The sequence below is a fragment of the Actinokineospora auranticolor genome (genome assembly GCF_002934265.1).
GTDB lineage: Bacteria > Actinomycetota > Actinomycetes > Mycobacteriales > Pseudonocardiaceae > Actinokineospora > Actinokineospora auranticolor.
The window spans coordinates 1-57,671 of the sequence record NZ_PTIX01000008.1; the positions used below are offsets into that span (position 1 = coordinate 1).

A 57,671-nucleotide genomic window follows, 5' to 3' on the forward strand; every position below is an offset into this window, starting at 1 on the left:
GCACCGACGGCGCGCGGCAGGCGAGGGCGATCGCGTCCCGCACGGTGTCGTGATCGGTCCGCGGCATGACCGGTCCTCCTCTCCTCGGTGGTACGCCTCCACCGTGCCCAATGGCCCTGCCCGGGGACAGAGACCAAAGGACCCCGGTCGCAGGGACCGAAGCCCGGCTCACCCCACGGGCACGATCACCACCAGGCACCCGGCGTCCCGCAGGCAGTCCGCGGCGACTCCCGAGGCGATGTGCGCGGGGGAGTGGTGCGCCCCGATCGCCGGCAGATCCGCGCCCCGAGCGGCCTCGGCCAGCGCCCGGCCGGTGCGGCCCTCGACGCGTTCGACCGACAGCGGCACCCGTCCGTCGTCGCCGAGTCCCGGCAGGTGCGGTGACATGGGAGCGGTCTCCGGTGCGACGACCTCGAGCACGGTCACCGCCGCACCCTTGGCGTGGCAGGTGCCCACCGCGGCGCGGCGGCGGAGCCGCCATAGCCGACCACGAAACGCCGCCCGCTGCCGGACCTATTTCCGGACACGGTTTCCCTCCTCGACATCTACCCTGCTCTGTCCTGAGTGGATTCAATGGCTCGGCGCGCCGACCACCAAGGCGACCCCGTCCGCGAATAGAACGGCACCTGCGGTGAAGAACCCGGCGGCCGGCCAGGGCAGCGCGGGCGCGGTGGCGCAGATCGACACCCGCGCGTCGACCCCGGCCATCACTCCTCCGCTTCCCCGCACTCGGTGTCGGTTCCAGCCCCACCCACCCGACGACCGGCGGGACACCGACGAAAGTCCCTGCCACCCCGTGCCACTCCGCACTGTCCACAGACGAGCAAGGGGACCAACGTCCCGGTCGGTCGGGTCCGCCGTCGGTGCCGGGCGGTCCGCCCGCCGGGCAACCTGGGTTGGTATGGAAAGGAGCCGACATGCCCGCTGACAGCACAGCGACATCGACGGGCGCGGTGGTACGCGCCGCTATCGCGGCCGCGGCGCGCGCGCCGTCGTCGTTCAACGCCCAACCCTGGCACTTCACCGCCCACCCCGCCGGATCCGCCGACCAGCACCGGGTTGACCTCGCGCTCGACCGGTCGCGGGTCCTCGCGGTCACCGACCCGGACGCGCACCAGGCGCGGATCGGCTGCGGTGCCGCCCTCTACACCCTGCGCCTGTCGTTGGCGGTGTCCGGGCACCGCGGTGACGCGGCGTTGCTGCCCGACCCGGCCGACCACGACCTCATCGCCACCGTCCGCCTGGACGGCAAGCACCGCGCCACCCCGCACGAACGCGCGCTCGCCACCGCCGTGTGGCGCAGGCACACCAACCGCAGGCCGTTCCTGGACCGCCCCGTGCCGCCACCCGCGCGCACGGCCCTCGTCCGCGCCGCCGCGGCCGAGGGCGCCCGGCTCCACCTGCTGGAACGCCCCACCGACCTGGGCGCCGTCGCGGACCTCATCCGCCGCGCCGACAACCTGCTGAGCCAGAACCCGGCTCACCTGACCGAAGCCCGCCGCTGGGTCGGCGGCACCGGTCACGGCGACGGCGTACCCGCCACCGCCGCGGGCCGACCCCCGTCGCCGGACACCCTGGTCGTGTTGCGGGACTTAGATTCCCCGGCCACACCGGTGCCCTTCGAGCGCCTGCCGCTGCTGGCCGTCCTGACCACCGTCGGCGACAGCGACGGCGACCAGATCGCGGCGGGCCAAGCGTTGCAGCGGGTTCTGCTGACCGCCTGCGTCGAGGGACTGGCCGTATCCCCGCTGTCCCAACCGATCGAGGTACCCACCACCCGCCGCGCGCTGGGCGAGGTGGTCGGCGCCCCCGCGCACCTCGTGCTGCGCATCGGCTACGGCCACGCGGGCGTCACCACACCCCGCCGGCCGCTGGACGAGATCGCCACCGGCCTGGCAGAGGAGAAGCGAGCGTGAACGCGACCGACGACCTGATCCGCGTCACGTCCGAGCGGACCGGAGGTCCCCGATGACCGCATCACACGACCAGGTCGTCGTCGGCATCGACGGCTCCGACACGTCCCTCACCGCGACCAAGTGGGCAGCGGACGAGGCCCGGCGCCGGGGTACGACCCTGAGCCTCGTGCACGCCTGCGTTCCACCGGCCGTCCGCCACCCCACCACGCTCGCCTCCCAAGCCGACTACATCGACGCGCTCACCGACCACGGTCGTGTCTGGCTGCGCGAGGCCCGCGCGGTGGCCCGCCACGCCGCCCCGGGCCTGCCCGTGCGCCAAGACCTGCGGGTCGGCCAAGCCGCCGCCGTGGTGCTGGAGGCTGCCGAGAGGGCCGCGCTGGTGGTCGTGGGAAGCCGCGGGCTCGGCGGATTCCGCGCGTTGACCGTCGGCTCGGTGTCGACCGCGGTCGCGCACCACGCGTCCTGTCCGGTGGTCGTCATCCGCGAAGGCATCGAACCGAACGCGGATGGACCCGTTGTCGTGGGCGTCGAAGGCTCACCGGCGAGCGACGCCGCGCTCGCCTTCGCCTTCGCCCAGGCGGCGCGCCGCGCGCTGCCGCTGGTGGCCGTGCACACCTGGAGCGACGTCGCCTACCCGGGCCTGTGGACGGCCGTGCCGCTGGGCGTCGACTGGGGCGAGGTCACCGAATCGGAGGCGGCCCTGCTCGACGCGCGGCTGGCCGCGTACCGGGTCGACTACCCCGATGTGCCCGTACGTCCCGTGGTGACCCGCGACCGCCCCGTTCGCGCGCTGCTGACCCATGCCGACAGCGCGAGCCTGCTGGTCGTCGGCAACCGGCGGCGGCACGCGCTCACCGGGCCCGGCACCGGCTCGACCAGCACCGCCCTGCTGCACCTGTGCCCCTGCCCGCTCGCGGTGGTCCGCCCCTGACTCGGGGGCACCGTCGTTCGAGGACTGTGAGGAGTCTGCCGTCGATGATCGGCGACTCGACCTCGTCTCCGACGCCGCCTCACTCAACAACACCATTCGCAAGGATGGGAGAACTGCTTTCCCTTTCGGTAGTTGTTCATGGAAATCACGAATTCGGGGGGATGTCGACATGGCCGGTGGGCGCACGCGCATCGCCGGTGATCGGGGCTTCCCCGTTGCCCGGAGTCGGCGATCTCCGCCGTGCCGCCTGATCCCTCGATCTGGGTGTTCGCAGAGCATTGCCGCCGACATGTGGGCGGTTCTGAAAACTGGGAAGAACCGCCTTGGCGGGGTGTTAATTTCCCCTTTATGGCAGGCGAGCCACTTCTGCGTGCGCTTTTGCCTCACACGTTCGGGGCACCGCCAATCCGCGGGGTAGCGCGGCGGCCTCGGCCGTTCGTACCCTGATGCCACCATGGCCGATCATCACACTTACCAGCCGCGCCGCGGATTCACCCCCGGCACCCGCGCGGCTTTCTTGATGATTGTCGGCATGCTCGCGTTGTACGCGGCGCTGTGCGTCGGCCACCCCCACCCGACCCCGTTCGGCGCGGGACACATGGTGGCGACGGAAGTCCTGTCCGGTCAGCAGGACCCCGGCACCGGTGAGGACGGCTGCGGGAACCTCGTCCACGACCCGGACGCCCTGAACGCCGAATCGACCCACCCCCTCGCCGTCCTCGCGGGCGGCCTGCCCCTCGCGGACACCTCGACCCGCCCCACCGCGAACCGGCGCCGCTCGGCCGACGACCTCGCCCGACCGCCACCGTGGGGGAGAGCCCTGCTGACCAGGGTCTGCGTCGCGCGGACCTGACGGGGACACCGCCCGGCGCCGCCGGGTGCCCTGTCATGTGATGCCGCGACGGTCACTGGAGAACCCATGCGTTTGGCACGCTCGACCACCCTGCCCGAACTGTTCGACGCGGTCGGCGACACCCCTGTCGTCCGCCTCCGCAACCTCACCGCGGCCCACGAGGCCGAGCTCGTCGTGAAGCTGGAGGGCGCGAACCCGGGAGGAAGCCTGAAGGACCGCCCCGCCTCGCACATCATCCGCCACGCCGAGCGCACCGGTGCCCTGCGTCCGGGGGGCACGATCATCGAGTCGTCCTCCGGGAACTTCGGGATCGCGCTGGCCATGTTCGGCGCGTCCCGCGGCTACCGGGTGATCGCCGTGGTGGACCCGAAGCTCACCGCCACCAACCGGGCGCTGCTGCGGGCGTTCGGCGCGGAGATCATCGTCGTGGACGAGCAGGACGACTCGGGTTCCTACCACAAGACCCGCATCTTCCTGGCCAACCAGCTGCACCGGCAGATCGCGGGATCCTTCCGACCCGACCAGTGCTTCAACCCGCTCAACAGCGAGGCGCACCTGCGCAGCACGGCGGCCGAACTGCTCGACCAGGCGGGCCCGGAGCTGGCCGCGGTGGTCTGCACCGTCAGCACCGGCGGCCACCTCGGCGGCATCGCGCGCTCGGTGAAGCAACGCGCACCGCACGTGCGGGTGATCGGCGTCGACGTCGACGGGTCGACGGTGTTCGGCGGACGCCCGCACGCCTACCTGACGCCGGGCGTGGGTCTGAGCTGGACACCGGTGAACCTCGACGACCTCTCCCTGGTGGACGAGGTCTACAAGGTCACCGACGAGGACGCCTACCGCGCCTGCCGCACCCTCGCCCGCACGGAGGGCATCCTCGCCGGGGTCTCGACCGGCGCCGCCCTGACCGTCGCCCTGGCCGCCGCCATGCGCACACCCGCCGGACGCCGCGTCGCCGTCCTCGCCTCCGACCGGGGCGAGCGGTACCTGAACACCGCGTTCGACGACGAGTGGCTGCGCGCCAACACCCTCACCACCGAGTGCACGGCCGCCGGGTTGCGCGCCCGCGCGGGCAGGCTCACCCCGTACTCGACCGACCCGGCCGCGGACTGCGGGAACTACCTACCCCAACTGGCCGAACAACTCGACTCACCGACCGCGCGGCAGCCGCGTGCCAACGCCGAGGTGGGCCGGTGATCACCGTACTGCGCCAGAAGGCGTTCGGCCGCCTGTGGCTCAGCTACACCGCGTCGGCCGTCGCGACCGGCTTGCTGCCCACCGCGCTCATCCTGGCCATTTTGGACAGACACAACGGTTTCACCGCGCTGGGACTGGTCTTGGGCGCCCGGACCCTGGGCTTCCTCATCGGCGCCCTGCCCGCCGGGGTCATCGCCGACCGCTACCCCCGCGCCAAGGCACTGGCCTGCTCCAGCCTGCTCCGCGCGGCGGGCGCCGCCGCGGTCGCGCTCCTGCTCGACCTACCCACGATCGCCCTGTGCGCCGCGGTGTTCCTCGCGGGCGCGGGCGAAGGCGTGTTCCGCAGCGCCTACCAGGCACTCGTCGGAGAACTCGTCGCGGAGGAACACCGCCACGAAGCCAACGCCGCCACGACCCTGAGCCTGCGCGTCTGCCTGGTCGCGGGCCCCACCGCCGCCGTCGCGCTGCACAGCGGCCTCGGCAGGACGACCAGCCTCCTCATCGCCGCCGCGCTCTGGCTCGTCTCCACCGCGCTGGTCGCGCCCCTGGCCCGAGGCGACCGCAAACCCCCCGAAACCAACGAAACCTCCCGCAACGCCCTCGCCGACTTCGGCCACGGCCTCCGCGAGGCACGCAGGCACCGCTGGTTCCTGGCAGGCCTGGCCGCCCTCATCTTCTGGCTGGCACTGGGCGAGGCGGCCAAGTACCTGATGCTCCCCATCATCGCCCGCGACCGCTTCGGCGGCGACTGGCTCATCGGCGCCGCCCTGGGTGCCTACTCCCTCGGCGCCGTCGGCGCGGCGGTGCTGATGAGCCGCTGGCGCCCACGCCGCCCCGGCATCCCCGCCATGATCATGCTGGGCAGCTACGGCCTGGTCCCGCTGTCCCTGGCCTTCGCCCACCACAGCTGGATCATCATCGCCTGCTGCGCCGTCGGCGGGGCGGGCATCGAGATCTTCAACATCCCCTGGTTCACCGCCATCCAACGCGAAGTGCCCCAACACCTCCAAGCCCGGGTCTCCGCCCTCGACTTCCTCGTCTCCTACGGCATGAGCCCACTCGGCCTGGCCCTCCTGCCCGCCATCATCGCCGACGTGGGCGGCACGACCACCCTGACCGTCTGCGGACTGCTGGTCATCGCCGCCGCACTGCTCACCCTGCTGGTACCGGGCATGGCCACCTTCACCGACCCTCACCACCCCAAGGCTCCACATACAACCCCAACACCTCAGGCGGCCGAACAGAAGTAGCCCGGGCTCGGTGGCCGCCACCAGCGGCCGTGTGGCGGCCACCGGCTCGTCGAGGTCTACTTGGCGCACCCCTGGAGGTCCTCCGCCACCCACCGCAAGTAGTCCGGGACGTCCTTGGTCGACGTGCCCTTGGCCAACGACCCCGTCGCCGCGTCATACCGGTAGCCGCCGGCGAAGTCCTTCTGCAGTCCCTCCACCTTCTCCCGGTAGTCGAGCCAGTGCTTCGGGTCCACCATGTGCGTGGGCGCGACGTAGCGGTCGTCCTTGCGGTCGCCGAACTCGCTGGGCGTCTTGAAGACGTGGGGGTACCAGTCGTCCACCAGGTGGTTGAAGTTGCCGACCGGCCCCGAAGGGTGCGTGATGTTGTAGGTCGGCATCCCACGGCCCACCACGAGCCAGTTCGACTTGGCGTACGTGAGCGCCCGGCCGTCGATGCCGCGGAACGGGGTGTCTGGCTGGATGCCGTCCGGCATCAGCACCGCCTCGAACGACCCACCACGACTGTCTTCATCGGACACGAACTTCCGGAACGGCGCCGCACCCGACAAGTACCCCCACCCCAGCGGTTGGTGCTCTTTGGACGCGAAATCCGACATCAGCGTCCACCGCACACCAGCCTCGTCGACGTACGTGTTGTTCCCGAGCAAGGAGTACTTGAAGGACGTCTCGACCGCGCCATCGCCATTCTTGAGCGCGCCCTGGGGGAGCATCGTGTAGAGGTACGTCCGCCCCCGGTCAGGATCGAACTTGTACTCGCAGGTCGCGGGCGTCGGCGGACTCTCGTAGGTGAACGAGTACGTCCCGCCATACGCCCCACACGGCCCGTGCGACGTGCGTGCCGTCGTGGAGAGGCGGTAGGTGCCCGGCTTCTCGTAGGTGTGCGTAGCCATCGGAATAAGCCCAAGCCGACCGGTGATCTCCCAGTCCTGCGTGGTGCCGTCACCGAAGTCGAGGGTGCCAGCGAACCCGCACGCGGACGAGTCCAGACTGCTGGAGTTGAAGCGAACCTCCACCACGGGATCAACGCTCCCACACTCGGCACCACTACCCAGGTACAGAACACACTTCGCCGTATGCAACGGCTTCCGTGCGGGGACACTCGGCGCCGAAGTCGTCGATCGCGTAGGCGCGGACTTCGGCGTCGGAGCCTTCGGTGTCGCCGTGGGCGCCGCGGTGACCAGCGCCTCTGCGACGGCCGTGGCGTAGTCGACAAGGTAGGGCCCCGCCGCGGGCTCGTCGGAGGTCGCCTCGTCCGACTCCGGTGCACCATCACCAACACTGGTGACCAGGGAGAAACCGTCCAACCCCACCACCGCGGCGTCATCGGTGACAAAGCACGCCCGCTCACGAGCACCGACCACCGCCGAACACCGCCGGTCATCCGGCACGTCCACATCGAACGCGCGACCGGTCGCATACGCAGTGAGAGTCACCCCGTCCACCGTCCAAGACTGCCGAGCGGTGATACCGGCACCCGGATCGGACGTACACCCACCATCCACCGGAGCCCCAGCCGCACTCCCGGTCAACCGCGCCACCAGATCACCGGTAACCACATCACACACCGTCGCCACAACCCTCTGCGGCACCACCACCTGCGGATCATCACACGCCGCCACCGACAAAACACCCAACACGACGACGGCGACACGCACCCGCCACCCGCCCACCACCCGCACCATGTCCGGGAAGTCGCCAGGCCGCGCGGCCCGTTACCCTGCTCCACCGCGCTCCGTGTCCGGACAAGCATGCCAGCGGCGGACGACCGCGCCGATCATGGTGTCGGTATGGCGTATCCCAACTCCGCGCGTTGGTGGAATGCCGGGCAGCGCCTCGACCCGCAGGTCGACGCGGTCCACGCGGTCGAGCCGCCGAAGGGCCGCGGCCGAGCTGTCGGCGACGATGACGTGGTAGTCCCCGGTCTCCGCCAGCAGCCTGGCCACGACGCCGCCGATGCGCCAGGGGTCGAACCGGTAGTCGTGCGCGCCTTCGACGGTCAGTACCTGGAGCCCGGGCGGCGGGTACGGCCGCCAGCCGCTGCTCGGGTCGGCGTCGCTGCCTGCGGCGGCCTTGAACAGGAAGACCTGGTCCAACTCAAAGGGTGGTGGGCGGTACTCCGGTCCTCCGTGGCAACGTGTCCAACCGCGCGTACAGCGTGGGCACGGTGCGCTCCGCCGCGCCGTCGCGAGACCTGCGGCCGACTCCGGGCGGCGGGCCGGTTCCTTGCTCCGGGGTCCGGTGTAGAACCGACCAGGCGGGTGTGGCCCCGCGCCTCGCGCGGAACCATCGTGGTGCCTGGGAGGTGCTGTTCGGCGGGGTAGAGATTGCCCCGCACCCGTGGAGTTTGTAGGTGTGGCCCGCTCTTCCGCTGTAGTGGAACTCGCCCGAGGTCTCCGGCGCGGAAGGCGGGGCGTTGCCCGCTGTGCGGCGCGAACTCGTTGGTCAGGACCCCCGTGCCCCACGGGTTCCCCGCCTAGGTAGCCGCGTGCGACAGCTGTGTCGCTGAGAACGAAGATCTCGCCGTCCCACGCCGGTTGTACCGGGCGCAGGCATCGTCGAGGATGTGCGGTTCCACCCCCGCCAGCGGCGCGCCGATGGTGATGGCGGTATTCGCCGCGGCAGCGGGGCTGACGCGGTGCGCGGTCACGTCCGCGGCGACCTCGGTCGAACCGTAGTAGTTCAGCGCCCACCGCCGACGGTGAACAATTCGCCCACGCATCCCACCGCCACGACGAACGGCTGGGCGGGCTCAGCGCCCGTGCGCGCGACCTGATCTTCGCCTGCGCAAGCCGCCTCATCTGCGTTCGGCCGCGGTGGGCAGGTCGGCAGGCCCCGCTCGGGAGGCGGACGGGCAGGCGCGTTCTGAGTCGGATGACGCGCGCGGTAGGTGTCATCCGGCCTCGGGGGTGCGGTCCGTAGCCGCCGCCGGGGTTGCGAGCGGCGGGCACGGAAAGTACTTTCTAGGTGGAAAGTAGTTTCCGCGCCTTCCGGGAGGTCTAGATGAGCGAGGCGGAACGCGCACTGGCTGAGGTGCTTCGGCAACGCCAGGCGATGGCCGATCGAGTGCGTTTGCCCTGGTGGTTCCGGGTGCTGTTCGTGCTGGCCTGGGCCGCGGTGCTGGTCGGGCCCGTGCTGTCCGGCTCGGCCGATCAGCTCGGGGTGCCCCGTTTCCCGTACCTGGTGGTCGGGGTCGTCGTCTGGATCGCGGTGCTGGTCGCCTATCGGCGACAGTCGGGGTTGCGGACGGCAATGCGCGGTCGGACGTATCCGGCGCTGCGGGAACAGGCGCTCGCCACGGTCGCGGTGTTCGGCGGTGGGCCGGTGGTCGTGTGGGGGTTGGCGGCGCTCGGCTTGCCGTACCAGGCGCTCACCTGTGCCGCGCTGGCGGCGGCCCTGGGCGGGGCGCAGGCCTGGCGGGTCAACATCGCGATCCACCGCGACGTCTTGGCGGGGCGGTAACCCATGTCCGAATTGGACCCGGTGATCCACGCGCTGCCGCGGCTCTCGCTGTGCGCGGCGCTGTCGGCGGGGCCGGGGTGGGTCGAGTTCGCGGTCGCCCGCGAGGCCACCGGGCTGAGCGACTCGGCGGTGTCCAAGCACTCGCGGGCGTTGGAGGACAGCGGCTACCTGGAGATCCGCAAAGGCACGGTCGGCAGACGGCCGCGGACCTGGTTGCGTCTGACCCCGCTGGGTGAGCGCCGCTTCCGCGATCATGTCCAAGCCCTCCATCGCATGCTCGACGACCCGGCCCCACTCCCGGCCGGGAACTCCGCTCCGGTGGATCCGCGTGACTAGGCCAGTGCGGGTGGGCTGTGCGCCCACCCGCACCTCCGATCACGTCAAGCCGTGCTCACCGTCATCCCGCTTCGGCGGCGCAGAAGCTGACCACGCCCCCGAGCGAGCCGTACGCGGCGACGATGCACGCCGTGCAGGCGAGGCCCGCGGTGGCGATGCAGACCGCGCCGCAGATCACGGCGATGCCCGCGATGATCCAGCTCGACACGCCCATGCGGCTCATGCAGTCCAGGAACCGGTCGAACCAGGACGACTCCACGCTGTTGAGCGCGCTCTTGCCGGGCGCGGCGCCGACCTCGGTGACCCGGCCGTCGGAGTAGGCGGTCTTGCTCACCTTGAGCGCGCCGTCGGTCCAGCTGAACACGTTGCCGCTGTCGGCCGAGAGCGGCTGGAACTGCGTCTCGGTGTAGTTCTGCCGCGCACCGTTGGCGTTGAACGACACCGACAGCACCGACGGCGCGACCAAACTCGGGTGCGACAGCGGGATCATCACGATCGACGCGCGATCGGACTGGTAGCCCTTGGCCGCGCCGTAGGCGAGGGTCGTGCCCGCGGGCACGTGCAGACCGATGGTCCCCGCGGTCACCTCGGACTCGACGCGACGAGCCAACCCCTGCGCCGCTTCCGCGGTCGAGGTGTCGAACTCCCGGGTCACCCGGGCGTAGCTGTCCTGCACCTTGTTGATCGCCACACCGAGCGGGCTGCTCGCCGGGGCCGATCTGGTGAGGAACACGGACTCGTCCGCGCCGGACGCGGTGGTCACCGTGTCCGCGCTCGCGGTGGTGGAGACCGTCACCGCGGTGACCACCGCCATGGCCACAGACACTATTGAGGTGAACATCTTCGACTTCATTTACTCGCTCCCTTCGGTAGCGTTCGATCAGCCGTTGTCGGCCTTCGCGGCACAGTAGGTGAACTCCCAAGAGAGACCCGCCGCGACGGTCAGCGCGCACGCGACACAGCCCGCGCCTGCGGTAATGATGCAGGCGATCGCACAAACCGCACCAATCGCGTTAATAATCCAACCAGCAACGCCCATGCTGTTCAGGCAGTCCGAAAACCGGCCCCACCAGCTCTGCGCGATGACCTCGCCGGAACCAGTACTGGGGGTGTCGGAGACGGTCCCGTCGTTGTAGGCGTACTTGACGCCGCGCAGCTTCCCGTCGGCCCACACGGTGACCTTTCCGGAATCCGCGGTGAGCGGCGAGAACTGCGATTCCAGGTAGGTCCGCAGCGTGCCGTCGGCCCCGAAGAAGACCAGCACGTTCGACGGCGCGATGATGTCGCTGCCCTCGACCGGGATGCGCACCGAGGTCAGGTTGCCCGCCGCGTAGGCCTGGGCCCGCGTGGTCACGGCGGTCTTGCCCGCACCGAGGTGAAGCTGGACGACGCCACGATTGACCAGGTCAACCGCCTTTTCGACGGGCGCGACGGCCTCCGCGGTCGTCATCCGCTGGATGCCCTTGGCCGTCCCCGGGTCCACCAGCGCGTGGACCTTGGCCCCGGACAGCTGGGTCGCGCCCACGTTGGGACCGGTCACCGCGTGCGCCTCAACCGTGGACGCCGCGATCATGCTCGCCATGGCGATGACAACCGCCATGGCCTTGCGGAAGTTCATCTCGCACTACCTCCAAAATTGTAGACAAGAAGACTTGCAATCAACAACAGAATTCAAACGCCGAATGTTTCAGGGCAGGGTGAAACCCTGGCCGACGCCAATTTTTAGAAACCCCAGCCGTGAAGACTTCCCCAGTTAGCCCCATGGTTCGACAAAGGGAACTCTACAAGACGGCCCGCAGGCCAACATGGGCGAGTGACCTGCGTCACAGTGATATCAACAGTTGTTGGGGCGTCTCCTCAGAAAAATTCACCGCATAATCGCCGGCATATCTGCTGGTCACGCGGAGGTCCTCGAAGGAACATCCTCGGTGGCCGTCGCTGGAATTCACACGATTGCACGCATGGTGTCGATTCAGACGGCCGAGGGAAGCGGCGGACAGCCTCCCGCGACAGCGGTCGCGGGAGTCCGCCCACGTGGACGCGGTCGCCGAACCGGGTGCGGAGGGCGGCCGAGGCCGGTGTGATCGGTGGCGTGGCGAGATGGCCGAGCAGGCTCCCACCAGGTGCGCCGGGGGCCGTCCCCGCCGCAGTCGATCCACCGGTTTTACCGACGCCTGAAAGCTGAACGCGGTGTGACGCCAGGGTTTCGCCCCCTTGACGCCGCGCAGATACCTCTGACGCACCACGGAGTGTGCCCACTGCGGACGCCGTGGAGCCGCAGGCGGGCACCGGCCATAGGGGCGTTCAACTCCGCAGGCGACCTCGTTCCGACCGCTCGGTGGGAAGTTCCTGCCGACCGTCCAGACACCGGCTTCCCCGCCGATGTCGTCCTACGACTCGTCCCGCGCAGCCGATGGCCAACTACGCCTACCAGTTCGACACCGACACCAAACCCACAAGGATCGCTGGTACGGGCAACGTCACGGTGGCTTCCACTCTCGCCGCAGGGGTGCGGACGCCAGCCGTGCGGCCCGTCGACGGCCTCGCACCATCACCTCCGACCGCCTCCGCGTTCACCGTCAACGGCTCGGCGAGCCCTCGTCGATGCCGAGGTGCTGGTTGACTGACGGTCGCGGCGTGCCGCTGACCGCTGCGTACAAGGCCGTCTGCTTCACCTTCACCGCCTGCGGCGGTGGTCACCCCAGCCTCGGCGCCGCGGTCAACTTGTTCAGCCTCGGCCCGGTTCTTGCGGTCGCCGACTCGTGTCGGACAGTACCGCTGCCGATCGCGTCAACCATCGGGACCTGCCAGGTAGCCGTCGACCCGGACACGGGTCGGGCCTGGGCGCCCTGTCCCGCAACATGTCTGGCACGAAGGATACGGCGAACCAGGACCATACCTACAATCTGTCCGCAGCGGGCAGCGCACCGACCGGACCGTGCATGACCCCACCCCCGAGTCGGTCATCGCGTCGCTGTGCTCAGCCGGGGAGTGCGATGACGGGGACCTCCTGGCTCAGTGGCCCACGAGGTAGCCGCCGGAGGCGGGGGCGGAGACGTCGTAGTTGTCGGGCACGAGTTGACCCAGCGAGATGCGGCTGGTCACGTGTGCGGCTCGTGCTTGGTTCGGCGTGAGCGCCTGGAAGTCGAGTCGCGGGCGTCCGTCAGCGCGTTGGGTATATAGCGGCAAAGGGGAAGTACCGGGCGACACCGTCCGATGGAGAGCGCGGACGTGCCCCGCGAAGTCGACTCCGCGGGTAGGGCCCGGTAGAGCGACCCCATCGTCGGCGCACCGACGAAGCCGAGGCCTAGACCGGTCAGCAGCACGCACACGGCGAGTGCGACCAGGCCGCTGCCCGCCTCAACCTGGGCCAGGACCAGCGCCGCCGCGGCGATCGCTGCGCCCCCGGAGGATCCCAGAGCGCGGGTGTCGACCTTGTCGCTGAGCCTGTCAGCGAACCACCCCACGCCCAGTGGCGCCAGCAGCATGTCGAAGTCGCGCACCAGTTGGTAGAACAGGAGAACCAAAAACACGCTCAAGAACTGCACCGCCCCGGTCACCCCACGTTCACCGCAGCGGCGAACGACCTGGAGCGGAAGAGCGCGAGGTCGATCAGCGCGCAGCGCGTGCGCGCTGTAAGCGAGCAGCAACCAGACGCCCAAGGCGAAACGCGACAACGACCGGTGTGGAGCCGACTCCGGCTCCTTCGCTCGTGTGGGAGAGGACGACGGCGAGCGCACCCAGCTTGTCGACCTCATCGGCAGGCTGGCGCCATGACCACCGCGAACCCGCCTGCTCGGCGCCCGCGTGGCCGCATCGACAAGCACCGTGACCTCATCGCTGCCGCCTTCCGGGTCTTCGCCGCGCACGGCTACACGGGTTCGTGCGTGGAGCAGATCGCGGCCGAGGTGGGGACGGCGAAGCCGACTCGGTACGCGCACTTCGGCGACAAGGACGCTGTTCCGCGAGGCCGTCGCGGAGGTCGCGCTGGTGGCCATGGACAAGGGCCTGGCCGTGGTCAGCGACCTGGACCCCGGAGTGGCGGACTTGACCGCTGCACTCACCGACATAGGGCTCAACTGCTACCGCGCCGAGGAACCCTGCGCACTGCGCAGGCGGGTCAACGCCGACCTCGTGCGCACCGTGCTCGGTGGCGGTGCCGAGGTCAACCAATCACTCGGCGACCGCTTCTCCCGACTGATGCTCGCGGCAGGCTTGTCCGCTACGAGGCCGCCGAGCAATTCGTCACCCTGCTCATCGGCTGTTGCGAACGCCATCCGACTCGCGTGTTTCGAGTCACCGGGTTCGGTGGGAGTTTCGGCAATTCCGGTACCTCGTGGTGCCATGTCGGCTACGCTCAAGTCATCACCGACAAGATCGCGGCCGGGTCCACTCGTCGTTGTCGCCTTCGAGGTGAGTGATCCGGCGACGAGGAGGAACGTGGTTCACCAGGGCAAAGAGTTCGGCGTGGATCTGTACGAACTGGAAAAAGTCGCGAAGGTGGATTTTCCGGTCATCGCAGCAGACTACGCCGACGCGATCGGTTCCTGTGAGCGTCTCCGCAGCGACCTGGCTCAGGTCCTGCAACGCCCTGAGCAGTTCGGCGGCGGCACCCTCGGACCGGTCTACCAGGCGTATCTCGAGTTGCACGACACCGTCACGGGTTACCTCAAGGAGACGAAAACCAACCTGGACGACACGGCCGCGGCGCTGGACAGGGCGGCGTCGCGCTACGCGGAGACCGACGAGGTGGCGCGCGATGAGCTGCACCGCCGCGCGCAGAGCGACCCGGAATTGAGCGGCAAGATATGACCTTCGATCAACTCATGGAACACGCCAGAGAGATCAAAGACAAAGCGGTTGAATATTCAATGCAGCAGCTCGCTCAGGAAAAGGGGAGAAGATTCCCGGGGAGCGCCGAGCGTGAGCAGTTCAACCAGCGATACGGGTTCATCGAGCCGATGTTCGAACCGTTCTTCAGGTTGCCCGATCCGGCAGGATACGATCCGCTGATCGCTGATGTGAACGCGGCCATGGCAAGGCTGAACACCGGGTCGGTCAGCAACACCGACCTCAGCGAGGACGTGACGCTGGCGAACCCGCACCTGGACAAGATGACGACCGACGGCGGCTACCTCCTGGGCTGGAACGGGGAGGCCGCGATGGCGTTCAAGGCCAATTTCGTCGACCCGTTCAAGACGATCTCCGGGAACCAGTTCACGGTGCTGTCCACCCTCAAGGGCGTCCTCCAAGCGCACAGGGAGCTGTGGGTCAGGGCGCGCGACGACATCGACAAGATCGCGGAGAACGCCAAGAACGCGCTCGACAACGCCGGCGGCTGTGGCAAGAACCAGTGGAGTTTCGGGTTCTCGGTGGTCTCCGCGGTCGTCTCGATCGGCGGGGTGTTCGTCGCGGCCGCGACCGGGGGTGTCGTGGCGCTGGCGGCGATCGGCGCCGCCGCGTCCGTGGGTGGCGCGAGCGTGGCGGGTCTCACGGCGTCGGGAGACTCGGTCGATACGATCGTCAACTCGATGCGGCAGGCCGTCGACGAGCTCACCAGGTACATCCAGGAGGTCGAGAGCGGGCACATCGCACAGAAGGCACAGGCGCTGGCCGAGGCCGTGCGGGCGAACAAGGACAAGATCGTCGCCGCCCGCCCGAGCTTGGCCGGGATGAGCGACCGCGACCTCACCGGAGGCAGCGGTATGGGCAGGCCGGACTAGGGCGGGAGGAAGACCGTGGCGGATTTGGCCGAGAGGCTGGACGGCATCAGGGTATGCGTCCGGGCACCCGGGGCGGACATCGAAGCCGAGTTGCGCTTGCGGACAGCCATCACGGTGTCGTTCGACGAAGGTGTCTACGAGTTCATCGGCGAACCGACGTTGGAAAGGGCGCTGGCAGGCGCTGCCCGTCTGCTGTGGGTCGGGTGGCAGCGGCAGTACCGCGCGGCGATCGATGGGACAAACCTGACTGTCGACGTCGACGACCTGCACGACTCGCGCTTCTTCTCCGATCGCGCCAAGGTCGAAGCGATCGGCGGGTCGAGTGACGCCCGTATTGCGATAACCGCGATAGGTATGGAGAATTTCTCGGTTCACATCAAACCTGGCACCATACGCGAGATATCCGAAGACCGGTTCACGGCGGGCGTTTCCGAGGCGGCCACTAAGTTGATCCAGGATTTCCAGGCCAAGGTGCACGATCTGAAAACGCGATACTACGGATGATAAAAAGCAAACTGGTGCTGTTGACCGTCGTCACACTGGTGGTCGTCGCGGCCGGAGTGACGGTGGTAGCGTTGTCAACCGGCGCGTCGACGTCATGCGATATCCCTAACTCGGTCCAAGAGCAACCGACGTTGGCGACCACCGCACCGGGCGGCGGTGGAATCGAGGTCGTCGAAAAAGGGATCTCATCCTCAGGCCTGGCGAGCATGGGGGCCATCCTGCGCAACACCAGCAACCACATCGCGTATCGAACCAGGCTGACCCTCAAAGTGGTCGTCTCCGTCAACGGCCTACCGCCAGGCCCCTTCGAGAGCCCCACGACGACCATCGAGATCCCCGTGATCCTACCGGGTCAACAAGTAGGCGTAGGCCGTCCACTGATCCCCGTCACCGCGACGAACAAGGTGATCTCCGCCGACGTCGACCTCCGAACAACCACCTGGCTCCCCAACGGCACCCTCGGCGGATTCACCCCAACCACAGACACCTACGACTCGATCAACCGGGCCAACGCCTCCCCACCCGCCGACGCGGTCCGATACACGGAACGATCAACCAACTGCCGAGCGCTGTCCAGCCGCCGCACCGCCGTAATATTCCGCGCCGCCAACGGCCACATCGTCGGCGGCGACCTCCTCCCCCCTGACGGCAAGGGCAACGCGGCGGGCAGCCCACAACAGCCACCGCCGAGCCCATCCTGCTCACCAGGCGAACGCGGCACCTGGGTCGTCCCACTGCAAGACATTCCACAGAACGCCGACCCAGGCCGCACAGAGCTCTACTCATACTGCGATCTCAATACCCCACCCACAGACATCAATGACGCGTAACCAGGATCCCTGACCAGTCGCGGCCCCCTGCCGTCCACCAGCGGCGCGACGACACCTGGACCTGTCCAGGACCGATGACGCGGGCCAGATCCCTCGTACCCCCCGACACAGGCGATGGAATGCAGGGACGGCGCGCAGCCCTGGCACGGGCTCGGATAGGGCACGGGACGTGAAGCAGCGCCGCTCGCGTGAGGGGTGGCCGATGACAACCACAAGTGCGGGTTGGGCAGGTGACTTGGCCGCGGCAACGTGGGTGCCGTTCCACCGGGCGACTCCACTGTGGCGGAGAGCCCGGGCAGGCGCGGCTTCTCTGACGTGATCTTGAGGTAACGCGCCTATCCGACAAGTCCGCGGATCGTCCTTTCGAGTTCTTTCAGCGGAAATTGATCGAAGGTCTGCATCAGACCTCACGAAGCCGGCAGCCCCGACCGTCGGGGTCGGGGCTGCTGTGGCCGTATCGGCCCGGATGCGTCACCCGATCAGGTCTGCGATGCCTGCCAGGCAGCGAGTAGGCGAGGCTCGACGCTGTACGAGCCGTCGCTGTGCGTGTCGAACACCTGCAGCGCCAGCAGCCGTTCAACGACCGCTCGGGCGGAGCCGTCCATGTCGGTGGCGACCTGGAGGTCGGCCCGGCTGACCTTCTGGTCGTCGACGAGCGCGACGATCGAGGCGTAGGCGCGCTCCAGGTCGGGGTCGTGGGTGAGACCGACACCGTCGAGCAGATCGCTGTGACCGGTCGAGCTGTTGACATACGCCTCGAGCTCGTCCAAGGCAGTGGGCTCCTGCGCGCCGTCGCTGTCGGCGAGGGTGGCCGCGCGCTCGACGAGCGTCGGCCAGCCGCCGGTGAGGTCCCACAGCCGCCGCAGACGCTCGTCGTGGCTGAACATCTGCCGCGTGATCGTCCAGACCCGCAGCGTCTGCTCGTCGTAGCGGCGTAGCGCGATGGCGACGCCGTGCTCGAAGGCGCTGTCCCACAGCTCGGCCTGCTCCGGGCTGGAGATCAGGACCGCCGCGCGGGTGACGCCCGCCCCGGTTGGCACGCGGGTGCGCGCCAGGTCGAGCGCCTCGAGGCGCGCCGACGCCTGCGGTCGGACACTGGTCAGGTCAGCGATGATGACTCGTCGCCGTCCGGCCCGTCCACCGCGCAGCTCCTCCTCGAACGAGCGTCTGCCGCTGATCGGCGGGATGTCGAAGTCGCCTGCCTTGCTGGTGATCTCACGCAGCGCCTCGTCGACCCGGTGCAATCCGGTGGCGCGCGACCCGACGACGACGCGGACGTGCGTGCTGTGGTCGCCGAGCATGTCGTCGAGCTGCGCGGCGGTCAGCGGCGCGCTGCTGCCGTCGGACAACTGCGGCCTGCCCTCCAGTGCTAGGAACGACTCGGGCACCGACTCGGACTCGGCCATGAGCAGTTGCCGCTCGACCTCGGAGCGGTTGCCGATCATGTTCAGCACGTTCGGGCTGCGCAGCCGCCACCCGCGCCCGTCGGTGTTCGGCGCGACGACCCCGAGGCCGTCCATCTCGTTGAGGTAGGCGCGGAAGCTCTCGCTGTCGAGCGACTCGAAGCCCGCGCGCCACCAGCTCAGGCACTCCTCGCGCAAGTCCGCGTCCTGCAGGCGGGCGTCGAAGCCGAACCGGAACGCGTGGTCGGCCAGTACGTTGGCGATGACGTTGTACCTGGGGTCCAGGTTCAAGGTGTCCTGGAACGCCGAGGTGATGTCGGCGCGCAGGTCGCGGTTGCGCTCGACCGCGGCGACGTCGTCGTCGGTGATGACGTACGGCGGCTGGTCGCCTGCCAGGCCGTCGCGCCGCTTGGCGTGCAACGCCTCGACCAGCCGGTGGCCGAACATCTGCAGTAGGAACGGCTGGTAGGAGCAGTAGCCCAGGACTCGGTTGACGAGGTTGTCGTCGGCGAACTCGTAGCCGAGCACGCCCAGCGGAACGGTCAGCAGGTCTGCGGCGAACTGCGGGCGCAGCGGCCCAATGACGGTGGGGCGCTGCGCGAGGTGGCTGAACGGGCCGTTGCGGGCGCTCTTGGCATACCGCTGCACCGAGTGGAGGCCGGCGAACACGACCTTGATGTTGTTGTCGGTGACAACGCCGATATCGCGCAGCCGCTTGGTGTCCAGGAACGCAGGTGCGTCGGCCTCGAAGAACTGGTCGGACTCGTCGAGCAGGATAAGCAGCCGGTTGCGGCTGTCCTTGTTGCGCCAGTCGAGCATCCCGGCGCGGACCTGGTCGTAGACGTTGCCGGTGTTCTTGGCCTTGCGGGTCGGGACGGGCAACACCTCGCGCTTGATCAGCTCGTTGCGCAGCCCGACCCACAGCGCGTCCTTGCTGAACGCGGCACCGGCGGCGACCGAGTCCAGGCTCAGGTAGATCGCGATGCGCTGTCCGATCTCGGCGGAGGACTCGAACTTCTCAGCGGCGTAGCGCAGCAGCGCGGACTTGCCCAGACCGCGGCCGCCGTAGAGCACCTGCGTGCCGTCGGGGTCGATGACCTGCACGCGCTCGAGGTCGCGTCCGTAGAACATCTCCTCGGCGACCGCGCCGCGCTTCATCCGGATGTAGGGGTTGACGGCGGCGAACGGCATCAGGATCGACATGGCCACGCCGAGCTGGCGGTTGCCGCGGGCGGCGAGGTAGGCCAAGGCGGCGTCGTCGAGTATCGCTACGGGACCGCCGGTGCGCTCGACGCGGGCGGCGAACTTCGCCCGCGCCGCGGCACTCATGGTGCCGAAGTGCGCGATGAGCAGTCTGTCGCCGGACTGGTCGTGGTCGGCGTAGGTCATCAGCACGTCCTCGGTGGGCTGGCCCCACACGAGCAGGACGCGCAGTCTTCCGCCGAGCTTGCTCCCGAACGCAGGGATCTGCGCATCCCTGTTGGGCCGGACGTCGGTGATCTCGATGAACCGGCGCTCGTTGCTCCTGGGCATGTCGTCCAGGCGCCGGGTCTTGGAGCATTCGTAGCCCATGAGGCGGATCGCGGGCAGCAGCAGGTCGCGTTCGGTGAAGTTGCGCCTAACCGTCACCGGCGCGGTCGCGGCTTGGCGCCAGGCGCCGAGCGCCTCGGCGATCTGCTCGGCGGCGTCAGGCGACAGGTGGCTGTAGTCGAGCACGTCGCTGCCCGCGCAACTCGTCCGCTCGCGGACGGCGGTGACCAGCTCGGTGGTGATGCCCTGCGGCAGCGCGTCCGGGATGGCGGGGAAGAACGCGCGCAGGTCGCGCCTGCTGTGGTCAGTACGAGGGACGGGCTCGCCGACGTCCTGGAAGTACAGCAGCTCCTCGGCGGTGAGCAGGTCACCCTTCTCGATCGGGTCGCTGATGCGGGCCCGCTCCTCGGCGTCGATGTTCAGCGCGGCGAGCCGGTCGCGCAGGCGCTGCGCGGCTTGTTCACGGTAGGCGGGCAGCAGGCTGCTGATCTTGGCGAGGGTGGTGCGGACCTGGCCGAGGTTGCCGCCGCGGTTCGGGTTGGCGCTGGCCAGCAGTGCGGTGAGCTCGCCGTCCGCTTCCTCGGTGACGACGTTGCTGCGGCGGGCGCGACGCAGGTCGGCGTCGACGGTGTTGCGTTCGGCGGTCAACTCGGCGCTGCTGCGCTCCAGCGCCGTGGTGTAGCGGCCGCGGGCGTCATCGCCGAGGGCGTCGTCGGCCAGGACGCCGCTGTCCTGCATCTCGAGCAGGTACTGCGCGGCGGGGTAGTTCTCGCGCTGCAGCTGCAGCGCGAACGCTTCGGTCCAGTCGCGTGTGACAGCGGTGATGAGCGCGGGAAGCGGGTCGGTGCCGCGCAGCTCGAGGGTGCGGTCGGCGGTGACGACGACGTCGTCGGCCTTGAGCAGCTCGAGGTCCAGCGCGACCGTGACCTGTGGCTCGCCCGCCTCCAGTGGCTCGATGCCGTCGAGCATGGTGAAGGTGCGCCGCAGGCTGGCGTGTGCGGCCTGGGCGGCGGCACCCAGCAGCGGGTCGGCGGCCTTGGTCTGCGCCTGCAGAGCGAGCAGGGCGGCGTCGCGCTGGGCGAGCACCGCGCTGCGCATGTCGGCGACCTCTCCAGTGGTCCACTCGTCGCGGCCGGTGCGGGTCAGGGCGCCGGTCAACTCGATCCAGCCGCGGACGAGCCGCAGCGTCTCAAGGATCAGCGCGTGCAGGTCCTGTCGTCCAGCTCCTTCGATCGGCTTGCCGCTGTGCCCGCGGAAGTAGGCGTCGAGCTCGTCGATGTGCCGCTCGCGGACCGAGGGGTCGGACAGTTGCTGTACCTCGCTCCGCACCTCGACGAGGCGGCCGGAGTCGTTGGCGACGACGATGTCCAGCAGCCGCCCCAGAACGCCGTTGCTGTCGAGCCAGCGCTTGGCGATGTCGCTGCCCCGCTTGAAGCGCATTGTCCGGGACCGCCGGGCTGTGCCTGCCTGGTCGACGATGAACTTGAGGTCCCGCTCGGCGTCACTGACGTCGGCTAGGACGTTGCGGGCTGGGGTGGCGTTCAGGACGCCGCGCAGCGCGCGCCTGCCGATCTCGTCGGCGATGTTCGCCAAGTGCGGGTCGAGTCGGCTGCTGAGCTCGCCGAGCAGCGCGCCCGCCGTGGGCTCGCCGGTTACGAGCGCGACGCGCACGAGGCTGCTGACGGCGATGAGCAGACTGACGTTGTCCTCAGCGACCTGGTTGCTGTCCAGGTCGGCCAACTCTTGGCGCAGCAGGGCGCCGCAGGGGCCGGTGTCGGTGCGGACCGCTTGGGCCAACCCGGCCATCCGGAAGGTGAGGACGCGGGTGTCATCCCACTTGGCTCGGGCAGCCAGGTGGGAGGCCAGACCGTAGCGGCAGGTGGCCACCAGTTCGGTGACGGCCCGCTCGACGTCAGCGGGGGTGGGCACGTGCTGCTCGGCACTGCTCTGACCGGTGTCGCTCTGCTCTGCGCCGCGCTCAGCAGCGGTGTGCGGGCCGGTCGGTGCACTGGCGAGCAGCGAGCCGGGTTGTTTCGGGACTCCGCTGGTCCGCGCGGTGGTCGTGGTCGACCCGGATTCCGCGGGCGCGGCCGGAGTGGCGGTGCTGGGGGACTTGCCCAGGGCCCGGGCAGATGGGTCGGTTGCCGCGACCGTGGCCTGGTCGGACTCCGAGGTTTCGGTCCGCCCGCCGGCGTTGGTCGTGTCGGTGATGACATCAGCGGCGGGAGTCCGCTGCGTCAGCGCAACGGTCGCGGGCGGCGGTGGTGCGGCGACAGCCGTCGGCTCCTGCCCGGTGGGCGGCTGCGGGTCCTGCTCGGTTGACGGATCCGTGCCACTGGAGGGCGCTTCGAACGTCAGCCGGCCCGCAAGCATTCCGAGCACGGCGAGAGCGGGTAGCGAGGCCACTGCTCCGCTGATGCGGGCCTGCAGCTCCAGACAGGTCTCCGGCGCGGCCTGCGGGTCGCGGACCAGGTCGACCAGTGCCGCGATCGCGAGCGCCAACGCTCGCTGAGCGTCAGTCCAGTTGTTCGACGCCAGCAGTTCCGCGGAGAGCTTCCTCAGCTGGGCGACATGCTCGGAGATGCCAGGGGCGTCGCTGGTGATGTCCGCTGCCGCGGCGACGCTCTGGCGCAGCGGCGCGTCGGCGTCCCGCGTGGTGCGCACAGCCAGCATCTGGGCGATCTCATCCAGCGTCGGCCGGTCGTCGGACGCGGCAGGCGGGTCCTCCGCGCCTGCCTCCCGGACGGCGGAACAGGCGTGGCTGTAGGTGCTTTGGGCGGCGCGGACGGCGAAGACGTCGTCGTCGCCGGGGCCACGGCCTGCCCGTAGGTCGGCCAGGATGTGCTCGGCGGAGGCGACGGCCAGTGCGAAGCACTCTCGGGCGGCCTGCAGGGCCTGCTCGGCGGCGGCCGGAGCGTCCGGAGCTGCTGTGGGTGAGGCCTGCGGGTCCGTGGGGCGGAGGGTGCGGGTGGCGGCCGCGGGCGTGCTCTCCGGCAAGGTGTGGGAATTGGGCTGGATTTTGCTGTCCTCCGGCGCTTCGGCTGGCTGGCTGGGCGAATCGACCGGGGCGACGGGCTGGTCGCCGTGGCCCTCAAGGGGAGCGGAGTGGGCGATGACCCGCTCGGCTGCTGTACGGATCTTCGCGGCGGTGGAGGTGTCGATCGCGCCGTGGACGAACCAGGGCTGTTCGACCGCCCAAGCCCACACGCGGGCTGACCTCACGTCTTGGGCGACGGCGGACCACAGCGCCAAGCGCAGTAGGACGGGTGTCCAGCGGCTTTCAAGCTCGTCGCTGTCCTGGTCCGAGCTGCGCTCATCCGGTTCGCCCGCGGTGGCGGTGGATCGCACAGCGAGGGTGCACAGTCTTTTGTAGAGCGTTCCGGAGGTCAGATGGAACGCCGCGTGCCGAGCGGTGGCTTCCTCGGCGCGCCGCAGCCTGCCAACGACGTCGCGGCACAGCCCCTGCGACAGCGACTTGGGGGCCAGATGGATGCCGAGCGGCTCTAGAGCGGGCTGACGGGCGCGGATCGGCAAGGTTGACAGGGCATTGAGGACGTCCCGGGTGGTCAGCGCCTCGATGACGTCGCTGATCGGCCGGTCGATCGTGTTCAGCGCGTCGGCCAGCTGCTCGAGCGCCGTGCGGAGCTCGTCGTCGGTGTCGCGGATGGACGCCCGGACGATGTAGCCGGCGTACGCGTCGTCGCGGCAGTCTGATCGGGCGCGCGCCATGAATCTCCTCGGTGGTTCGCTGTCGGCAGTGGGTGAGCTGGAAAAGAGTTCGCACAGGTGTGCGGCTCGCGGTCAACCAGGGCGTTCTGTCCCCGCCACGGGACCCGGAGTGCGGCCGCGTGTCGCGATCGGCTCGCGTCGGGACTCAGCTCCCGCGTTCGTGTGGGCGTACGAACGTCCAGCCCTCGGGCAGCTCGGCCGGACCGGCCAACCCGTGCCGCGCCCGGTATTCGCGGTAGGCGGCACGGGCGTGCGGGCTTGCGCTGTGCCCCAAGTGCTCGATGCGGCGCAGGAAGCCTGTGACGGCGTGTGTGCCGACGAACCGCGCGTCCAGCCGTGTGAACCTGCGCGGCCGCGTCGGTCCGGCGACGACGGTGGGTGTGTAGCAGAGCAGCGGCACGACCGGCTGTCCGGCGACGGCCGGGAACGCGATTCCCCCGGCGGTACGCGAACCGGTGACCTGGGTGAGTGTTCCGCGTTCCCGCAGCTGCGCGACGACCACGTCAATGGCCCGCTCGGTTTGCTCGGTGCTGCTGCCGTACACCTGCTGGGCCAGATGATCCCGTGCCAGGCGGGCGACGCCGTCGGGTTCGAGCAGGCCGAGGCGCCGAACGGCGCGAAGGACGCGCTGCGCCAGTGTGGCGCTGGCGCCGCTGGTCCGGTCGAGGGCGTCCCGAGTGACGATACGCGGGTCGTAGCAGTGCTCGATGTCGAGCTCGTCGTCGATGGTGACGGGCATGTCCAACAGCGTGCTGGTGATCCGCAGCGTGGCGGTGTTGCGCGGCCAGGTGACGGTGAGCAGGATGCCGGGGAAGAAGTCCATCGGCCAGGACACACCGGACAGCACCGCGGGGGAGCCGTGCAGGTCGGCGGTAGCCATCTGGGTGGCGTCGGTGACATCGAGCTGGTGGCCGTCGTGGTTGAGCAGCAGGCGCATGCAAGTGCCGTCACGCCGGTCGCCGACCAGCATGTGCGCGGCAGGCCGCGGCAGCGCGAGCACTCCGGTGTCGATGTGTTCGGCGCGCAGCGCGACGGTCCAGCTGATCTGCGAGTCGCTGACGGCGAGCTCGTCCTCCGGTTCCGGCTCGGGAGTGGGCGGCTCGACAGCGGCAGGTGGTGCGGGCGGGGCGAGCGTCTCCGCCCAGCCGAAGCCGCGGGGTATGGTCGGGTCGAGCAGCGCATGAGCGCTGCCGGGTGCTTCGGCCCGCCAGATCCCACCTCCTTGCCAGGAGTCGTCCAAGCGCAGGTGCACCCGGTCGAACAGCAGTCCGTCCTCGGCGTCGCCGCGCAGGTAGTCGGCGAAGATGAGGTTGGCGTGCAGGACCGTGTTGGCGTATCCGGCTCCGTGCATCGGGATGGCGCTGCCGTTGACGCAGCGCAGCCTCGACCCGAGGGCTGTGTAGGTCACCTGCCGGGCCGCGCCAAGCCTGCGGCTCTGGTCGGGAAGCGCGCTGCGCGCGGTGGCGCTAGCCAGGGAGGCGATGTCGTCCGCGCCCAGCGCGTCGCCACTGCGTAGCCGGGCGGACAGTCCGGCTCGGGAGACGGCATAGGACTGCCAGATGCGGACGGTGTCGAGTTCGCGGAGCGCGGCGGTCACGGTCGCGAACAGCCCCTCGAGCGCTGCCTGGTGATGTTCGGGTCCTGCGTCCTCGGTGAGCAGCAGCGGCAGAGGCGTGGGTGCGGCGGTGTTGAACAGCAGGTCGCGGCCAGCGCTGAGCAGGTAGTGCCGGTAGAAGCCGGTGTCGTCGAGCTCGGCGAGTTCGACGGTGGCGTAGCGGGAGCCGACGAGCAGGTGGCCGAACTCGTCGAACCGGCCGCGTCTGGTGAGACGGGCGATCTGCGCGGCGGTCGGCGCGAGCCCGAAGACGTCGAGGTCGAGCACGAGCCGCTCGTGCAGGACCGGCTGGCTGTGCAGCTCGGTCTGCGCCGGCCCGGTCGCACCCGCAGGTGCTCCGGACAGCCAGGACGGCACGGCGCCGTCGTCCTCGAGCGAGGGGTGGGCGCCTTCCTTGTAGACGACTTCTGCCCAGATGGGGTCGCCGCCGGACGCCACGTTGATCAGAGCCCCAACGGGCAGCGCGTCGATCGTCTGGCCGAGCGCGACGGTGGGGAAGCTGGCCGGGTCCATTGCGGCGCCGGCGTAGCCGGTGGTCAGGTCGTACCCGAAGTAGCAGGCGTTGAAGGCGACGTTGACGTGGACCGGGGTGTTTCGGATGGCGACGAGCGCGCCGAGGTAACGGCGCATCGCCTGCATCTGGCCCGGCGGGACGTGCTCGGGCCCCAACGCCATCGCCGGTGTCAGCAGCGGACCGTCGGCGTACGGGCGCCACGGGCGGGCTGCGGCGGAGCGCCCCTGTTCGGGGACGGGCGGTGCGAGCTGCCGCTGTGCGACAGCATCCGGGCGGGTGGTGGGGGTCATGGCGCAGTCCCGGCGGGAACCGGTGTGGCGGCGCGAGCGGCCACGGCGGCGGCCCGGTCGGCGTGCCCGCGCTCGCGCCACTTGCCGTATCCGAGCGGCACCACGCGACCGTCGGCTTCGAGCCGGGCGAGGCTGTCCTCGACCTGGTCGAGCTTGACCATGTGCTGGGCGCCGAAGTAGCGGGACACGACTAGGTTGTGGCGCAGGCGGACCCGACGTCGACGTGTCGGGTGGTAATAGGAGTCCTCGCCGCGCAGTGCCCGGCACACGTCGCGCGCGTGGACGCCGCGGTAGTCGGCCCAGACCAGCCGGTACACCTGCTCGTCGAGGCGCTTTCGCCGGACGCCGCTGTCGGTGCGGGCGCCAGCCAGCCGCGGCTTGGGCATGTTGAGCGCGTCACCAACCGCGGGTGGCTTCTGCCCGACGGGAATGGTGGTGTCATTGTCCCAGCAGGCGGAGCATCGGTTCGCGGCGGTGCTGCAACACCCGTCGGGCAGGGTGTCGACGCCGAAGTAGTCGGCGAACTTCTGGTTGGCGCAGGTGTTGCGGTCGGTGAAGAAGTCGCGCAGGAGCCGGATCTCCTCGGCGGCACGCGCTGCCTTGCCTGCCAGCGCGCCAGCGTACCCGGCAGGCAGCGTCCGAGTGTGTACCGCGATGCCGGTGACGAGCTTGCGGCTGGGTGCTGCGGATACATCGAGCTCGCCTCGGTCGTGCAGATCTGCCAGCAGCTGCCACGTGCTGGGCGGGTCGTCGGCCAGGTCGGCGTAGTGCTCGACGGTCGCGCTCAGGTGCCGGTGCAGGCTCGGGACGTGCAACCGGGCCCGGTGCAGGCCGGCGCGGTCGTCGCTGCGGCCCGGCAGCGCCAGGATCGCATCGACGACGGCCTGCTCGGTCGGGTCGGTATCCCGGTCGCCGTTGCCGCGCAGCTCGCCGGGTTTGATAGCGCACAGCGGCGGGAAGTCGCCGAGGTCGTCGACGACGTCCAGCGCTGACAGGGCGGAGAACGCGCGCACGACGCCGGAGGTGTATTGCTCACTGGTGCGCGACTTGGCGGCGTCATCGCGACTGAGCCTGCAGGCGTCGACGTCTTCGGCGATGAGCCGGTCGGCGATGGTGCTGGCGTCCAGGACGCCGCTGTGGATGGCCAAGACAGCCTCTCCCATCCGGGCGAGCAGCGGCGGGGGCAGGTCGCTGGTGGTCATGAAGCGGGCGGTGCGCAGCCCGCGCGGGGTAAGCAGCGCAAGCCCGACGTTCGCCGGCGGCGTCGGGGCTACTCCTGGGGTACTCGCTGCGGTGCCGTCGACTGGCGACCTGTCAGTGGTGGCGGATCCGGCGACGTCGCGCCCGGCACGACCGACCTGCTGGTACAGCTGGGACAGGTCAGTGGGGGTGCTGACGCAGAAGACGGTGCGGATGTCGGGCCGGTTGATGCCGAGCCCGAAGGCGCTGGTCGCAACGATGAGCATCGGTGCGAACCCTTCGTCTCCGCGCCGGGGGGCCTCGCGGAACTCGGTCATGACGGCATGCTTCTCGGCCTCGGTGAGCCGGCCGTGGAAGCGCCGGACTCGCACGTTGCCGTCACCGACGTAGTCGCGCAGGTGGGCGTGCAGCGCGACGACGTCTCGCACGGTAAGGCAGTAGAAGATCGCGTGGTCCGCTATGTGGTCGACAACCTCTTCCGCTAGTCCGGCGTTGACGGCTGGCCCGGCGGGGCTGATGGAGCGGCGGAACAGCGCCAGCTCAGGCCGAATCGGGTTCTCCCGGACGGTAACCAGTCCGGTCGGCCCGGCCGCACTGGCTTCGGCGAGTGCCTCGGCACTCCTGACCGCCGGGATGTCGGCATCGAGGCCGAACACTTGGCTGCGCAGCCCGGTGTGGACGGTGCGGTTGGCGGTCGCGGTCAGCGCGGTGATGGTCAGCCCGTGGTCGGCACGCAGTCGGGCCAGGAACTGCGCGGCGCGGCGCATCGACGGGCGGAAGTCGTCCCACTGCACGACTGTGTGCGCCTCGTCGATGACTATGCGGCTGATCACGCCCGTGCGGACCGCTTCGGCGACGATCTGGCGGAAGCGCCGTTGTCCCAAGCGTTCGGGGCTGGCGTAGATGAGCTTGATGTGGTGGTCGACGCGGCCGAGCAGCTGGTCGGCGATCTCGGTCTTGCCCGCGCGACTGCTGCTCTCCCGCAGCGGAGCCACCAGAGCGCGGACCGCGCCGCCGATGCTGGCGTTGAGCTCGAGCGCCTGGTCGTGCATGAGCGCGACGAGGGGGCTGATGATCAGGGTGACGCCGGGCAGCACGAGCGCGGGCAGCTGGAAGCAGTAGCTCTTGCCGAAGCCGGTCGGTAGCAGTCCGAGGGCGTTGCGGCCCTCGGCAACAGCGGTGATGACAGCCTGCTGGGAGTTCTTGAGTTCGGTGGGGGTGTCGGACAGCTTGAGCAACCCACCGACCTGGGCGCACCGCTTGAGTACCTCGTCAACCAGCGTTCCGCGTGCCCGGTGCCGCGCGACGTCCTCGACGGTCAGCGTGAGTTCACGGATGCGCAGGGTCTGTGGCAGGACGGTGTGCTCGAGCAGCGCCTGCGGCGTGGACAGCTCGCTGGCGCGGGCTGGGTCGAGCAGGCCGTTGCGGGCATAGAAGTCCCAGATACGCGCCCAGGCCTTGGCCATCGACATGACATTGCCGCCGGCACGCTCACCGGTCAGCGGGTCGGTGCGCAGCAGGTCGGCATCGAGGCTGCCCAGGAACGTCTTGCGATAGGCGCGTCGCAGGGCGGTGTGTCCGGCGAGCTTGCGGTCGCTGATGATGACGACGCCGCGGTGCTGCTCGGAGCGGATGAGCCTGCCGACGGCCTGCCGCAGATGGAGCGCGGCCAGCGGCAGGTAGTACGTCTCGGTGGCAACCGCGTCGGGATCTTCGGCGTGGGCGGCGTCGGCACGGGCGAAGACGGCGGCGCGGCGCGCCTCGATCACCGGGGCGGCGAACGGTGCGAACGGCAGCTTGTTGATCCAGACCAGACGCAGCCGGTCGGGGTCGGCGATGTCGACGCCTTGCCAGAGGCCCTTGGTGCCGACCAGGATGCCGCCGCCGTCGGTGTGGCTGTCGAATTGCCGCACGGCGCGGGGGTTGCCGAGGAGGACGGCGCTGTGCACGGGGGTGGTGTCGCCGTCGCGTCGCAGGCTCTCGGACAGGTACTGGCTGATGCCCGCGGCTGTGCTCTTGGCGGTCGTGAGAACCATCGCGCCGCCGCGGTAACCGCCGCGGGCGTTGTAGTCCTCGGGTTCGTCGTCCTCGTCCAGGACCGGCTGGATCAGCTCTCGGGTGTAGCCGGTGAGCTGATGGGCGACCGTGCGCATGGCGCCGTCGCTCTGCTCGGCCCAGGAGGGGAAATCGGCCAAGCAGACGAGCTCGGCCTGGTTCCTCATGTCGAACGGTGTCGGCAGGTGCAGCGTCGGGACTGTGCTGCGCAGCCCGAGCCGAGTCCGGATGAAGGTCCACTGCGCGGCGACGCGCAGCGTGGCGGACACGTAGTAGGTGCGGTTGAAGGTGGCCAGGAACTGCTGCCAGGTGCTGTCGGCGGGCAGTTCTATCGGGCTGGTGCTGATGCGGAAGCGGTAGCGGCGCAGCTCGGCGCGCAGCGCTTCGACCTCCTCGGCGAACACGACCTGGTTGGTGGTGCCGGGCGGCAACGCACCCAACGCCGGAACCGCCCCGTCGCCGGTCCCGGCGTGGTCGATCGGGTCGCCGTCGCCCGTGCCGGTGAGGTCTTCGGCCATGTCGGGGTCGGGTTCGCTGATGGGGTCGAGCGGCAGCGTCTCGTCGGTGTCACCGCTCAGGTCGTCCGCTGCGGCGTCGGGTTCGGTGCCGGTGCTGTCGTCGTTGTCGTCCATGCCGGGTCCGCCGTCCGGGCCGGGGCCGGGGGTGGGCAGGCCGAGGGCGTCGTCGGTGTCCGCGACGATCCTCTGCGCGGTGGCGCTGACCTCTGCAGCACCGACGACGAGGGCATCGAGACGTTCGAGGTCGTAGAAGCCCATGGTGGTGGCGTGCGTGCCGCGGTAGGCCGACAGGGTGCCGACGAGCACGTCGCACATGCCCGATAGGCGCAGAAGCTGGCCCATCAGGTAGCGGACCTGTCCGGTGCCGCAGGCGCCGCTGTAGGGGCTGGCCAGGGTGACGGTGCGCGCACCGACGAGGGTGCCGACGCCGGTGCCGCGCGCGTCGAACACCTGCCCGCTGACCTTGGGGAGCGCCTCGTGGTCGAGCAGCAGGCCGAGGTTGCGCACTCCTTCGGAGACCTGGTCGCGTTCGGCGCCCGGCCGAGCATCGCGGGTCCAGCTGTCGAGCTCGCTGTATAGGTCTTCTACCAGGCGGTAGTCCAGCGTGGCGGTCAGGGCACTGGTGGCGCTGTCTTCAAGCTGGTGGGCCTCGTCCAGGATGAGCAGGGTGTCCGGGCCGAGGTCGGACAACTCGTCGAGGTGGGCGAGCAGCAGTGCGTGGTTGGCCAGGATGAGTCGATGCCCGAGCAGGGCCTCCCGGACTCCATCGGTGTGGGCGGCCAGCGGTGTGGGGGCGACCGCTTCGTACTCGCCGCTGGTGGCCTGGGACAGCGATTCGAGCCAGATGCTGACGGCGTTGTTGCTGTAACCGGTGAAGAACAGCGGTACGTCGACCGGATCGACCGAGTGCGCGGTCCAGGATTGCTCGACGGTGGTGGAGGCGATCAAGCGCAGCGTCAGGTAGGCGAGCAGCTCGCGGAAGATGACGCGCTCAAGGAAGTGGTTGCGACCGGCGCTGCGGCTGCGCCGCGGGACGGTCGGCGCGGCGAGCAGCGCGGTGGCGTCGGTCAGCGCCAGGGTCAGCGCGCGCAGCGACAGCCGGTTGGCCTTGCCCTTGACGACGTCGGAGGCGCGGAGCAGCCCGGGGATGGCCGCTTCGAGGCGCGTGACGTCGGCAGCCATTTGCGCCTGCAGATGCTTGGTGGCGGTGGTGATGATCGCGGTGCGGTCGGGGGCGCCGGCGAGCCAGTCCAGGGCGACGGCGAGCACGGCGAAGCTCTTGCCGGTGCCGGTGGGTGCCTCGACCAGGCCGGAGCTGGCCTGGTCTGCCCAGGTATGCATCTGCTGGGTCATCTGAGTCTGCGGTTGGCGCAGCGCGGCACCAGGACGGACGGCCCGGGCGAGGGCGGTGACGTCGACCTTGCCGTCGGTTCCACGCAGGCTCGTGTTGACCGTGACCGCAGAGCGTCCGACCGCTCCGGTGGGGCTACGTCGCGGGAGGTGCCCGGCCAGGCCGGAGTGCAGGATCCCGGCGACCTCCGCGACGGTGTGGACGCGCTCGTCGCCTAGCAGCTCGTCCGGCGGAGCGCCGACGTGCCCGGCGGCGAGTGAGCGCACCAGGGTCCAGGCGAGGGAGTCGGCGGTCAGGCTGGCGAGCAGGTCCTGACGGTCGGCGGGCAGCGCCACGAACGTCTGTGCGCAGTGTCGCAGGACGCGGGCGAGCAGTTCGCTGTCGTCGACCGCGTCGTGCCAGCCCAGCCCGCGGCGGTCGATGCCCAGGTCGTCGGCCAGGGGTGCGAGCGCGTGCCGGGTGGCGGTCGGGTAGAAGGCGAGGGTGAGGTAGAAGGCGTCGACGTAGGAGCCCCGCAGGTCGGGCATGTCCTCGCGCGCGGCAGTGGCGCTCAGCAGCGGGAAGTCGGCCTGGGTGCCGTTGTAGGTGACGATCAGGTCGGTGCCGTCGGTGTAGGCGTGCAAGTCCTCCAGCGCACGCCTCGGGCTGACGGCCGCCGCGGCGTGCGCTTCGCGGACGCGCTTGGAGCGGATGACCCAGGTGTCGTCGGGAAGTTCGACGTAGGCGCTGAACCGCGGCTGCTCGGCTACCCAGGCGCTGTCGTTGCTGAGCCGGACGGCGCCGATCTGGTAGATCCGCTTGTCGGTGTACGGGTCGCTGGTGGTGGTCTGCACGACGGACTCGAGGTCGACGACGACGGCGCGCACGATGCGCCCGACGACGCCGAATGCACCGGTGGGCGGCTCCTCGGCGGGATCGCCGAGCCCGAACTGGGCCGCGGTGTCTGCTGTCGAGGCAGGAGCAGCCGCACCGCGGGCGGTGTCGTTGACGGCCGGACCGGGGTTGGGTGCGCTGATTCTTCCGAGACTGTCGTGGTGGAGAAGACCGGCGGCCACGGCCTCGTCGAGCAGCCCGGCCAAGCGCTCGCGGCGTTGGCCGGGGAAGCGGCGCATGACGGCCGTGAGCAGCTCATCGACGCTGACCTCAGGGTGGTCGCGCAGGTAGGCCAAGGCGTGGGTGGCCAGCCGCTGGGCGTGCGGGGAGGCCGCACTGTGTGCGGCGCCGGTGACTGTCGCCTCCAACGCCACGTCATCCGCCGCCGCCGCGACCGACGCTTCCTCCAACACGCACCTCTCCCCAGTCACCCGATGGCCTGACTACGGCCCGTGACCTACACACGTGATGATCGTCGATCAACACCAACCGTTACCGGAGCCGATCACCCCAAGCCTCTCGGGCACTCGACGATCCACTGCGGAAACCACGACAGCGAAACCCCATATGGTCTCTCGGCAAATGCATCGGTGCGCACACGGGCCGGTAATCGCCTGTCGAGTCAGGATTGTTTAACAACGCCGCTACGCGGGCTATGCGTTCTTCGGGCGTTGGACGCGGCGGGAAATGCTGCTCGACCCGGACGATGTCAGCGCCGGGCACGTGGTCCGGTTCCGGCGGGCGGCACCGGACAAGGTCGTGCGGTCACGCGAACCGGCCCACCCGGAGATCATTCCGGTGGAGCTGTCCACCGAAGCGCAACTGCGGCGACGCGGCAAAGCCATCGGCGGACTGCGAACCGCACGCAGAACGGAGCGGGCCGGGCGGCCGACCAAACACACCTATCTGTTCCGCGGCCATCTCAGGTGCGGTGTGTGCTCGCGCAAGATGGAGGGGAGCCCGCGCAAGCACGGGATGTACTACCGGTGTCCGGCGCGGACGTTGGCCCCTGGGTCGCCGTGGTTGGCCAGCCACCCGCCCACGGTGTACCTGCGGGAGGACCCACTACGGGACCTCGTGAACGAGTGGCTGGCGGAGCTGCTGCACCCGACGCAGGTCGACACGACTGTGCAACGCCTGCTCGATGCCCAGGGAGGGCCGCAGGCGGACGACCAGGAGGCCGTACGGGCGCGGCTGAGGGACGCGGACGCGCGGCTGCGGAACTACCAGGACGCCATCGGAGCCGGAGTAGACCCGACCGCGCTGGTTGAGGTCATCAACCAGGCACAGGCCGAACGAGAGGCAGCAGCGGCAGAGCTGGGGAGGGCGCTCGACCCAGGGTTGGTCACCGCTGGCGAGATCTACGCCATGATCGACTCGTTGGGTGACGTGCAGGCCGTGGTCGACTACGGCGACGCGGATGCGCTGGCCAAGCTGTACTTGGACATGGGAGTGGAGATCCACTACCACGCAGGGCACGCAAGGGAGGAAGCCGTGGACATCACTGCGAGTCCACGGGTGAATAGTGTTGGTGTCCGAGGGGGGACTTGAACCCCCACGCCCGTTAAGGGCACTAGCACCTCAAGCTAGCGCGTCTGCCATTCCGCCACCCGGACTTGGTGTGGGCAATACCTTAGCCGATGTGTCCGGTCGTCCCAAACCGGGGCTGTCGGGGGGTGGGTGGGGTGGTAGGAAGGCGGGGTGACGGAGCAGCAGCATGTACTGGCCGCGGTGGCGGACACCCGGGTGGCCGAGGACGAGTCGGTGGTGTTGACCAGCGAGTTGATTCGGATCGACACGACCAACACCGGGGACCCGGCCACCGTGGTGGGGGAGCGGGTGGCGGCGGAGTACGTGGCGGAGAAGTTGGCGGAGGTCGGGTATGAGACGACCTACGTGGAATCGGGGGGCAAGGGGCGGGGCAACGTCATCGCCCGCTTGGAGGGGGCCGATTCGTCGCGGGGGGCGTTGTTGGTGCATGGGCACCTGGATGTCGTGCCCGCTGACCCGTCCGAGTGGTCGGTTCACCCGTTCTCGGGGGCGGTGCAGGACGACTACGTGTGGGGGCGCGGCGCTGTCGACATGAAGGACATGCTGGGGATGACCCTGGCCACGGCGCGGCGGTTCAAGCGGGACGGGGTGGTGCCGCCGCGGGATCTGATCTTCGCCTTCCTGGCCGACGAGGAGGCTGGAGGGGACTACGGAGCGCAGTGGCTGGTGGAGAACCGGCCCGAGCTGTTCGAGGGGGCCACCGAGGCGATCAGCGAGGTCGGTGGGTTCTCGATCACCGTCAAGGACGGTGTGCGGGCCTACATGATCGAGACCGCCGAGAAGGGCATCGCCTGGATGAAGCTGCGGGTCCGCGGGCGGGCCGGGCACGGGTCGATGGTGCACGAGGACAACGCGGTCACCAAGCTCACGCAGGCGGTGGCTCGGCTGGGTACGCACAAGTTCCCGCTGGTCATGACCGATTCGGTGCGCGAGTTCCTGGCGGCGATCACCGAGATCACCGGGATGGAGTTCGACGAGGAGGACCTCGACGGGTCCGTCGCCAAGTTGGGGGCCGTCGCTCGGATGGTGGGCGCTACGCTGCGTGACACCGCGAATCCGACGATGCTGTCCGCCGGGTACAAGGCGAACGTGATCCCGTCGGTGGCGGAGGCCGTGGTCGACTGCCGGGTGTTGCCGGGGCGGCAAGCGGCGTTCGAGAAGGAACTTGACGAGATCCTGGGGCCGGACGTCGAGCGCGAGTGGGTGACGAACCTGCCCTCGGTCGAGACGACCTTCGACGGGGCGCTGGTGGACGCGATGACGGCCGCGGTGATCGCTGAGGACCCGGGTGCCAAGACGCTTCCGTACATGCTCTCGGGCGGTACCGATGCCAAGGCGTTCCACACGCTGGGAATCCGCTGTTTCGGGTTCGCGCCGTTGCGGCTGCCCGCCGACCTGGACTTCACGGCGCTGTTCCACGGTGTGGACGAGCGGGTGCCGGTTGACGCGTTGAAGTTCGGGACTCGGGTGCTGGACCGGTTCCTTCGCAGCAGCTGACGTCGGGTGCCTGCCCGCGGACCTGGTGTCCGCGGGCAGACCGCCGGTTGTGTTCAGTCGTTCAGGATGTCGAGTACCGCGTTGAAGGATTGGGTCAGGCAATCCAGGGCTTTGTGGCCTTTTTCGGCGGTTGCCTTGGACGGGTGTCCGATGATTCCTGATTTCGAGTAGCCGGTCATTCCGGTCAGGTGGAAGTGCGGCCGTTCCGGTGCGTCGAAATCGGCCTCGGTGTAACCCGGGCGCACCAGATCCGGGTAGGCGTGCAGCAGGATCGAGGTCTCCCACTCGCCGCCGTGGGGGTCTTCGGGGGTTGTTGACTCCATTCTGGCGGCTTTCCTGGCTTTGTCCACGTCGTGCTCGGTGGGGAACACGGCCAGGGTGGCGCCCGCGGTGTTCGCCTCTTGGGCGATGTTCGCGAGGACGTGGTTGCCGGTGTTGCCGTTCACCAGCACCAACCGGGTGTTCTCGAGGGTTTCGGCCAGTGAGGTCCGGATGTCGTCGATGATCGTGACCAGCGTTGACGCGCTTAGGCTCACTGTGCCGGGGAAGTCCACGTGTTCGTGCGAGCACGACATCGTCAGCGGTGGCAGCCGGAACAAATCGTACTCGGCCGCCAAACGTTCGGCGATCACCTCGGCGACGAGTGTGTCCGTCGCCAGTGGCAGATGCTCGCCATGCTGCGCAAAACTTCCCACGGCGAGAATTGCCACTTTTGTGTCGCGTTCCGCGACTTCGCGGGAAGTCTCTCCAGTAATCACAGCCGCTCCCTGGTCGCCGACAGCAAATTACGGCGACCGTAACAGCGGCTGACCCGCGCGACACCACCGTTGCCACCCCCTCAACTAATGACGGCGTCCCGTACCGTCCGCGGCGGGCGAGGGACGGAATCCCCGTTCGTGTCACCGTGGCCGACGTGACGGGGACACGCGGTCGACCAGGGCCCTTGCGCCGGATGCGCACCGCGCTTCGGCCGCACCACCTGCGGTGGACGGGGGAGCGCGACCTCGCCCACGCGATCTACGGGACGGTCGTCGGCACGGCCGCGATGGCGACCGCGGGCGCCCACCGCACGCTGGGTGGGACCGTCGCCACGGTGCTGGTGACCGTCGCCGTCTACTGGGTGGCCGAGCGCTACGCCGACGCGCTGGCGGCGGCGGTTCGCGGGCCCGACCGGCGGGCCCGGATCGGCCGGGCGCTGCGCCAGGGGTGGCCGACGATCGAGGCCGCCTGCGCGCCGCCCGTCGTGCTGGTCGCGTTCGTGCTCGTCACGGGGGACCTCCGGGCGGGTGTGGTGGTCGCGCTGGCCGTGTCGACGGTGATGCTCAGCGCCCTCGGGCACGCGGCCGCCAAGCACGCGGGCGCGACGCGGCTGGTCGCCGTCGGCTGCGCCACGGGCAGCGCCGTGCTCGGGGTGGTCGTGATCCTGCTCAAGACCTTCCTGCACTGATCACCCCGCGCGGGTGGCGAACGCCCGGTGGCGGCGCGGGCACGATTGCCGCCATGAGCACAGCGTCCGAGCGGGAAACCCGCTGATGGCCGAGGTGGCCGACCGGAAGCGGGCGGTGCTGGTGCCGCTCGCGCTCGCGCAGTTCATCTGCAGCTTCGCGGGCTCCAACATGAACGTGATGATCACCGACATCAGCGTCGACCTGGGCACGACCGTGCAGGGCGTGCAGGTCACCATCACGGTCTTCCTGCTGGTGATGGCCGCGCTGATGATCCCCGGTGGCAAGGTCACCGACCGGCTCGGCCGGAAGCGGTGCTTCGTCGCGGGGCTGGCCGTTTACGCGGTCGGGGCGGTGCTGAGCGCGCTGGCGCCCGGGCTCGGCGTGCTGATCCTCGGCAACTCCATCCTGGAGGGCGTCGGCACGGCACTGCTCATCCCACCCGTCTACATCCTCGCCACCGTCCTGTTCCCGGCCGCGGCCGCGCGGGCCCGGGCCTTCGGCGCGATCATGGCGATGGGCGGGATCGGTGCCGCCGCCGGGCCGCTCATCGGCGGCCTGATCTCGTCCGCGCTGAGCTGGCGGGCGGCGTTCGTGTTCCAGGCGCTGGTGATCGTGGTGATCCTGCTGCTGAGCCGGTCCATCCGGGACCCGCTGCCGCCGGATCCGACGCGCGCGGCGGACACCGGTGGGGCTGTGCTGTCCGCCGCGGGCCTGGTGTTGCTGGTGTCGGGGATTCTGTTGGCGGGTAAGAACATCTGGTTGACGTGTGGGCTGCTCGTGCTGAGCGGTGTGACGTTGGTGGGGTTCTACCGCTGGGTGCGGCACCGGGAGCGGACCGGTCGTGAACCGTTGCTCCCGACGGGTATCTTCCGCCACCGCGCCGCGAACCTGGGGCTCATCACGCAGAACGCGCAGTGGTTGCTGCTGATGGGGACGGCGTTCGTCGTCGCGACGTACTTGCAGGTCGTGCGAGGCTACGACGCGATCCGGACCGGTGTGGTCTTCACCGCGGCCACGGCGGGTCTGCTCACGTCTTCGCTCGCCGCGGAGCGGTTCGCGACCCGGCGGTCTCGGCGAACCCTCATCACGACCGGCTTCGTGGTGACGACCGGCGGGATCGCCGTCCTGCTCGCGCTGGGCGGCGCGTCGGGGTGGGCTTGTGTGCCGGGGCTTCTGCTGATCGGGTTGGGGCTCGGGGTCATGCTGACGCCGTCGGTCGACCTCGTGCAGTCGAGCTTTCCGGAGGACTGGCAGGGGGCGATCTCGGGTGTGTCGCGGAGCGTGTCCAACCTCGGTTCCGCGCTGGGCACGGCCGTTGCGGGGACGATCCTGATCGCCGACCCGGCGGGTCACGGTTACGTGGTCGCGATGGTCGCGCTGGGGGTGGTGGGGCTCGTCGGAGTCACCACGGCCTTGCTTCTTCCCCGTCAGGAGGTGAGTCGGACGTGAGCTCGCCTGGCTTTGCGATTGCCGCAACGGGTGAACCTCGGGGGGAATCTCCTCCTTGAGGAGGCCGCTGCGCTCCCGCACCTCGGTAGCGTGGCTGATCCGGTCCGGTGATCATCGAGGTGGCGCTGGATCCACGACCCGCTCGATCCGACCGGGCTGTGGCGGAAGTACGTCAGCCGGGTCGGACCGATCAGGGGCTGAGGTCCCACGGCGGCCATGTGGTCTATTGGTGGCCGTGAGGCGGTCCGGCGGTCGAACGACCACTACGGCGCGGGCACGGTCGCCATCGCGACGGCGGAGAACTTGCCGATCGGGTCGGGTGGCTGACGCGAACCGCGTTTGGTGAGGCACGCGATCGTGTCGTGGGCGCGGAATCGGGCCCACGACACGAGAACCTGCGCTCAGGTCGGCGTCTTGCGTCGGTAGACGAGTGTGCGGAGTACGACCTCGGCCGGGCCGCGTGTGCCCGCGCGGCGGAGTTGGTCGGCCAGGAGGACGGAGACCAGCCAGGTGCCCAGGGCCACCAAGGCGACCTCGGCGCTGCCCAGCTTCGCGCCCAGGCCGAGGGTGTAGGGGGCGAGCAGGGCGACGAAGACGACCGACTGGAAGAGGTAGCAGCTCAGGGATCGCTCGCCGGACGCCGAGATCGCTCGGACGACCGGGCCGCGGCGGTCGCCGATCCGGTTGGCGGCCAAGCCGATCAGGGCCGCGTAGCCCAGGCCGCCCGCGATGCCGGTCACCGTGTGGAGCGCGGAGATCGTCCAGAGCGTCAGGTCTCCCGTGGGCTCCCAGAAGTGGCCGACCGCGAGGGCCGTGGGGAGGCCGCCGAGGAAGGCGAGGGGGAGGCCGATGAAAGCGCTGCGGCGCAACAGGGTTCGATGGTTGGCCGGGTCGGTGAGCGCGCCGCGGCGGGCGGCCCAGGTGCCGAGGAGGGCGGCGACGGCCACGCCGACCATGCCGACCGGGGTCAGGAGCCACTCGAGGGGCCGCGAGGTGAGGGCCTTGACCGGATCCTCGGTCTCGAAGGAGAAGAAGAACGACCGGGCCCCGGTGGCGGGCATCATGTTCGCCGCCCCCTGGATGAGCGCGGCCAGCACCAGCCAGATCCCCGCCTGGACGAGCAGGGTCCGGTTCGACGCGCGGGACAGGGCGACGAGGCCGAACCCGACGAGCCCGTAGACGCCGAGCACGTCGCCGGGGAACAGCAGGAGCGCGTGCAGGAAACCGAAGACGAGCAGCCACCGGCTCCGGCGGCGCAGGAGGCGCTTCGCCTGCCGCTCGGGCATACCGGCGTCGCGGTGGCGCTGGAAGACCTGCACGACGCCGTAGGCGAACAGGGCGGCGAACATCGGGTAGGCACGGCCGTCGACGAACGCCACGTCGATGACGCTGACGACGCGGTCGACCATGGTGTGCTCGACGATGTGCTGGCGGAGGCCGTAGGGGCGCCCGTAGAGGTAGTAGACCGAGTTGGCCAGCGCGATCAGCGCGAGCATCAAGCCGCGCGCCAGGTCCGGGGCCAATACCCGCTGGCTGCCGGAGACGGGGGCCAGCGGTGGAGCGGAATCATCAACCGACATGACCGAGATCGTTCCGGCTCGCGGGCGCCCGCGGATCCACGGACCGATCGAGATCGCGTGTCCACCGACCAGCGCTCGATGTCGGCTGGACGGTTGACGCGCGGATCGGGGGTTGTGTGAGAACGAGTCCGACAGGGGACCGGAGTCCGGTAGTTCCAGCTATACCCGGGATCGCGTCGTTCGGCCATCGGGCGGGAGTCGTTGCCTGGAGCGCGCTCCTGGAGCGCGGGCGACGTTGCGGGACGCTGTCGCCCGTGCGTATAAGTGTCCTCGTAGGAAAAAGTTCATGGGGGAAACATGGTTGAGGCACGGGTTGGGCTGGTTACCGGTGGCGGCAGCGGCATCGGGGCCGCCACCACCGAACAACTGCTGGCGCGCGGCTACCGGGTCGCCATCACGGGACGCAACGCGGACAAGCTGCGTGGGTTCGCGGAAAGGCTGGGCAGCCCCGAGGAACTCCTCGTGCTGCCCGGCGACGCCGCCGACCACGTGGCGGTCCAGGAAGCCGTCGCGGCGACGGTTTCGGCGTTCGGGCGGCTTGATTGCGTTGTCGCGAACGCCGGGTACGCCACCTTCGACGACCTGGGCGACGGCGATCCGGCCGGGTGGCGGGACATGGTGCTGACCAACGTGCTCGGTCCCGCGATCCTGATCAACGCGGCGCTGCCCGCGCTCCGGGAGGCCAAGGGGCGCATCGTTTTGCTGGGTAGTGTGGCCGGCCACGTGTACACGCCCGGCAACATCTACGGGGCGACGAAGTGGGCCATCACCGGGCTCGCCGAGAACACCCGTCGGATGCTGCTGGACGACAAGATCGGTGTCACGCTGGTCTCGCCGGGGGCGACGCGGACGGACTTCTTCGACGCGATGCCCGGTGGCGCACCGGATCGGGACTACCTGCCCGCCGAGAAGCTGGGGGAAACCGTGGTCTGGGCACTGACCCAGCCGGAGGGCGTCGACGTGAACACGATCATCATCCGGCCGACCGGGATGTTCGTGTAACCGTCCACTGTGGTCGCCGTCGGTCGGAGGGATTCGGCCGACGGCAACGGCTCACTCGGTGGGTCGTTGGCGGGGGAGGGTCGCGAACCACGCCTGCACATCCGCCCGGAGACGGCCGCGAACACCCGGTTGCGGGTCGTGGTAGGCCGCGTAGGCCTCGGCGAACCACTCGCGCGGGTTGGAGAACTGGTAGTTGGACAGGGCGTGTTGGGTGCGCTGGTCGGTCAGGTAGCTGACCCAGGTGTTGTACGGGTCCACCTGGAAGGTCCGCCCGTTGACGTCGAGCACCGACGCCCCGCCGTCCGGCAGCGTCCACGGCTGGGCGAGCGCCAGGCGGACGAAGGCGGTCACGGTCGCGCTGCGCGCGGCGAAGGTCGGCGCGTCCAGGTGCGACTGGTAGCGCTGGAGGAACCGGTCCAGCCGGCTGTTGGCGCCGCCCACGCTGGTCGCGGCGATCGTCGGCCGCAGCATGCTGGTCAACGTCGTCACGGCCCGCTCGTGCCCCGCCGGGTTGACCGTGTTCAGCCCCGCGTGCGCCAGGATCGCCTCCGCCACCCGGTCCAGCGCCTCGGAGTCGTCGTAGACCTGCCAGCCGCCGAACCGCTCCTCGTGGGCCAGGTCGCGCTGCCACGCGGTCAGCACGTCCACCGAGTGCCCCACCTCGTGCATGACCGTCCACTCGACGAGGTTGCCGTGCGCCAGCGCGTTCGACACCCCGCCCATCACCTCCCGGTCGCCGCTGCGCACGCCCAGCGCCCGGTCCCCGGCCCGGCTCACCCCCGGGTACGCCGACATCGCGCCCTGGTCCATCCGCCTGCGCTGCCACGCGTTGCCGCGGTTCATCCGCGCGTACAGCCACTGCGGCGCCCGCACGCCGCCCATGAGCACCGGTCGCACGATCGCCACCGACTGGTCGTCCTCGCGGTACTCGCTCGTGCTGCCCTCCGCGCTCTCGTCCAGCTCGATGGCCACCAGGTGCTCGTTGGGGCCCAGGTCCTCCAGCGGCAGGTTCCGCAGCGCGGCCTCGATGTGGTCGAGCATCGAGTGGGTGAAGTGCGGACCGCGGCCGTCCGGGCCGATGCGGATGCCGAACGCCTGGCTCAGCTGCCGCTCGCGGTCCGCCGCGCGCCGGGGCCGCCGCGGTGTCTCCTGCTGCTCTTCCTCGTCGGTCTCCACGCGCTGCACGGACAGGTCGGCGCTCAGCGCCGCGTTGCCCACCGAGTTCTGCAACGACAGCATCCGCGTGACCTCGGGGTTGTGCCCCGCCCCGCTCGACGACCGCCGCCGCGGTCGCCCGGCGGACTGCTCCTCGGCGTGCTCGTGCGCTCTCATGCCCCTCCCTCGGCCACTCGACCCAGCTTCTCGACGGGAACTCACACCGGACAACGGCGCGGTGGGCAGGATGGGGGCACGTCGCGTGCCCGGTTGAACCGTCCGCCGACTGGCGACGTAAAAGTGTTCACGGTTGGCTGACCGTGATACCCGGAGGTGGCTATGCCCGAGTTCATCAACGGTCTCCCGCTGCACGCCCTGGTCGTGCACGCCGTCGTCGTGCTGATCCCGCTCGCGGTGCTGGGCGCCGTCGTCATCGCGGTCTGGCAGGCGGCCCGTGCCCGCTACGGCTGGCTGGTGGTGGCGTTCGCGGTGGTCGGGACGGTGCTGACCCCCATCGCCACGTCGAGCGGCGACGACCTGTCCCGGCGGCTGCCGGAGAATCCGCTGATCGAGCGGCACGAGGAGCTGGGCGACCTGCTGATCTGGTTCGTCCTCGGCCTGCTGGTCGCGGTGACGGCCCTGATGGTGGTGACGACCAGGCGCCCGGAGACCTGGACCAAGCCCGTCGTCATCGTGCTGGCGGTGCTGACCGTCGGCACGGGCGTCGCCGCGGGCGTGCACACCTTCCGCGTCGGCGAGGCGGGCGCGACCGCGGTCTGGCAGGGCACCGACCAGCAGCCCGTGCGCGGCCGCTGAGGGGGGTTCAGATGATGACGCCGGGCCCGCTCTTGCGGGCCTTGCGGCGCAGCCACACCTTGCGGGTCCCGTCGGCGTAGAGCCGCACGTTGGACAGCTCCCAGCCGCTGAACTCGGCGTGGATCGCCAGCTGCGTGGCCGCTGTCAGCCGCGACACCCCCGGGGGCAGCCGCAGCGGCCGGTACTCCCAATCCCCGTCGACCACCGCTTCGCTCATGGCAGCACCACCTGCACACCTCCTCCAACGCCGGACGCGACCACCACGCGCCCGTCCACGGGATCGACCGCCACCGAGTTCGGCTGAGCGACCGTCGGGAACCGGTACCGCTCGACGGGCTCGCCGCCGCCAACCGCGTACCCGACCACCTCGTTGGTCTCGGTGAGCGTCACCCACGCCAGGTCGCGCTTCGGGTCGTACGCGATGGCGTACGGCGCGCCCGGCACGGGGTAGCGCTGCCGCAGCAGCAGCGGGTCCAGCGAGAACGCCAGCAGCGCGCCGCCGCGCGTGTCGGTGACCAGGACGCGGCCGTACCGGTCGACGACGCCGTTCGTCGCGCCCGCGCCCGCGCGCAGGCCCTGGCCGACCGTGCCGCCGCCGACGTCGAGCTGGAAGACCGCGTTGCGCAGCCGGTCGAGCACGGCCGCGCCGGACCCGGCGGTGAACACCTGGTCCGCGCTGAGCAGGCCGCCGGAGATGACCCGGCGCACCTGGCCGCCGTCGAGCACGGCGACACCGCGCTGCTCGCGCAGCGCCACGAGCGTGCCGCCCTGGTAGGCCGCCGCCGACGCGGGCGTCCCCGAGACGGTCGACTCCTCCAGCGCGCCCCCGGGCAACGACACCCGGACCACGCCGCTCGGGACGGCGGCCAGCAGCGGGCCACCGTCACCGGCGGGGGTCAGCGTCTCGGCGGGTCCGGGCAGGGTGAGCGACCGCGGGGCCTGGTCGAGCTTGTCGAGGTCGTACAACCGCAGGTCGGCGCCACTGGCCACGGTCAGGACGCGGCCCGAGGTCGCCACCGCGGTGACCGGGTCGGCCAGCGGCAGCACGGTGCCCGCGGGGGGCTTGGCGGCGGCGGGGGAGTGGGCCGCGGTCGCGGCGACCGGGTTGTCGGTCAGCATCAGCTCGTCCTGCGGCTGGTCGCTCGACGAGCAGCCTGCCGTGAGGGCGCCGATCAGGGCGGCGGTGAGCGGGACGGCGACGAGCGGGCGGGGCAAGCAGACCTCCGGTGGGGGACGGACCTCCCCTCCAGCATCCTCCACCGCGGGCCCGCGAGCCACGTCCGGGTGGGTCGTGTCTCCTCCCGGTTTCCGCCCACCGGCGTTCACCCCGGGTCAGGCGGCCAGGGCGGCCTCGGCGCGCGCGGTGACCAGGGCCAGCAGCCGACCGGCGGTCTCGCGGTCGGCGGCGGGGAGGTCGCCGTAGAGGCGCTCGGCGATGCGATCGATGCCACCGCTGATCCGCTGGTGCCGGGCCCGGCCGGTCTCGGTGAGCGAGACGCCCGCGGTGATGAGTTCGGCGCGGGTGAGGCTGTCGACGACCTCCGCGCCGCGGCCCTCCTTGAACCGGGCGTCGAGCCGGGTGACCAATTCGGACTCGGGGACGTCGGTCTCGGCCAGGTAGAAGAGGGTCACCCACTCGGGGAACGTGGTGGCGTTCTCGTCGAGCAGGCGGTCGAGCAGGGCGCGGGTGGCCTTGGCGGCGTCGCCGATCGCGAGGCCGTTGAACGGGTGGGTCATGGTTCCTCCGGTGTGTCGAGCAGTGTGCGCAGGGCGCGGACCAGCGCGAGGGTGCGCGGGTCGTCGGTCCCGCCGAGGGGCGCGGTGAGTTCGCCCTGCAGGCGCAGGACCCGGTCGACCGCCTGTTCGGCGATGTCGCGACCGCGTTCGGTGAGCGACAGGAGCACCGCGCGGGAGTCCCTCGGGTTGTCGACCCGTTCGACCAGGCCCGCGCGTTCGAGGGCGCGGGCCAGCTTGGAGATGTAGAGGGGCTCCAGGCCGGTGAAGTCGGCCAGCTCGCGCTGGCTGGGCCGGGTGCCTGACCGCTGCATGGACAGCAGCGGGGCGACGACCGCGTATTGGGCGTGGGTGAGGCCGAGGGGCGTGATGGCCCGGTCGATCCTCGTGCGCCAACGGGTGGACAGTCGCCAAACCAGGCCTGAGACGGGTGTCCCCGGTGTGCTCATGGTGGACACAGTACATGGCTACTATATCCATGAATGGTGTTTGTGAGCTGACGAACTGCACTGGTCTGATCCGTGTCAAGTGTGCTTTATTACGCCTGACGGGTGAAGTCGAAACCTGTCTGTAACACCCGCGGTGGCTGGACCGACGGACCGGGCACAGCGCAGGGGAGGCGTCCATGTCGATCGATCCCACGCACCGGCCCATCCTGGGTGACCCCGAGCCCTCCGACCCGCCCGCCGCCGTCCGCGCGGCGAGCGCCCTGCTGCTGGTCCACGTCGCGGTCACCGGAGCGCACCTGGCCTTCGCGACCGACTACGGGCTGCCGATCGTGCTGTTCCCGATGGCGGTGACGACGTGGTTCGCGTTCGGGATACGGGCGGGCCGTGACTGGGCCCGCGCGGGGGCGCTGCTCGTCTCGTGCTTCACGCTGCTGCTGATGCTGGCGGTCGCGCAGAGCTCGCTGAGCTTCTCGGCGCTGGCGCTGTCGGTGCTGCTGTTGGTGGCGGCCGGGCAGTTGATGTACCGGGAGGACGTGCGGGAGTACTTCGTGTCCGGTTTGGAGCCCGACACGGACGACGTCCCCACCCGCCGCCGCTGACTCCGGACCTGTCACCCACCCGGCTCCCACCCCTTCTTCGCTGATCTCGCCCCTGTCTTGGCTGATTCCTGACGGTTCGTATCCTGATCTAGCTATCGACTATCGAGATAGCGGTTGGGCAGCGGCTGTGCAGATCGAGTGTGGTCTCGTGCCCATATTAACAATGGTCTAAGTATCGGCTATTCACTATCAAGATAATTGGTGATCGGTGAGGATTGGGGGCGGGTGAAGTTCGGGGGATAGTCGGTGCGGTAGGAGCTGAGGTACCGGTTCTGCCGAGACGAGGGCTGGTCGAGTGGGAGAGCGCGCGGCCAGACCGAACCTGGACTGGGGTGGACGACGCGGTGCTGGTCGAGCAAGGAGAGGGTGGAGTTGTCGAAGGGAAGTTCGCCGGGGGCGGGTGGGCCGGGGAGGGCGAGAGGGGCCAAACAGGGCGGGTCAGGGGAGGTGGCGCTCCGGGTAGCCGAGGGCCAGGTCGCTGACGTCGTCGAGGGCGGCGCGGATGGCGGTGGGGAGGGTCAGTTCCTCCGCGGCCAGGGAGCCGCGCAGCTGGGCCGTGTCGCGGGCGCCGACAATGGGGGCCACGACGCCCGGGCGGTCGCGGACCCACGCCAGGGCGACGGCCAACGGGGACGTGCCCAGGCCGTCCGCCGCGGTGACCACCGCCTGGACGATGCGGGCCGCGCGGTCCGTGCGGTGCCGCTCCACGTACGGCGCGTAGACGGCCGAGGCGCCGCGGGAGTCGGCTGGGGTGTTGGTGCGGTACTTGCCGGTCAGCACGCCTCTGCCGAGCGGGGCCCAGGGGAGCAGGCCGATCCCGTGGTGGGCGCAGGCGGGCACGACCTCACGCTCGATGCCGCGTTCCAGGAGGGAGTACTCGACCTGGGTGCTGACCAGTTGGGCGGCCCCGGCGACGTGGGCTTGGCGGGTCGCGGCGGTGGCGGTCTGCCAGCCGGAGTAGTTGGAGATGCCCGCGTAGCGGGCTTTGCCGCTGCGGACGGCCGCGTCGACGGCGGCCAGGGTCTCGTCGAGCGGCACCGTGTCGTCCCAGGCGTGCAGTTGCCAGAGGTCGATGTGGTCGGTGTCGAGTCGGCGGAGCGAGCCTTCCAGCGCGGTGAGCAGGGCGCCGCGGGAGGCGCCGCCGCCGAAGGGGCCGTCGTGGCGCCGGGCGACGGCCTTGGTGGCCAGGACGACGTGGTCGCGGGGCACGATGTCGTCGAGCAACGAGCCGAGCAGGGTTTCCGCCTCGCCGTCGGCGTAGATGTCGGCGGTGTCGACCAACGTGCCGCCCGCCTCGGTGAACGCCGTGAGCAAGCTCGCCGCGGTGTCCGCGTCGGTGGTGTCCCCCCAGGTCAGGGTGCCGAGGCCGGTTCGGGAAACCCGCAGCCCGCTGCGCCCGAGGTGTCGTTGCTCCACGATCACAGACCCTATGCGCCCGGTGGCCGCGCGCCACTCGCGGCCCACTGGTGGACCGGTCCTACTCGCGGGTAACCTCAGGCCATGCGACTCGGACTGAACATGGGCTACTGGGGTGCGGGCAACGACGCGGCGAACCTCGAACTGGCCAAGGAGGCCGATCGGCTGGGCTACTCGGTGGCGTGGGTGGCCGAGGCGTACGGGTCGGACGGTCCGACGATCCTGTCCTGGGTGGCCGCGCAGACCGAGCGCATCGACGTGGGCAGCGCGATCATGCAGATCCCGGCCCGCACGCCGACCGTGACGGCGATGACCGCGGCGACGCTGGACTCGCTCTCCGGCGGCCGGTTCCGGCTCGGGCTCGGGGTGTCGGGGCCGCAGGTGTCCGAGGGCTGGTACGGGGTCAAGTTCGACAAGCCGCTGGGGCGCACGCGCGAGTACGTGGAGATCGTGCGATCGGCGCTGCGCCGGGAGCGGGTCAGCCACCAGGGCAAGCACTTCGTCCTGCCGCTGCCCGACGGCCCGGGCAAGCCGCTGAAGCTGACCGTCCACCCGGTGCGGGAGGAGATCCCGGTCTACCTGGCGTCGATCGGCCCGAAGAACCTGGAGCTGACCGGCGAGATCGCGGACGGCTGGCTCGCGATCTTCTACTCGCCGGAGCACGGTCGCGAGTCGCTGGAGCTGATCGCCAAGGGCCGGTCGAAGGCGGGCAAGACCCTCGACGGGTTCGACGTCGTGCCGACGGTGTCGCTGGTGGTGGACGACGACTGGCGCGCGGCGGCGGACCTGGTGCGGCCGTACGCGGCGCTGTACGTCGGCGGGATGGGCAGCCGGGAGCAGAACTTCTACAACAACCTCGCTTGCCGGATGGGTTACGAGGCGGAGGCCGCCGAGTGCCAGGACCTCTACCTGGCGCGGGACTACGCGGGCGCCGCCGCGAAGGTCCCTTTGGGATTCCTTGACTCGACGTCGTTGCTCGGCCCGAAGGCGCGGATCGCGGAGAAGATGCAGGCCCTGGCGGAATCGGGGGTCACCACACTGACCGTTTCGCCGATCCTGCAAGATCTGGAGCGCAGCAAGGCGGCCCTGCGGGTCGCCGCGGACGCACTGGATCTCGCGGGAGTCGGTAGTTGACCTGGTTTCAAGCAATCGTCCTCGGCATCGTCCAAGGACTGACCGAGTTCCTGCCGATCTCGTCATCGGCGCACATCCGGATCGTGTCGGAGCTGTGGTTCGGCGGTGACGCGGGCGCGTCGTTCACCGCCGTGATCCAGCTCGGCACCGAGACCGCGGTGATCATCTACTTCGCCAAGGACATCGGCAGGCTGTTGAAGGCCTGGTTCGTCGGCCTGTTCCGGGCGTCGGCGCGGTCGGACCCGAACTACCGGCTGGCCTGGTACGTGATCATCGGCTCGGCGCCGATCGCGGTGCTCGGCTACGTGTTCAAGGACGCGATCCGCTCGGGCCTGCGGAACCTGTGGATCACCGCGATCGTGCTGATGGTGTTCGCCGTGGTCCTCGCCGTGGCCGACGAGCTCGGCAAGCAGGCGCGGGACTCGCTGACGATGAAGGACAGCGTGTTCATGGGTCTGGCGCAGGCGATGGCGCTGGTGCCCGGGGTGTCGCGGTCCGGCGGGACGCTGACGGCCGGGTTGTTCCTCGGCCTGAACCGGGAGGCGGCGACCCGGTACTCGTTCCTGCTCGCGATCCCGGCGGTGTTCGGCGCGGGCCTGTTCAGCATCCCGGACGTGCTGGACCGCAGCGGGCCGGGGCCGCAGGCGGACGTGGCGCAGACGATCGTCGCGACGGCGGTGTCGTTCGCGGTCGGGTACGCGTGCGTGGCGTGGCTGCTGCGGTACGTGTCCAAGCACAACTTCATGCTGTTCGTCTGGTACCGGATCGTGCTGGGCGCGGTGCTGTGCGGGCTGCTGGCGACCGGGGTCGTGTCGCCGACGTGATCGTCCCCCCGCCTGACCGGTGGGGGAGCGCCTCCGCTTAGGCTGTTCGGCCGTGGCCACCGTCGTCCTCCTCCGCCATGCCCGATCCACCGCGAACGGCTCCGGCGTGCTCGCCGGCCGCAGCGAAGGCGTCCGCCTCGACCCGTCCGGGGAGAAGCAGGCCGCCGCGCTGGTCGACCGGTTGGCGGGTGTGACCCTGCACGGGTTGGTGCGGTCCCCGTTGTTGCGTTGCGCGCAGACCCTGGCGCCGCTGTCGTCGGCGCGGGGGCTGGAACCCGTCGTCGAGGACGCGTTGGCCGAGGTCGACTACGGGGCGTGGACCGGCAAGGAGATCAAGGAGCTGGTCGAGGAGCCGCTGTGGAAGGTGGTGCAGCAGCACCCTTCGGCGGCGGTGTTCCCGGGCGGTGAGGGGTTGGCCGAGGTGCAGGCGCGCGCGGTCCGCGCGGTGCGGGAGCACGACGCGCGGATCACGGCCGAGCACGGTGAGCGGGCGGTGTGGTTGCTGTGCAGCCACGGTGACGTGATCAAGTCGGTGCTGTCGGACGCGTTGGGGCAGCACCTGGACACCTTCCAGCGGATCGTGGTGGACCCGGCGTCGGTGAGCGTCGTGCGGTACACGCCGACCCGGCCGTTCGTGCTGCGGATGAACGACTCGGGGTCGGAGTTCGCGGGGATCGTGCCGCCGGAGCCGAAGCCGGATGAGGATCCGGCGAAGGCCGGGGACGCCACGGTGGGCGGTTCGACCGGGCGTTGAGCTTGGATCGCCGAGACTGTTGGAGCTATCCAAGCTTCTGTTAGCTTGGGTGCATGACCGTTCTTGTCACCGGTGCGACCGGTCGGGTGGGTAGTCGGTTCGTTCCCCGTCTCGTGGGGTGGGGGCTTCGGGTACGGGTTCTCGTGCGCGACGCGGCTCGGGTCCGGGGTCTGGTCGACCTGGGTACCGAGGTGGTCGAGGGCGACATCACCGACGCCGGTGCCCGGGTGCGGGCCGTCGAGGGCGTCGAAGCCGTGGTGAACGTGGCGGCGGCGTTCCGCGGTGTGTCCGACGAGCACGCCGTCGACGTCAACCGGCACGCGGCGGTCGGGCTCGCGGAGGCGGCGTTGGACGCCGGGGTGCGGCGGTTCGTGCACACGAGCACCGGGTTGGTGTACCCGGGCGGCCTGGGGCGGCCCGCCGCGGAGACCGATGAGCCTGCCTCGGGCGGCACGCACGTCTACCCGGTGAGCAAGGCCGCCGCGGACCGCGCGTTGGTGGAGCTGCACCGGACGCGGGGGCTGCCGCTGCGGATCGCGCGGCTGGCGTTCGTGTACGGCGAAGGGGACCCGCACCTGGCGGAGTCGCACCGGTTCATCGCGGACTGGTCGTCGGCCAAGCGGCTGCACATGGTGCACCACGCCGACGTCGGCCAGGCGCTGCTGCGGATGGCGACCGCCGACGGGTTGGACGGCGCGGTGGTGAACGTCGCCGACGACGCGCCCACCACGGCGTGGGAGTTGGCGCGGCTGACCGGTCGGTCGGCGCCGGTGCGGAACGAGCCCGTGGCCGACGCGTGGGAGAGCGTCCTCGACACGACCAGGTTCCGCACCGTTCTCGGCCTGCGACCGCTGTTCCCGACCGTCCACACCGCCGTCGACGCGGGCGCGCTGTGACGCTCTAGGCTGGAGCGCATGCGGGCGCCCGACTCCAGTCGACTCAGTGCGGAGATCTGGCGGGTGCTCTACGACTTCGTGCTGGTCCAGCACGAGCGGCACCTGGCGGCGGCGGCCGAGGCCGGGGTCAGCCCGGGGGACCTGAAGACCCTGGTGCGCCTGGTCCCGGGTGAGCCCCAGCCGATGCGCGCGCTGGCCGACCAGCTGCACTGCGACGCGTCGACGGTGACCTGGATCGTGGACCGGCTGGAGAAGCGGGGGCTGGTGGAGCGGCGGCCGGTGCCGACCGACCGGCGGGTGAAGGCCGTGGTGCTGAGCGAGGCGGGGGAGCGGGTGCGCACGGAGCTGCTGACCCGGATCAACCAGCCGCCCGCGGCGTTGGCGGCGCTGTCGGAGCGGGACCTGGTGGCGCTGCGCGAGGTGGCCTGGAAGCTGCGGTGACCGGGTCGCGGCGGTCCTGGACCGCCGTGACCCGCGGGTTCAGGCCTTGTCGGGAATCACGCCGCCGGTCTGCGCGGAGGCGACGCAGCGGTTGGGGAACTCGCCCCGGTAGTCGATGAACGTGTCCTCCCACGGTCCCCGGATCGTGACGGAGACGGGGTTGATGTCCATGGTGCAGACGATGTCGGACGGGGCGATCGCGCTGATGTCGCCGTCCGCGTCGGCCAGGGCCTGGCAGGCGGCTTTCGGGTCGGGGTGGGTGCTGCCGTCGGTCGGGTCGCAGTTGAGCTTGACCTCGCTGAGGCCGGAGGCGCCCCGGATGCCGATGGACAGCTGGGCGACCTCGGGACCCGCCACCGCCGGCACGACCCCGGCGGCGAGAAAACCGAGCGCGGCCACACCGGCCAGGACTGTACGCATGTCGGACCACTCCTCTGGTCTGTTCGGGTTACCCCGCTGGCCTACCCGACCCTTCCGGCCCCACGCCCACTTGGCGACCAAGTGCACCCATCCGGGTGGGTCTTCCCCTGGTGATGTGGGATGCGCTGACGTCGTGCGGACAATGCGAAACCGCCCCCGACAAGGCAATGGGGACGGCTAGGGTCCGGCCGTCGTTCGGGGATAGCAGGGAGAGCACTTGCTCAAGTGTTGTCGGCGTTATTCGCCGCGGGCTTGACGCTGGCCGGTTGTAGTACCGCGATTTCGGGGACGCCGGTCGCTGTGCGTGGCGGTACGAGCGGTGCCGCCGATCCAGTAGGAGGAAATCCTGATGACTACAGGCGCACGCCGATCGACGCCCCATTCCCGGCGGCGGGCGAGTTCTTTACAACGAGGATAAGGACAAGGACAAGGTCGAGCGCGTGGACGACTCCACCTGCGGGCTGACGAAGGGCAATTACGCAGTGCGGGTGATGCTCAGTTCCGGTCCGGGTGCGGGGCTCGGCGAGGTCCCTCCGCTGAAGGGAGCCCGTGTCTCCGACCTGAGGATCGGAGTCTTCCCGGCCCGGAAGGAGGTGCTGGGTTCCAGTTGCGCCATTGCCGTGGAACTCGTTCCAGGGCGTGTCTTGCGTGTGCAGTACTGGCGTAAGGACTTTGTCGTCGGGAGCGAGTGCATGTGGGCTCGGGACACCGTCAAGGAGGCGTTGACGAGGTTGATCTACCCGTAGTCAGTCCTTGCGGGTGGAGATGACGTGGGTGGCGACCGCGGCGGCGGCGAGGAGGGCGGGGCCGGTGGTGGCCAGTGCGGTGGTCGAGCCGAGGACGGTGTCGCCGTGGCCGGTGTTGGCGAGGTGTTTGAACAGGGTGTTCGGCGGCATCCCCGACACCAGCAGCGCGGCGGCCACGCAGGCCGACGCGGTGAGGAAGGCGTAGCCCTGGCGCCGGAACACCAGCCTTGAGCACAGCAGGCCGATGGCAAGGCCGGTCGTGCCGCACATCAGGTGGGCGAGGGCGCCGACGAGGACGTCCGCGCCGGTGATGGAGTGGGGTGCCATCAGCAGGGGGAGCGCGAGGCCGCCGAGCGCCATGGCGGCGAGGACCAGGCAGTCGGTGACCAAGGTCGCGATGAGGACTCGTACGGCGCTCCCGGCCGTGACGATCGCGATGGCGCGGTGCGCGGGTTCCTCGACGCTGATCACCGCGATGCTCAGCCACGCCGCGCAGGCGAGGAGGGCTCCGGAGTTGACGGCGTAGACCCCGGGGAGCGGGCCCTGGTTGCTGCCGGACGCCGTGGCCACGCACACAACGAACACCATGACCGGGGCCAGGTACCGCTGCGAGTGGATCACGGTGGCCAGGGTGTAGCGGATCAGCGCGGTCATCATCTGCGGCGCTCCGGGGTGAGGCTGTCGACCGACCACCCGTGGCGCAGGGCGGTGGTCAGCAGGGCGTCGGAGTGTTCGCGGTCGACCCGGATGATGTGCTGACCATCGTGGGTCGCGGTGCTGAGCACGCCGGTGAGGCCGGACCAACCCGGGTCGTGGGTACCGGTGGTGAGGACGACCTCGACGACCTCCCGGTCGGTGGTGACCGGGTCGGAGATGCGGCCGTCGGCGATGCGGTGGATGTGGGTGGCGTTGGCGCGGGTGACGGACTCGCGGTGGTCGGTGAACACGACGGCACCGCCCTTGGCCGCCGTCTCCGCGATGATGCCCGCGAGGACCCCGTGGGCGTCGGCGTCGAGGCCGGACCACGGCTCGTCCAGGACGAGCAGGTCGGGCTGGCGCAGGATGGCCTGGGCGAGCGCGACCTTCTGCGTGTTGCCCTTGGACAGCGTGCGCAGCGGCGCGTCGTTCCCGCCTTGCAGGGTGAGGCGGTCGAGGAGGGTGCCGGCGCGCTGGTCGGCCTCGGCCGCGCTCAGGCCGCGGATCCGGCCGAGGTGGTGCAGGTACGTGCTGGCCGACAGGCGTTCGTTGGGCGGGAACCGTTCGGGCACGTACCCGACGGTGGCGGGACGGCCCTCGACGCGCCCGGTGGTGGGCCGGGAGACGCCGACCATGAGCCGCAGGAGCGTGGACTTGCCGGAGCCGTTGCCGCCGACCACCGCGACGACGGTGCCGGGGGCGATCTCGAGGTCGATGTCGCGCAGGATCCAGCGCCCGCTGCCGTAGCGCTTGCTCACCGCTTCCAGGCGTAGCACGTCACCCCCTTAAGGGTCAGGTGCCGCCGTCGGCCAGGAGTTGGATCTGGGCGAGGCGGGTCGTGTCGCGGAAGATGACACCGTAGTGGCGGTATCGCGCGGGTAAAGCGACCTTGAACGGGCGGGTTTGTTTTCGCCAGGGGAACGACTGGTCGGTCCGGGTGTCGAGATCGTGCCAGGTGTGGCCGTCGTGGGAGCCGCGGAGGGTCCACGCGGTGGGGTCGGGGCCGGTGGACGCCGAGGTGAGGGTGTAGATCAGCACGCGCGTGGGGTCGGTGGTGGTGACGGTGACGGGGGAGTCCACTGTGGATTCGGTGTGCGCGTCGTCGTCGAACAGGGCGCCGGGTAGGCCGGTGGTGATGTCGCGCAGTGGTGGGCCGTCGCCGAGTGGTTCGGGGGTGGCGGTGGCGCCCCAGGTGGACGGTTCGGGGCCCATGGTGAACTCCAGGTGGGCACCGGAGGTGAGGGTGTCGTGGCTGATCCACGGTGTGTCGTGGGGAGCGCCGTCGACGGTGAGGGACTGGACGTAGACGTTGCGGTGGTTGTTGCCGTGCGCGGTGATCCGCAGGTCGCGGCCGTTGTCGAGGTGCACCACCGCGCGGGGGAACAGCGGTGAGCCGATGGCGTAGACACCGCTGCCGACGCGCAGCGGGTAGAAGCCGAGCGCGCTGAACAGGTACCAGGCCGACATCTCGCCGTTGTCCTCGTCGCCGCAGTAGCCCTGGCCGATGTCGCTGCCCTGGTAGAGCCGGGCGAGGACGTCCCGGACGAGTTCCTGGGTGCGCCACGGGCGGCCGAGTTGGCCGGGCAGGTACGCGATGTGGTGCGCGGGTTGGTTGCTGTGCCCGTACTGGCCCATGCGCACGTCGCGCGCCTCGGTCATCTCGTGGATGGGGCGGCCGTAGGAGCCGGGGTACTCGGCGGTCTCAGGGGTGCCGAAGTAGGTGTCGAGCTTGTCGGCGAGCACCTCGGGCCCGCCGTGCAGGGCGGCGAGGCCCGCCGGGTCGTGGGGGACGGCGAACGCGGCGGTCCAGCCGTTGGTCTCGGTGTAGTCGTAGCCCCACACGCGGGGGTCGTAGGCGTGCGGGTCGCGGCGGAAGCGGTCGCCGTCGCGGCCTTGGAAGAAGCCGACGGCTGGGTCGAAGTGGTGGGCGTAGTGGCGGGCGCGGTCGGTGAAGTAGGCGTGGTTGTCCTCGTCGCCGAGCGCGGCGGCCATCCCGGCGATGCCGAAGTCGTTGACGCAGCCCTCCAGCGCCCAGGACAGGCCGTCGGGGGTGGACATGGGGGTGTGGTGCAGGAAGATCGAGCGGTCCAGGCCCTTGCGGCCGACGCCGTTGTGCGGCGGGACGACGGTGGCGTCCCGTAGTGCGGCGTTGTAGGCGTCTTGTACGTCGAAGCCGGTGACGCCTTTGGCGTGCGCGTCGGCGAAGGCGACGTTCGAGCTGGTGCCGGTCATGAGGTCGGCGTAGCCGGGGGAGGACCAGCGCGGCACCCAGCCGCCGTCGCGGTAGTGCTGGAGGAACCCGTCGACGAGTTCGCCGCAGCGGCGCGGGGCGAACAGGGCGTAGGCGGGCCAGCAGGTGCGGTAGGTGTCCCAGAAGCCGTTGTTGACGTAGAGGGATCCGTCGAGGACGGCGGGCGGGTCGCTGGTGGGGCTGGCGTGGCGACGGCCGGTGTCGGTGTCCTCGTGGGCCGAGTTCGGGTAGAGGAACAGCCGGTAGAGGCAGGAGTAGAGGGTGGTGAGCTGGTCGTCGGTGGCGCCTTCGACGTCGATCTTGTCGGTGATCGCGGACCAGGCGTCGCGGGCGCGATCGCGGACGGCGTCGAAGGTGTCGGCTTCGGCGAGGTTGCGGCGCGCCTGTTCCGGGCCGATCAGTGACGTCGCGACGCGGAGGGTGACGGTCCGGGTGCCGGGGGCGTAGCGCAGCAGCATGGTGCGAGCGCGGGCCAAGCCGCGCCAGCGGTGGTCGGCGCGCGCGATCGGGTGGTCCGACTCGGCGTGCACCCACATGCGACCCGCGCCGACCGACAGGCCGCTGCGCACGTCGGTGTGACCGGTGATGGTGTCGCCGTCGACGCGGACCTCGCCGCCGAGGCCGACGTTGTCGAGCACGAGGTTGGCCGGGCCGGGCGGGAAGTGGAAGCGCAGGACGGCGGCGTGGTCGGCGGGGGCGATCTCGGCGCGCACGCCGTTGTCGAAGGTGACGTCGTAGTGGTACGGGTGCGCGTGTTCGTCGGCACGGTCGAAGGTGAGGGCTCGTGTCCGGCGGCCGACGGCGGTGCCGGTGGTCGGCATGAAGTGGAACGTGTGCCGGTCGCCCATCCACGGGCTGGGCAGGTGGCTCAGGCCGATGGCCTGCAGCGCGGGGCGGTTCGCGTCGGTGTTGCCGCGGTGGTACTCGTACGACCAGTTGGTGACCGCGGCGTTGGTGACCGGGACCCAGAAGTTGAACCCGTGCGGCACGGCCGTCGCGGGGATGGTGTTGCCCCGGGAGAAGGACCCGGTGGAGTGGGTGCCGCGGGTGGTGACGATCCGGTCGACGGGGGCGGCGGTCCGGGTGGGCGCGGGGCCGATGGTGAGGTCGTCGACCCAGCCCGCGAACGCGGCGGGGGCGTGGGGGCAGTCGACGGCGAGCAGGACGCGGGCGATGACCCGACCCAGCGCGACCGGGCCGAGCCGGACCACGCGGTGGTTCCACTGGTCGGGGAACAACGCGCGCGACGCGCCTTGCTCGCGGGCGGTGAACCCGAAGCCGAGCTGGTCGACCGCGCCGAGCTCCGAGAGGCGGGTGCCGTCGTCGAAGGCGAGGTCGACGGCGACGTAGGTGGACGGGTAGCGGCGGTCGAGGAGTTCGGGGAACACGACGTAGGCCAGTTCGGTGTCGGCCTCGACCGGTTGGTCGGACCAGAACAGGCGGTTGATCGCGCGGTTCGGCGCGGTGACCTCGCCCTCGTAGCGCAGTGACCGCAGGCCCGTGAAACCGACGTCGGCCTTGGCCGCGGGCGCGGAGACCGGGCCGGACCCGAGGCGGGTGCGGAGCGTGACGCCGACCGGGTCGGTGCCGATGTCGGGGGTGTCGACCCAGGTGGGCACCGGGTCGCCCGCCTCGAACGAGGTGCGGAAACCGCTCATGTGATCGAAGTTACCCCGCGTGGCCGCTGATCGCGCACAGTCTTGGTGTCGAGGTCGGCGGCCGGTTCCGGGGACCGTCGTCCGGGCGTCGTGGTCGCGGTGGGTGATCGGGTTCATGGGGTGGGATTGATCGCCCGCCGGACCGGTGGGGGCGCGTTAGGGTCGAGTGGTCGAAAGGGCGGAGGGGGAGCCGGATGGCGCCGGGAGTCGGCGAACTGTTCATCGCCGAGGCGGATCGTGAGGCTTGGCGGCGTCCCCTGGTCCGGTGGGCGGTCGCGGGCGTTGTGGTGGGGGTGGCCGCGCTGGTGCCGCTGGTCACCGGGTGGGTGCACCGCGGTGTCGCCGCCGCGGTACTCGGCTTGGCCTTGGTGGTGGTGCTGGGGAAGGCGGGCGGGTACGTCGGTCGGCGGAAGCGGCGCGTCAACCCGTTGATGATCGACCTGGACGGGGTGCGGTTGCCGACCGGGCAAGGGCCGGTGTCGCTGCCGTGGGACGCCGTGCGGGCGGTGGTGGTCGACGGGCCGACGCTGCGGTTCCGGGTGCGGCCCAGCGTCACGCCGGGCACGCCGGGGGTGGCGGGCATGCACCGCCGCGACGCCTGGCCGGTCGCCTCCGGGCCCGGGCTGCCGCTGGACACCCGCCTCTACCGGCGCGGGCTTGAGGAGATCCTCGACGCCGTGCGCACGTTCTCCGGTGACTCGGTGCGCATAACCCGACCGTAGGCGTTCACTCACTTGGCGTGCGCCCAGGACGCCGCCATCGCACTACGCTCCGGAGTCGGGGCGCACTCCGGTGCCCCGATCGTGAACGCCGGGAGTGTGGACGCGGTGGTGTCCGGTCACCTTCTCCGGGGCGGTTCCCGCTCCCCGCTGCTCGACCTGGTCCGCCTCACCCGCGTGCTGCGCGGCGCGGGGGAGTGCGAGGAGCCGGTCGAGGTCATCGCCACCCCCGCCGACACCCCGTACCTGTGCGGTGTCGCCGGGGCCGCGGGCCTGCGGATCTGCCCGCTGTCGCCGATGCGTGCCCACCCGCTCGGCCAGGGCCGTCCGCCCGCGGAGTTGGCGAGTGCGCTGCGCGC

General features: G+C 70.3%; 47 protein-coding genes, 1 tRNA gene and 1 pseudogene (1 of these 49 running past the window's edge). 26 read left to right on the forward strand and 23 right to left on the reverse strand.

The window, feature by feature from the left end; genetic code table 11:
- Positions 1 to 168 precede the first annotated feature (168 nt).
- Both CLV40_RS16300 and CLV40_RS38050 read right to left on the reverse strand, forming a co-directional pair.
- Entirely contained in the window at positions 169 to 426 is a 258-nt protein-coding gene (locus tag CLV40_RS16300) for a hypothetical protein (protein ID WP_146108056.1), read from the reverse strand.
- A gap of 144 nt (positions 427 to 570) precedes the next feature.
- Entirely contained in the window at positions 571 to 708 is a 138-nt protein-coding gene (locus tag CLV40_RS38050; RefSeq protein WP_181043543.1) for a hypothetical protein, read from the reverse strand.
- Between the two features lie 209 nt (positions 709 to 917).
- Here CLV40_RS38050 and CLV40_RS16305 point away from each other — a divergent pair, with 209 nt between their 5' ends.
- The 5 genes from CLV40_RS16305 to CLV40_RS16325 all read left to right on the forward strand — a co-directional run bounded on the left by CLV40_RS16305 (position 918) and on the right by CLV40_RS16325 (position 6,147).
- A complete protein-coding gene (locus CLV40_RS16305) occupies positions 918 to 1,916 on the forward strand; it encodes an Acg family FMN-binding oxidoreductase (protein ID WP_146108057.1) in 999 nt (332 codons plus the stop codon).
- A gap of 52 nt (positions 1,917 to 1,968) precedes the next feature.
- Positions 1,969 to 2,847 (forward strand): universal stress protein, encoded by an 879-nt coding sequence (locus CLV40_RS16310; protein WP_104479786.1) that lies wholly within the window; start codon positions 1,969 to 1,971, stop codon positions 2,845 to 2,847.
- A 532-nt stretch (positions 2,848 to 3,379) separates the two neighbouring features.
- On the forward strand, positions 3,380 to 3,700 hold the full coding sequence (locus CLV40_RS16315; RefSeq protein WP_104479787.1) for a hypothetical protein: 321 nt from the start codon (positions 3,380 to 3,382) through the stop codon (positions 3,698 to 3,700).
- Between the two features lie 66 nt (positions 3,701 to 3,766).
- Positions 3,767 to 4,897 (forward strand): PLP-dependent cysteine synthase family protein, encoded by a 1,131-nt coding sequence (locus CLV40_RS16320; protein WP_181043544.1) that lies wholly within the window; start codon positions 3,767 to 3,769, stop codon positions 4,895 to 4,897.
- Positions 4,894 to 6,147: an MFS transporter gene (locus tag CLV40_RS16325; RefSeq protein ID WP_181043545.1), complete on the forward strand. Its 1,254-nt coding sequence runs from the start codon at positions 4,894 to 4,896 to the stop codon at positions 6,145 to 6,147. The genes CLV40_RS16320 and CLV40_RS16325 overlap by 4 nt, the downstream gene beginning before the upstream one ends.
- 56 nt (positions 6,148 to 6,203) lie before the next feature.
- On the opposite strand, the gene CLV40_RS16330 is transcribed toward CLV40_RS16325, so the two are convergent.
- Together CLV40_RS16330 and CLV40_RS16335 are read right to left on the reverse strand one after the other, a co-directional pair.
- The gene (locus tag CLV40_RS16330; RefSeq protein ID WP_146108058.1) at positions 6,204 to 7,802 is read right to left on the reverse strand and encodes a hypothetical protein; all 1,599 of its coding nucleotides are present in this window, start codon (positions 7,800 to 7,802) and stop codon (positions 6,204 to 6,206) included.
- A 57-nt stretch (positions 7,803 to 7,859) separates the two neighbouring features.
- Positions 7,860 to 8,240, reverse strand: a complete 381-nt coding sequence (locus tag CLV40_RS16335) for a hypothetical protein (protein WP_104479790.1) — start codon at positions 8,238 to 8,240, stop codon at positions 7,860 to 7,862.
- A gap of 907 nt (positions 8,241 to 9,147) precedes the next feature.
- On the opposite strand from CLV40_RS16335, the gene CLV40_RS16340 reads away from it, so the two are divergent.
- The gene (locus CLV40_RS16340) at positions 9,148 to 9,606 is read left to right on the forward strand and encodes a hypothetical protein (RefSeq protein WP_146108059.1); all 459 of its coding nucleotides are present in this window, start codon (positions 9,148 to 9,150) and stop codon (positions 9,604 to 9,606) included.
- A 3-nt stretch (positions 9,607 to 9,609) separates the two neighbouring features.
- Positions 9,610 to 9,942, forward strand: a complete 333-nt coding sequence (locus CLV40_RS16345; protein WP_104479792.1) for a winged helix-turn-helix domain-containing protein — start codon at positions 9,610 to 9,612, stop codon at positions 9,940 to 9,942.
- A gap of 61 nt (positions 9,943 to 10,003) precedes the next feature.
- On the opposite strand, the gene CLV40_RS16350 is transcribed toward CLV40_RS16345, so the two are convergent.
- The 3 genes from CLV40_RS16350 to CLV40_RS16360 form a co-directional block, all read right to left on the reverse strand.
- Positions 10,004 to 10,756 (reverse strand): hypothetical protein, encoded by a 753-nt coding sequence (locus tag CLV40_RS16350; RefSeq protein WP_104479793.1) that lies wholly within the window; start codon positions 10,754 to 10,756, stop codon positions 10,004 to 10,006.
- A 66-nt stretch (positions 10,757 to 10,822) separates the two neighbouring features.
- On the reverse strand, positions 10,823 to 11,560 hold the full coding sequence (locus CLV40_RS16355; RefSeq protein WP_104479794.1) for a hypothetical protein: 738 nt from the start codon (positions 11,558 to 11,560) through the stop codon (positions 10,823 to 10,825).
- 1,483 nt (positions 11,561 to 13,043) lie between these two features.
- A complete protein-coding gene (locus CLV40_RS16360) occupies positions 13,044 to 13,502 on the reverse strand; it encodes an MFS transporter (protein ID WP_104479795.1) in 459 nt (152 codons plus the stop codon).
- Positions 13,503 to 13,715: 213 nt separating this feature from the next.
- Here CLV40_RS16360 and CLV40_RS39515 point away from each other — a divergent pair.
- The 5 genes and pseudogenes from CLV40_RS39515 to CLV40_RS37270 all read left to right on the forward strand — a co-directional run.
- Positions 13,716 to 13,889: pseudogene (locus tag CLV40_RS39515) on the forward strand (helix-turn-helix domain-containing protein); the annotation flags it as partial.
- A gap of 43 nt (positions 13,890 to 13,932) precedes the next feature.
- A complete protein-coding gene (locus tag CLV40_RS39520) occupies positions 13,933 to 14,754 on the forward strand; it encodes a WXG100 family type VII secretion target (protein ID WP_245931347.1) in 822 nt (273 codons plus the stop codon).
- A gap of 14 nt (positions 14,755 to 14,768) precedes the next feature.
- Positions 14,769 to 15,665, forward strand: coding sequence for a hypothetical protein (locus CLV40_RS16370; RefSeq protein ID WP_146108060.1), 897 nt, complete (start codon positions 14,769 to 14,771; stop codon positions 15,663 to 15,665).
- A 15-nt stretch (positions 15,666 to 15,680) separates the two neighbouring features.
- Complete coding sequence (locus CLV40_RS16375; RefSeq protein WP_104479797.1) at positions 15,681 to 16,169, forward strand: hypothetical protein; 489 nt, start codon at positions 15,681 to 15,683, stop codon at positions 16,167 to 16,169.
- A gap of 14 nt (positions 16,170 to 16,183) precedes the next feature.
- Positions 16,184 to 16,999, forward strand: a complete 816-nt coding sequence (locus tag CLV40_RS37270; RefSeq protein WP_146108061.1) for a hypothetical protein — start codon at positions 16,184 to 16,186, stop codon at positions 16,997 to 16,999.
- Between the two features lie 479 nt (positions 17,000 to 17,478).
- Here the strand turns inward: CLV40_RS37270 and CLV40_RS16380 are convergent, their stop codons facing one another.
- From CLV40_RS16380 to CLV40_RS16390, 3 genes are all read right to left on the reverse strand, one after another.
- A complete protein-coding gene (locus CLV40_RS16380; RefSeq protein ID WP_104479798.1) occupies positions 17,479 to 23,661 on the reverse strand; it encodes a hypothetical protein in 6,183 nt (2,060 codons plus the stop codon).
- Positions 23,662 to 23,806: 145 nt separating this feature from the next.
- A complete protein-coding gene (locus CLV40_RS16385; protein WP_146108062.1) occupies positions 23,807 to 26,080 on the reverse strand; it encodes a hypothetical protein in 2,274 nt (757 codons plus the stop codon).
- Entirely contained in the window at positions 26,077 to 32,490 is a 6,414-nt protein-coding gene (locus tag CLV40_RS16390; RefSeq protein ID WP_104479800.1) for a DEAD/DEAH box helicase, read from the reverse strand. Before CLV40_RS16390 ends, CLV40_RS16385 begins: the two co-directional genes overlap by 4 nt.
- A gap of 274 nt (positions 32,491 to 32,764) precedes the next feature.
- Here CLV40_RS16390 and CLV40_RS16395 point away from each other — a divergent pair, with 274 nt between their 5' ends.
- Complete coding sequence (locus CLV40_RS16395) at positions 32,765 to 33,628, forward strand: recombinase zinc beta ribbon domain-containing protein (protein WP_104479801.1); 864 nt, start codon at positions 32,765 to 32,767, stop codon at positions 33,626 to 33,628.
- On the opposite strand, the gene CLV40_RS16400 is transcribed toward CLV40_RS16395, so the two are convergent.
- Positions 33,607 to 33,693, reverse strand: a tRNA-Leu gene (locus CLV40_RS16400). The two genes, CLV40_RS16395 and CLV40_RS16400, sit on opposite strands and share 22 nt — an antisense overlap.
- 85 nt (positions 33,694 to 33,778) lie before the next feature.
- Between CLV40_RS16400 and CLV40_RS16405 the strand changes: the two genes are divergently transcribed.
- A complete protein-coding gene (locus CLV40_RS16405; protein ID WP_245931335.1) occupies positions 33,779 to 35,125 on the forward strand; it encodes a M20/M25/M40 family metallo-hydrolase in 1,347 nt (448 codons plus the stop codon).
- 53 nt (positions 35,126 to 35,178) lie between these two features.
- On the opposite strand, the gene CLV40_RS16410 is transcribed toward CLV40_RS16405, so the two are convergent.
- A complete protein-coding gene (locus tag CLV40_RS16410; protein ID WP_104479802.1) occupies positions 35,179 to 35,883 on the reverse strand; it encodes a creatininase family protein in 705 nt (234 codons plus the stop codon).
- Positions 35,884 to 36,077: 194 nt separating this feature from the next.
- Between CLV40_RS16410 and CLV40_RS16415 the strand changes: the two genes are divergently transcribed.
- Both CLV40_RS16415 and CLV40_RS16420 read left to right on the forward strand, forming a co-directional pair.
- Positions 36,078 to 36,572: a hypothetical protein gene (locus tag CLV40_RS16415; protein WP_104479803.1), complete on the forward strand. Its 495-nt coding sequence runs from the start codon at positions 36,078 to 36,080 to the stop codon at positions 36,570 to 36,572.
- Positions 36,573 to 36,657: 85 nt separating this feature from the next.
- The gene (locus CLV40_RS16420; RefSeq protein ID WP_104479804.1) at positions 36,658 to 38,022 is read left to right on the forward strand and encodes an MFS transporter; all 1,365 of its coding nucleotides are present in this window, start codon (positions 36,658 to 36,660) and stop codon (positions 38,020 to 38,022) included.
- Between the two features lie 401 nt (positions 38,023 to 38,423).
- Here CLV40_RS16420 and CLV40_RS16425 read toward each other — a convergent pair whose 3' ends face one another.
- On the reverse strand, positions 38,424 to 39,602 hold the full coding sequence (locus CLV40_RS16425) for a DUF418 domain-containing protein (RefSeq protein ID WP_104479805.1): 1,179 nt from the start codon (positions 39,600 to 39,602) through the stop codon (positions 38,424 to 38,426).
- 297 nt (positions 39,603 to 39,899) lie between these two features.
- Between CLV40_RS16425 and CLV40_RS16430 the strand changes: the two genes are divergently transcribed.
- Positions 39,900 to 40,604 carry an SDR family oxidoreductase gene (locus CLV40_RS16430; protein WP_104479806.1) on the forward strand — a complete coding sequence of 235 codons (705 nt, stop codon included), beginning with the start codon at positions 39,900 to 39,902 and terminating at the stop codon, positions 40,602 to 40,604.
- Positions 40,605 to 40,655: 51 nt separating this feature from the next.
- Here the strand turns inward: CLV40_RS16430 and CLV40_RS16435 are convergent, their stop codons facing one another.
- Complete coding sequence (locus tag CLV40_RS16435) at positions 40,656 to 41,936, reverse strand: hypothetical protein (protein WP_104479807.1); 1,281 nt, start codon at positions 41,934 to 41,936, stop codon at positions 40,656 to 40,658.
- Between the two features lie 162 nt (positions 41,937 to 42,098).
- On the opposite strand from CLV40_RS16435, the gene CLV40_RS16440 reads away from it, so the two are divergent.
- Positions 42,099 to 42,575 (forward strand): DUF2231 domain-containing protein, encoded by a 477-nt coding sequence (locus tag CLV40_RS16440; RefSeq protein WP_104479808.1) that lies wholly within the window; start codon positions 42,099 to 42,101, stop codon positions 42,573 to 42,575.
- Between the two features lie 7 nt (positions 42,576 to 42,582).
- Here the strand turns inward: CLV40_RS16440 and CLV40_RS16445 are convergent, their stop codons facing one another.
- From CLV40_RS16445 to CLV40_RS16460, 4 genes are all read right to left on the reverse strand, one after another.
- Positions 42,583 to 42,792, reverse strand: a complete 210-nt coding sequence (locus CLV40_RS16445; protein WP_104479809.1) for a DUF5703 family protein — start codon at positions 42,790 to 42,792, stop codon at positions 42,583 to 42,585.
- On the reverse strand, positions 42,789 to 43,790 hold the full coding sequence (locus CLV40_RS16450) for a YncE family protein (RefSeq protein WP_104479810.1): 1,002 nt from the start codon (positions 43,788 to 43,790) through the stop codon (positions 42,789 to 42,791). The genes CLV40_RS16445 and CLV40_RS16450 overlap by 4 nt, the downstream gene beginning before the upstream one ends.
- A gap of 117 nt (positions 43,791 to 43,907) precedes the next feature.
- On the reverse strand, positions 43,908 to 44,312 hold the full coding sequence (locus tag CLV40_RS16455) for a MarR family transcriptional regulator (RefSeq protein ID WP_104479811.1): 405 nt from the start codon (positions 44,310 to 44,312) through the stop codon (positions 43,908 to 43,910).
- Positions 44,309 to 44,758 carry a MarR family winged helix-turn-helix transcriptional regulator gene (locus CLV40_RS16460; RefSeq protein ID WP_104479993.1) on the reverse strand — a complete coding sequence of 150 codons (450 nt, stop codon included), beginning with the start codon at positions 44,756 to 44,758 and terminating at the stop codon, positions 44,309 to 44,311. Before CLV40_RS16460 ends, CLV40_RS16455 begins: the two co-directional genes overlap by 4 nt.
- Before the next feature lie 176 nt (positions 44,759 to 44,934).
- On the opposite strand from CLV40_RS16460, the gene CLV40_RS16465 reads away from it, so the two are divergent.
- Entirely contained in the window at positions 44,935 to 45,357 is a 423-nt protein-coding gene (locus CLV40_RS16465) for a hypothetical protein (protein WP_104479812.1), read from the forward strand.
- A 438-nt stretch (positions 45,358 to 45,795) separates the two neighbouring features.
- Here CLV40_RS16465 and CLV40_RS16470 read toward each other — a convergent pair whose 3' ends face one another.
- Positions 45,796 to 46,773 (reverse strand): aldo/keto reductase, encoded by a 978-nt coding sequence (locus CLV40_RS16470; RefSeq protein ID WP_104479994.1) that lies wholly within the window; start codon positions 46,771 to 46,773, stop codon positions 45,796 to 45,798.
- Between the two features lie 84 nt (positions 46,774 to 46,857).
- Between CLV40_RS16470 and CLV40_RS16475 the strand changes: the two genes are divergently transcribed.
- Genes CLV40_RS16475 through CLV40_RS16495 form a run of 5 tightly spaced genes read left to right on the forward strand, consistent with a single transcriptional unit; the run spans position 46,858 to position 50,822 of the window.
- On the forward strand, positions 46,858 to 47,907 hold the full coding sequence (locus CLV40_RS16475; RefSeq protein WP_104479813.1) for an LLM class F420-dependent oxidoreductase: 1,050 nt from the start codon (positions 46,858 to 46,860) through the stop codon (positions 47,905 to 47,907).
- A complete protein-coding gene (locus tag CLV40_RS16480; RefSeq protein WP_104479814.1) occupies positions 47,904 to 48,731 on the forward strand; it encodes an undecaprenyl-diphosphate phosphatase in 828 nt (275 codons plus the stop codon). The genes CLV40_RS16475 and CLV40_RS16480 overlap by 4 nt, the downstream gene beginning before the upstream one ends.
- 52 nt (positions 48,732 to 48,783) lie before the next feature.
- Complete coding sequence (locus CLV40_RS16485; RefSeq protein WP_104479815.1) at positions 48,784 to 49,485, forward strand: histidine phosphatase family protein; 702 nt, start codon at positions 48,784 to 48,786, stop codon at positions 49,483 to 49,485.
- A 53-nt stretch (positions 49,486 to 49,538) separates the two neighbouring features.
- A complete protein-coding gene (locus CLV40_RS16490) occupies positions 49,539 to 50,381 on the forward strand; it encodes an NAD-dependent epimerase/dehydratase family protein (protein WP_104479816.1) in 843 nt (280 codons plus the stop codon).
- A gap of 18 nt (positions 50,382 to 50,399) precedes the next feature.
- The gene (locus CLV40_RS16495; RefSeq protein ID WP_104479817.1) at positions 50,400 to 50,822 is read left to right on the forward strand and encodes a MarR family winged helix-turn-helix transcriptional regulator; all 423 of its coding nucleotides are present in this window, start codon (positions 50,400 to 50,402) and stop codon (positions 50,820 to 50,822) included.
- A 39-nt stretch (positions 50,823 to 50,861) separates the two neighbouring features.
- Here the strand turns inward: CLV40_RS16495 and CLV40_RS16500 are convergent, their stop codons facing one another.
- From CLV40_RS16500 to CLV40_RS16520, 4 genes are all read right to left on the reverse strand, one after another.
- The gene (locus CLV40_RS16500; protein ID WP_104479818.1) at positions 50,862 to 51,242 is read right to left on the reverse strand and encodes an SSI family serine proteinase inhibitor; all 381 of its coding nucleotides are present in this window, start codon (positions 51,240 to 51,242) and stop codon (positions 50,862 to 50,864) included.
- Between the two features lie 746 nt (positions 51,243 to 51,988).
- Positions 51,989 to 52,642: a hypothetical protein gene (locus CLV40_RS16510; protein WP_104479820.1), complete on the reverse strand. Its 654-nt coding sequence runs from the start codon at positions 52,640 to 52,642 to the stop codon at positions 51,989 to 51,991.
- Positions 52,642 to 53,460, reverse strand: a complete 819-nt coding sequence (locus CLV40_RS16515; RefSeq protein WP_219823999.1) for an ABC transporter ATP-binding protein — start codon at positions 53,458 to 53,460, stop codon at positions 52,642 to 52,644. The genes CLV40_RS16510 and CLV40_RS16515 overlap by 1 nt, the downstream gene beginning before the upstream one ends.
- A 16-nt stretch (positions 53,461 to 53,476) precedes the next feature.
- The gene (locus tag CLV40_RS16520) at positions 53,477 to 56,593 is read right to left on the reverse strand and encodes a GH92 family glycosyl hydrolase (protein ID WP_181043546.1); all 3,117 of its coding nucleotides are present in this window, start codon (positions 56,591 to 56,593) and stop codon (positions 53,477 to 53,479) included.
- A 194-nt stretch (positions 56,594 to 56,787) separates the two neighbouring features.
- Between CLV40_RS16520 and CLV40_RS16525 the strand changes: the two genes are divergently transcribed.
- Both CLV40_RS16525 and CLV40_RS16530 read left to right on the forward strand, forming a co-directional pair.
- A complete protein-coding gene (locus CLV40_RS16525; protein ID WP_104479822.1) occupies positions 56,788 to 57,315 on the forward strand; it encodes a hypothetical protein in 528 nt (175 codons plus the stop codon).
- Between the two features lie 81 nt (positions 57,316 to 57,396).
- Positions 57,397 to 57,671 carry the start of a hypothetical protein gene (locus CLV40_RS16530; protein ID WP_146108063.1) on the forward strand. It continues 457 nt past the right edge of the window, so only the first 275 of its 732 coding nucleotides appear in the window; it begins with the start codon at positions 57,397 to 57,399; the stop codon falls past the right edge of the window.

Coding starts and splice junctions, on each gene's coding strand:
- CLV40_RS38050 (WP_181043543.1), bottom strand. CDS start 708: ATGGCCGGGGTCGACGCGCGGGTGTCGATCTGCGCCACCGCGCCCGCG.
- CLV40_RS16305 (WP_146108057.1), top strand. CDS start 918: ATGCCCGCTGACAGCACAGCGACATCGACGGGCGCGGTGGTACGCGCC.
- CLV40_RS16310 (WP_104479786.1), top strand. CDS start 1,969: ATGACCGCATCACACGACCAGGTCGTCGTCGGCATCGACGGCTCCGAC.
- CLV40_RS16315 (WP_104479787.1), top strand. CDS start 3,380: ATGCTCGCGTTGTACGCGGCGCTGTGCGTCGGCCACCCCCACCCGACC.
- CLV40_RS16320 (WP_181043544.1), top strand. CDS start 3,767: ATGCGTTTGGCACGCTCGACCACCCTGCCCGAACTGTTCGACGCGGTC.
- CLV40_RS16340 (WP_146108059.1), top strand. CDS start 9,148: ATGAGCGAGGCGGAACGCGCACTGGCTGAGGTGCTTCGGCAACGCCAG.
- CLV40_RS16345 (WP_104479792.1), top strand. CDS start 9,610: ATGTCCGAATTGGACCCGGTGATCCACGCGCTGCCGCGGCTCTCGCTG.
- CLV40_RS16350 (WP_104479793.1), bottom strand. CDS start 10,756: ATGGCGGTGGTCACCGCGGTGACGGTCTCCACCACCGCGAGCGCGGAC.
- CLV40_RS16355 (WP_104479794.1), bottom strand. CDS start 11,560: ATGAACTTCCGCAAGGCCATGGCGGTTGTCATCGCCATGGCGAGCATG.
- CLV40_RS16370 (WP_146108060.1), top strand. CDS start 14,769: ATGGAACACGCCAGAGAGATCAAAGACAAAGCGGTTGAATATTCAATG.
- CLV40_RS16380 (WP_104479798.1), bottom strand. CDS start 23,661: ATGGCGCGCGCCCGATCAGACTGCCGCGACGACGCGTACGCCGGCTAC.
- CLV40_RS16385 (WP_146108062.1), bottom strand. CDS start 26,080: ATGACCCCCACCACCCGCCCGGATGCTGTCGCACAGCGGCAGCTCGCA.
- CLV40_RS16395 (WP_104479801.1), top strand. CDS start 32,765: ATGCTGCTCGACCCGGACGATGTCAGCGCCGGGCACGTGGTCCGGTTC.
- CLV40_RS16415 (WP_104479803.1), top strand. CDS start 36,078: ATGCGCACCGCGCTTCGGCCGCACCACCTGCGGTGGACGGGGGAGCGC.
- CLV40_RS16420 (WP_104479804.1), top strand. CDS start 36,658: ATGGCCGAGGTGGCCGACCGGAAGCGGGCGGTGCTGGTGCCGCTCGCG.
- CLV40_RS16425 (WP_104479805.1), bottom strand. CDS start 39,602: ATGTCGGTTGATGATTCCGCTCCACCGCTGGCCCCCGTCTCCGGCAGC.
- CLV40_RS16430 (WP_104479806.1), top strand. CDS start 39,900: ATGGTTGAGGCACGGGTTGGGCTGGTTACCGGTGGCGGCAGCGGCATC.
- CLV40_RS16435 (WP_104479807.1), bottom strand. CDS start 41,936: ATGAGAGCGCACGAGCACGCCGAGGAGCAGTCCGCCGGGCGACCGCGG.
- CLV40_RS16440 (WP_104479808.1), top strand. CDS start 42,099: ATGCCCGAGTTCATCAACGGTCTCCCGCTGCACGCCCTGGTCGTGCAC.
- CLV40_RS16445 (WP_104479809.1), bottom strand. CDS start 42,792: ATGAGCGAAGCGGTGGTCGACGGGGATTGGGAGTACCGGCCGCTGCGG.
- CLV40_RS16455 (WP_104479811.1), bottom strand. CDS start 44,312: ATGACCCACCCGTTCAACGGCCTCGCGATCGGCGACGCCGCCAAGGCC.
- CLV40_RS16460 (WP_104479993.1), bottom strand. CDS start 44,758: ATGAGCACACCGGGGACACCCGTCTCAGGCCTGGTTTGGCGACTGTCC.
- CLV40_RS16465 (WP_104479812.1), top strand. CDS start 44,935: ATGTCGATCGATCCCACGCACCGGCCCATCCTGGGTGACCCCGAGCCC.
- CLV40_RS16475 (WP_104479813.1), top strand. CDS start 46,858: ATGCGACTCGGACTGAACATGGGCTACTGGGGTGCGGGCAACGACGCG.
- CLV40_RS16490 (WP_104479816.1), top strand. CDS start 49,539: ATGACCGTTCTTGTCACCGGTGCGACCGGTCGGGTGGGTAGTCGGTTC.
- CLV40_RS16495 (WP_104479817.1), top strand. CDS start 50,400: ATGCGGGCGCCCGACTCCAGTCGACTCAGTGCGGAGATCTGGCGGGTG.
- CLV40_RS16500 (WP_104479818.1), bottom strand. CDS start 51,242: ATGCGTACAGTCCTGGCCGGTGTGGCCGCGCTCGGTTTTCTCGCCGCC.
- CLV40_RS16510 (WP_104479820.1), bottom strand. CDS start 52,642: ATGACCGCGCTGATCCGCTACACCCTGGCCACCGTGATCCACTCGCAG.
- CLV40_RS16520 (WP_181043546.1), bottom strand. CDS start 56,593: ATGAGCGGTTTCCGCACCTCGTTCGAGGCGGGCGACCCGGTGCCCACC.
- CLV40_RS16525 (WP_104479822.1), top strand. CDS start 56,788: ATGGCGCCGGGAGTCGGCGAACTGTTCATCGCCGAGGCGGATCGTGAG.